Annotated in this window: 57 protein-coding genes (1 of these 57 running past the window's edge); 32 read left to right on the top strand and 25 right to left on the bottom strand. The window is 71.3% G+C overall.

What is annotated here, in order from left to right; translation table 11 throughout:
- Both ACWDYJ_RS22280 and ACWDYJ_RS22275 read right to left on the bottom strand, forming a co-directional pair.
- Window positions 1–703, bottom strand: partial view of a hypothetical protein gene (locus ACWDYJ_RS22280; protein WP_451567323.1) — the 5' portion only. Its footprint begins 131 nt before the window's first position; only the first 703 of its 834 coding nucleotides appear in the window; its start codon is at window positions 701–703; the stop codon falls past the left edge of the window.
- Window positions 704–867: 164 nt separating this feature from the next.
- Window positions 868–1,476: a Uma2 family endonuclease gene (locus ACWDYJ_RS22275; protein ID WP_451567322.1), complete on the bottom strand. Its 609-nt coding sequence runs from the start codon at window positions 1,474–1,476 to the stop codon at window positions 868–870.
- A 117-nt stretch (window positions 1,477–1,593) separates the two neighbouring features.
- On the opposite strand from ACWDYJ_RS22275, the gene ACWDYJ_RS22270 reads away from it, so the two are divergent.
- On the top strand, window positions 1,594–2,265 hold the full coding sequence (locus tag ACWDYJ_RS22270) for a polysaccharide deacetylase family protein (RefSeq protein WP_451567321.1): 672 nt from the start codon (window positions 1,594–1,596) through the stop codon (window positions 2,263–2,265).
- An 11-nt stretch (window positions 2,266–2,276) separates the two neighbouring features.
- On the opposite strand, the gene ACWDYJ_RS22265 is transcribed toward ACWDYJ_RS22270, so the two are convergent.
- Together ACWDYJ_RS22265 and ACWDYJ_RS22260 are read right to left on the bottom strand one after the other, a co-directional pair.
- Window positions 2,277–3,038 carry an SDR family oxidoreductase gene (locus tag ACWDYJ_RS22265; RefSeq protein WP_451567320.1) on the bottom strand — a complete coding sequence of 254 codons (762 nt, stop codon included), beginning with the start codon at window positions 3,036–3,038 and terminating at the stop codon, window positions 2,277–2,279.
- A gap of 98 nt (window positions 3,039–3,136) precedes the next feature.
- A complete protein-coding gene (locus tag ACWDYJ_RS22260; protein ID WP_451567319.1) occupies window positions 3,137–3,472 on the bottom strand; it encodes a YnfA family protein in 336 nt (111 codons plus the stop codon).
- 108 nt (window positions 3,473–3,580) lie between these two features.
- Between ACWDYJ_RS22260 and ACWDYJ_RS22255 the strand changes: the two genes are divergently transcribed.
- The gene (locus tag ACWDYJ_RS22255) at window positions 3,581–4,054 is read left to right on the top strand and encodes a hypothetical protein (RefSeq protein ID WP_451567318.1); all 474 of its coding nucleotides are present in this window, start codon (window positions 3,581–3,583) and stop codon (window positions 4,052–4,054) included.
- Here the strand turns inward: ACWDYJ_RS22255 and ACWDYJ_RS22250 are convergent.
- Genes ACWDYJ_RS22250 through ACWDYJ_RS22240 form a run of 3 tightly spaced genes read right to left on the bottom strand, consistent with a single transcriptional unit; the run spans window position 4,042 to window position 6,843 of the window.
- Window positions 4,042–5,607 carry an FAD-dependent oxidoreductase gene (locus ACWDYJ_RS22250; protein WP_451567317.1) on the bottom strand — a complete coding sequence of 522 codons (1,566 nt, stop codon included), beginning with the start codon at window positions 5,605–5,607 and terminating at the stop codon, window positions 4,042–4,044. The two genes, ACWDYJ_RS22255 and ACWDYJ_RS22250, sit on opposite strands and share 13 nt — an antisense overlap.
- Before the next feature lie 40 nt (window positions 5,608–5,647).
- Window positions 5,648–6,385, bottom strand: a complete 738-nt coding sequence (locus ACWDYJ_RS22245; protein ID WP_451567316.1) for a Mut7-C RNAse domain-containing protein — start codon at window positions 6,383–6,385, stop codon at window positions 5,648–5,650.
- A gap of 41 nt (window positions 6,386–6,426) precedes the next feature.
- Window positions 6,427–6,843, bottom strand: a complete 417-nt coding sequence (locus tag ACWDYJ_RS22240; protein ID WP_451567315.1) for a winged helix-turn-helix transcriptional regulator — start codon at window positions 6,841–6,843, stop codon at window positions 6,427–6,429.
- Between the two features lie 148 nt (window positions 6,844–6,991).
- Here ACWDYJ_RS22240 and ACWDYJ_RS22235 point away from each other — a divergent pair, with 148 nt between their 5' ends.
- Window positions 6,992–7,894 carry an NADP-dependent oxidoreductase gene (locus ACWDYJ_RS22235; RefSeq protein WP_451567330.1) on the top strand — a complete coding sequence of 301 codons (903 nt, stop codon included), beginning with the start codon at window positions 6,992–6,994 and terminating at the stop codon, window positions 7,892–7,894.
- 360 nt (window positions 7,895–8,254) lie between these two features.
- On the opposite strand, the gene ACWDYJ_RS22230 is transcribed toward ACWDYJ_RS22235, so the two are convergent.
- Together ACWDYJ_RS22230 and ACWDYJ_RS22225 are read right to left on the bottom strand one after the other, a co-directional pair.
- Window positions 8,255–8,779 (bottom strand): GNAT family N-acetyltransferase, encoded by a 525-nt coding sequence (locus ACWDYJ_RS22230; protein WP_451567314.1) that lies wholly within the window; start codon window positions 8,777–8,779, stop codon window positions 8,255–8,257.
- 157 nt (window positions 8,780–8,936) lie between these two features.
- On the bottom strand, window positions 8,937–9,374 hold the full coding sequence (locus ACWDYJ_RS22225) for a hypothetical protein (protein ID WP_389711126.1): 438 nt from the start codon (window positions 9,372–9,374) through the stop codon (window positions 8,937–8,939).
- A 295-nt stretch (window positions 9,375–9,669) separates the two neighbouring features.
- On the opposite strand from ACWDYJ_RS22225, the gene hemL reads away from it, so the two are divergent.
- The 8 genes from hemL (at window position 9,670) to ACWDYJ_RS22185 (ending at window position 17,941) form a co-directional block, all read left to right on the top strand.
- Entirely contained in the window at window positions 9,670–10,998 is a 1,329-nt protein-coding gene (hemL, locus tag ACWDYJ_RS22220) for a glutamate-1-semialdehyde 2,1-aminomutase (RefSeq protein WP_451567313.1), read from the top strand.
- Window positions 10,995–11,684: a histidine phosphatase family protein gene (locus ACWDYJ_RS22215; protein ID WP_451567312.1), complete on the top strand. Its 690-nt coding sequence runs from the start codon at window positions 10,995–10,997 to the stop codon at window positions 11,682–11,684. The genes hemL and ACWDYJ_RS22215 overlap by 4 nt, the downstream gene beginning before the upstream one ends.
- A 177-nt stretch (window positions 11,685–11,861) precedes the next feature.
- Complete coding sequence (locus ACWDYJ_RS22210) at window positions 11,862–13,058, top strand: hypothetical protein (protein ID WP_451567329.1); 1,197 nt, start codon at window positions 11,862–11,864, stop codon at window positions 13,056–13,058.
- 66 nt (window positions 13,059–13,124) lie between these two features.
- Complete coding sequence (locus tag ACWDYJ_RS22205) at window positions 13,125–13,769, top strand: TlpA family protein disulfide reductase (protein ID WP_451567311.1); 645 nt, start codon at window positions 13,125–13,127, stop codon at window positions 13,767–13,769.
- Between the two features lie 4 nt (window positions 13,770–13,773).
- Window positions 13,774–14,547: a cytochrome c biogenesis CcdA family protein gene (locus ACWDYJ_RS22200; RefSeq protein WP_451567310.1), complete on the top strand. Its 774-nt coding sequence runs from the start codon at window positions 13,774–13,776 to the stop codon at window positions 14,545–14,547.
- Window positions 14,548–14,566: 19 nt separating this feature from the next.
- A complete protein-coding gene (gene resB / locus ACWDYJ_RS22195; protein ID WP_451567309.1) occupies window positions 14,567–16,291 on the top strand; it encodes a cytochrome c biogenesis protein ResB in 1,725 nt (574 codons plus the stop codon).
- Window positions 16,288–17,367 (top strand): c-type cytochrome biogenesis protein CcsB, encoded by a 1,080-nt coding sequence (ccsB, locus tag ACWDYJ_RS22190; protein ID WP_451567308.1) that lies wholly within the window; start codon window positions 16,288–16,290, stop codon window positions 17,365–17,367. Before resB ends, ccsB begins: the two co-directional genes overlap by 4 nt.
- 25 nt (window positions 17,368–17,392) lie before the next feature.
- Entirely contained in the window at window positions 17,393–17,941 is a 549-nt protein-coding gene (locus ACWDYJ_RS22185) for an SRPBCC domain-containing protein (RefSeq protein ID WP_451567307.1), read from the top strand.
- Window positions 17,942–17,949: 8 nt separating this feature from the next.
- Here ACWDYJ_RS22185 and ACWDYJ_RS22180 read toward each other — a convergent pair whose 3' ends face one another.
- Window positions 17,950–18,351: a MarR family winged helix-turn-helix transcriptional regulator gene (locus ACWDYJ_RS22180; RefSeq protein WP_451567328.1), complete on the bottom strand. Its 402-nt coding sequence runs from the start codon at window positions 18,349–18,351 to the stop codon at window positions 17,950–17,952.
- Window positions 18,352–18,491: 140 nt separating this feature from the next.
- Here ACWDYJ_RS22180 and ACWDYJ_RS22175 point away from each other — a divergent pair, with 140 nt between their 5' ends.
- Window positions 18,492–18,896, top strand: coding sequence for a cupin domain-containing protein (locus tag ACWDYJ_RS22175; RefSeq protein WP_451567306.1), 405 nt, complete (start codon window positions 18,492–18,494; stop codon window positions 18,894–18,896).
- Window positions 18,897–19,128: 232 nt separating this feature from the next.
- On the opposite strand, the gene ACWDYJ_RS22170 is transcribed toward ACWDYJ_RS22175, so the two are convergent.
- Complete coding sequence (locus ACWDYJ_RS22170; RefSeq protein ID WP_451567305.1) at window positions 19,129–19,554, bottom strand: PLD nuclease N-terminal domain-containing protein; 426 nt, start codon at window positions 19,552–19,554, stop codon at window positions 19,129–19,131.
- 90 nt (window positions 19,555–19,644) lie between these two features.
- On the opposite strand from ACWDYJ_RS22170, the gene ACWDYJ_RS22165 reads away from it, so the two are divergent.
- The 3 genes from ACWDYJ_RS22165 (at window position 19,645) to mqnP (ending at window position 22,566) form a co-directional block, all read left to right on the top strand.
- The gene (locus ACWDYJ_RS22165; RefSeq protein ID WP_451567304.1) at window positions 19,645–21,102 is read left to right on the top strand and encodes a menaquinone biosynthesis decarboxylase; all 1,458 of its coding nucleotides are present in this window, start codon (window positions 19,645–19,647) and stop codon (window positions 21,100–21,102) included.
- Window positions 21,103–21,178: 76 nt separating this feature from the next.
- Window positions 21,179–21,646, top strand: a complete 468-nt coding sequence (locus ACWDYJ_RS22160; protein ID WP_451567303.1) for a hypothetical protein — start codon at window positions 21,179–21,181, stop codon at window positions 21,644–21,646.
- On the top strand, window positions 21,643–22,566 hold the full coding sequence (mqnP, locus tag ACWDYJ_RS22155) for a menaquinone biosynthesis prenyltransferase MqnP (protein ID WP_451567302.1): 924 nt from the start codon (window positions 21,643–21,645) through the stop codon (window positions 22,564–22,566). The genes ACWDYJ_RS22160 and mqnP overlap by 4 nt, the downstream gene beginning before the upstream one ends.
- Here mqnP and ACWDYJ_RS22150 read toward each other — a convergent pair.
- The gene (locus tag ACWDYJ_RS22150) at window positions 22,563–23,156 is read right to left on the bottom strand and encodes a rhomboid family intramembrane serine protease (RefSeq protein WP_451567301.1); all 594 of its coding nucleotides are present in this window, start codon (window positions 23,154–23,156) and stop codon (window positions 22,563–22,565) included. The genes mqnP and ACWDYJ_RS22150 overlap by 4 nt on opposite strands.
- Before the next feature lie 84 nt (window positions 23,157–23,240).
- Here ACWDYJ_RS22150 and ACWDYJ_RS22145 point away from each other — a divergent pair, with 84 nt between their 5' ends.
- Entirely contained in the window at window positions 23,241–23,927 is a 687-nt protein-coding gene (locus tag ACWDYJ_RS22145; protein ID WP_451567300.1) for a UbiX family flavin prenyltransferase, read from the top strand.
- On the opposite strand, the gene ACWDYJ_RS22140 is transcribed toward ACWDYJ_RS22145, so the two are convergent.
- Window positions 23,924–24,058 (bottom strand): hypothetical protein, encoded by a 135-nt coding sequence (locus tag ACWDYJ_RS22140; RefSeq protein WP_451567299.1) that lies wholly within the window; start codon window positions 24,056–24,058, stop codon window positions 23,924–23,926. The genes ACWDYJ_RS22145 and ACWDYJ_RS22140 overlap by 4 nt on opposite strands.
- A 121-nt stretch (window positions 24,059–24,179) precedes the next feature.
- Here ACWDYJ_RS22140 and ACWDYJ_RS22135 point away from each other — a divergent pair, with 121 nt between their 5' ends.
- The 5 genes from ACWDYJ_RS22135 to ACWDYJ_RS22115 all read left to right on the top strand — a co-directional run bounded on the left by ACWDYJ_RS22135 (window position 24,180) and on the right by ACWDYJ_RS22115 (window position 28,684).
- On the top strand, window positions 24,180–24,635 hold the full coding sequence (locus ACWDYJ_RS22135) for an Lrp/AsnC family transcriptional regulator (protein WP_451567298.1): 456 nt from the start codon (window positions 24,180–24,182) through the stop codon (window positions 24,633–24,635).
- 55 nt (window positions 24,636–24,690) lie between these two features.
- The gene (gene mqnE, locus ACWDYJ_RS22130) at window positions 24,691–25,854 is read left to right on the top strand and encodes an aminofutalosine synthase MqnE (RefSeq protein WP_451567297.1); all 1,164 of its coding nucleotides are present in this window, start codon (window positions 24,691–24,693) and stop codon (window positions 25,852–25,854) included.
- Window positions 25,855–25,985: 131 nt separating this feature from the next.
- Window positions 25,986–26,510: an N-acetyltransferase family protein gene (locus ACWDYJ_RS22125; protein ID WP_451567296.1), complete on the top strand. Its 525-nt coding sequence runs from the start codon at window positions 25,986–25,988 to the stop codon at window positions 26,508–26,510.
- 44 nt (window positions 26,511–26,554) lie between these two features.
- Window positions 26,555–26,902, top strand: a complete 348-nt coding sequence (locus tag ACWDYJ_RS22120) for a DUF4229 domain-containing protein (RefSeq protein WP_451567295.1) — start codon at window positions 26,555–26,557, stop codon at window positions 26,900–26,902.
- Window positions 26,903–27,337: 435 nt separating this feature from the next.
- Complete coding sequence (locus ACWDYJ_RS22115; RefSeq protein WP_451567294.1) at window positions 27,338–28,684, top strand: dicarboxylate/amino acid:cation symporter; 1,347 nt, start codon at window positions 27,338–27,340, stop codon at window positions 28,682–28,684.
- Between the two features lie 422 nt (window positions 28,685–29,106).
- Here ACWDYJ_RS22115 and ACWDYJ_RS22110 read toward each other — a convergent pair whose 3' ends face one another.
- The 3 genes from ACWDYJ_RS22110 to ACWDYJ_RS22100 all read right to left on the bottom strand — a co-directional run bounded on the left by ACWDYJ_RS22110 (window position 29,107) and on the right by ACWDYJ_RS22100 (window position 30,868).
- Entirely contained in the window at window positions 29,107–29,421 is a 315-nt protein-coding gene (locus ACWDYJ_RS22110; protein WP_451567331.1) for a hypothetical protein, read from the bottom strand.
- 401 nt (window positions 29,422–29,822) lie between these two features.
- The gene (locus ACWDYJ_RS22105; protein ID WP_451567293.1) at window positions 29,823–30,014 is read right to left on the bottom strand and encodes a DUF397 domain-containing protein; all 192 of its coding nucleotides are present in this window, start codon (window positions 30,012–30,014) and stop codon (window positions 29,823–29,825) included.
- The gene (locus ACWDYJ_RS22100; RefSeq protein ID WP_451567292.1) at window positions 30,011–30,868 is read right to left on the bottom strand and encodes a helix-turn-helix domain-containing protein; all 858 of its coding nucleotides are present in this window, start codon (window positions 30,866–30,868) and stop codon (window positions 30,011–30,013) included. Before ACWDYJ_RS22100 ends, ACWDYJ_RS22105 begins: the two co-directional genes overlap by 4 nt.
- Window positions 30,869–31,025: 157 nt before the next feature.
- Between ACWDYJ_RS22100 and ACWDYJ_RS22095 the strand changes: the two genes are divergently transcribed.
- Window positions 31,026–31,478: an ATP-binding protein gene (locus tag ACWDYJ_RS22095; protein ID WP_451567291.1), complete on the top strand. Its 453-nt coding sequence runs from the start codon at window positions 31,026–31,028 to the stop codon at window positions 31,476–31,478.
- Between the two features lie 17 nt (window positions 31,479–31,495).
- Here the strand turns inward: ACWDYJ_RS22095 and ACWDYJ_RS22090 are convergent, their stop codons facing one another.
- The gene (locus tag ACWDYJ_RS22090; protein WP_451567290.1) at window positions 31,496–32,347 is read right to left on the bottom strand and encodes an IS5 family transposase; all 852 of its coding nucleotides are present in this window, start codon (window positions 32,345–32,347) and stop codon (window positions 31,496–31,498) included.
- A gap of 104 nt (window positions 32,348–32,451) precedes the next feature.
- A complete protein-coding gene (locus ACWDYJ_RS22085; protein WP_451567289.1) occupies window positions 32,452–33,570 on the bottom strand; it encodes a serine hydrolase domain-containing protein in 1,119 nt (372 codons plus the stop codon).
- 186 nt (window positions 33,571–33,756) lie between these two features.
- Between ACWDYJ_RS22085 and ACWDYJ_RS22080 the strand changes: the two genes are divergently transcribed.
- The 5 genes from ACWDYJ_RS22080 (at window position 33,757) to ACWDYJ_RS22060 (ending at window position 37,890) form a co-directional block, all read left to right on the top strand.
- Window positions 33,757–34,245, top strand: coding sequence for a hypothetical protein (locus tag ACWDYJ_RS22080; RefSeq protein WP_451567288.1), 489 nt, complete (start codon window positions 33,757–33,759; stop codon window positions 34,243–34,245).
- Window positions 34,221–34,517, top strand: a complete 297-nt coding sequence (locus tag ACWDYJ_RS22075; protein WP_451567287.1) for a hypothetical protein — start codon at window positions 34,221–34,223, stop codon at window positions 34,515–34,517. The genes ACWDYJ_RS22080 and ACWDYJ_RS22075 overlap by 25 nt, the downstream gene beginning before the upstream one ends.
- Window positions 34,518–34,606: 89 nt before the next feature.
- On the top strand, window positions 34,607–35,209 hold the full coding sequence (locus ACWDYJ_RS22070) for a dihydrofolate reductase family protein (RefSeq protein ID WP_451567286.1): 603 nt from the start codon (window positions 34,607–34,609) through the stop codon (window positions 35,207–35,209).
- A 102-nt stretch (window positions 35,210–35,311) separates the two neighbouring features.
- The gene (locus ACWDYJ_RS22065; RefSeq protein ID WP_451567285.1) at window positions 35,312–35,836 is read left to right on the top strand and encodes a hypothetical protein; all 525 of its coding nucleotides are present in this window, start codon (window positions 35,312–35,314) and stop codon (window positions 35,834–35,836) included.
- 179 nt (window positions 35,837–36,015) lie between these two features.
- Window positions 36,016–37,890, top strand: coding sequence for an AMP-dependent synthetase/ligase (locus ACWDYJ_RS22060; RefSeq protein ID WP_451567284.1), 1,875 nt, complete (start codon window positions 36,016–36,018; stop codon window positions 37,888–37,890).
- A gap of 8 nt (window positions 37,891–37,898) precedes the next feature.
- Here the strand turns inward: ACWDYJ_RS22060 and ACWDYJ_RS22055 are convergent, their stop codons facing one another.
- The 3 genes from ACWDYJ_RS22055 to ACWDYJ_RS22045 form a co-directional block, all read right to left on the bottom strand.
- A complete protein-coding gene (locus tag ACWDYJ_RS22055) occupies window positions 37,899–39,005 on the bottom strand; it encodes a hypothetical protein (RefSeq protein WP_451567283.1) in 1,107 nt (368 codons plus the stop codon).
- A gap of 143 nt (window positions 39,006–39,148) precedes the next feature.
- The gene (locus tag ACWDYJ_RS22050; RefSeq protein WP_451567282.1) at window positions 39,149–40,309 is read right to left on the bottom strand and encodes a lipase family protein; all 1,161 of its coding nucleotides are present in this window, start codon (window positions 40,307–40,309) and stop codon (window positions 39,149–39,151) included.
- Window positions 40,310–40,414: 105 nt separating this feature from the next.
- Window positions 40,415–41,422, bottom strand: a complete 1,008-nt coding sequence (locus tag ACWDYJ_RS22045; protein WP_451567281.1) for an AraC family transcriptional regulator — start codon at window positions 41,420–41,422, stop codon at window positions 40,415–40,417.
- A 128-nt stretch (window positions 41,423–41,550) separates the two neighbouring features.
- Between ACWDYJ_RS22045 and ACWDYJ_RS22040 the strand changes: the two genes are divergently transcribed.
- The gene (locus ACWDYJ_RS22040) at window positions 41,551–43,281 is read left to right on the top strand and encodes an AMP-dependent synthetase/ligase (RefSeq protein WP_451567280.1); all 1,731 of its coding nucleotides are present in this window, start codon (window positions 41,551–41,553) and stop codon (window positions 43,279–43,281) included.
- A 19-nt stretch (window positions 43,282–43,300) separates the two neighbouring features.
- Here the strand turns inward: ACWDYJ_RS22040 and ACWDYJ_RS22035 are convergent, their stop codons facing one another.
- Window positions 43,301–44,503, bottom strand: a complete 1,203-nt coding sequence (locus tag ACWDYJ_RS22035) for an aminotransferase-like domain-containing protein (protein ID WP_451567279.1) — start codon at window positions 44,501–44,503, stop codon at window positions 43,301–43,303.
- A gap of 127 nt (window positions 44,504–44,630) precedes the next feature.
- Between ACWDYJ_RS22035 and ACWDYJ_RS22030 the strand changes: the two genes are divergently transcribed.
- Complete coding sequence (locus ACWDYJ_RS22030) at window positions 44,631–45,512, top strand: hypothetical protein (RefSeq protein ID WP_451567278.1); 882 nt, start codon at window positions 44,631–44,633, stop codon at window positions 45,510–45,512.
- A 103-nt stretch (window positions 45,513–45,615) separates the two neighbouring features.
- On the opposite strand, the gene ACWDYJ_RS22025 is transcribed toward ACWDYJ_RS22030, so the two are convergent.
- The 3 genes from ACWDYJ_RS22025 to ACWDYJ_RS22015 form a co-directional block, all read right to left on the bottom strand.
- On the bottom strand, window positions 45,616–45,828 hold the full coding sequence (locus tag ACWDYJ_RS22025; protein ID WP_451567277.1) for a DUF397 domain-containing protein: 213 nt from the start codon (window positions 45,826–45,828) through the stop codon (window positions 45,616–45,618).
- 209 nt (window positions 45,829–46,037) lie between these two features.
- Window positions 46,038–46,925, bottom strand: coding sequence for a helix-turn-helix domain-containing protein (locus tag ACWDYJ_RS22020; protein ID WP_451567276.1), 888 nt, complete (start codon window positions 46,923–46,925; stop codon window positions 46,038–46,040).
- Between the two features lie 369 nt (window positions 46,926–47,294).
- A complete protein-coding gene (locus tag ACWDYJ_RS22015; protein ID WP_451567275.1) occupies window positions 47,295–48,041 on the bottom strand; it encodes a GOLPH3/VPS74 family protein in 747 nt (248 codons plus the stop codon).
- Window positions 48,042–48,160: 119 nt separating this feature from the next.
- Here ACWDYJ_RS22015 and ACWDYJ_RS22010 point away from each other — a divergent pair, with 119 nt between their 5' ends.
- The 3 genes from ACWDYJ_RS22010 (at window position 48,161) to ACWDYJ_RS22000 (ending at window position 53,495) form a co-directional block, all read left to right on the top strand.
- The gene (locus ACWDYJ_RS22010) at window positions 48,161–51,208 is read left to right on the top strand and encodes a hypothetical protein (RefSeq protein ID WP_451567274.1); all 3,048 of its coding nucleotides are present in this window, start codon (window positions 48,161–48,163) and stop codon (window positions 51,206–51,208) included.
- Window positions 51,209–51,311: 103 nt separating this feature from the next.
- Window positions 51,312–53,192: an MFS transporter gene (locus tag ACWDYJ_RS22005; RefSeq protein ID WP_451567273.1), complete on the top strand. Its 1,881-nt coding sequence runs from the start codon at window positions 51,312–51,314 to the stop codon at window positions 53,190–53,192.
- A 99-nt stretch (window positions 53,193–53,291) separates the two neighbouring features.
- Window positions 53,292–53,495 (top strand): hypothetical protein, encoded by a 204-nt coding sequence (locus ACWDYJ_RS22000; RefSeq protein WP_451567272.1) that lies wholly within the window; start codon window positions 53,292–53,294, stop codon window positions 53,493–53,495.
- Window positions 53,496–53,726 lie beyond the last annotated feature (231 nt).

The following is a 53,726-nucleotide window of genomic DNA, read 5'->3' as shown; positions in this document are numbered from 1 at the left end:
GCGCGGTCCAGCGGCGTCGTGGCGGGGCGATCCTCATATCCGCAGGGCGCACCCAGGCTTGAATCGCGTCCGCGTTCGCCTTCTTGTGGGCGAGCGCCAGGCACCCGTCGTAGTAGAGGTGGGTGGCCAGCTGTTGTGCCGTCTCTTTGTAGTAGCAGACGTTGTAGACGCCGTCCCGCTTGTTGCGCGAGATGGTGCGCTGCGTTCCGGTGACCTTCTTGCCGTAGTGGCAGAGGTAGGCGGCGATGGCTGTGCTGGCCGAGGTCAGCGAGAGGAAGGGGAATCCCTGGGCGGTCCAGCCCAGGGACCCGTCAGCGTCGATGATTCCGCGGAGGTAATCGGGGCGCGAGAACTCCGTGCGCGGCGGCTTGATGCTGAAGGACTTCTTGCCGTAGGGAATCCCGAGTTCGTTGACGATGGTCCTCGCTTCGAGCGAGCAGAGAGACCAGGTTGCCGTGTGGCTGTGTGCGGCGAAGTTCGTACTCCGTACGCGTTCGGTGATGGAGCTGTAGTAGGGCGTGAGCCCCTGGAACTCGCGGAGGATGTGGATGTCTCGCGTGTTGATCTCAGCGGCGAGCTGGCCCTTCTGCCCCCTGCCCTGGGCGAGGTGTCCGTCGGCCTGGAGGAAGCCGAACATATAGGCGTAGCGAGGGTCCTGGAGGTCCATGAAGCGCGCGGGGGCGCTAGGGTCCTGATCAGCCATGAGGAAGTGTCTTTCCTTGTCGGTGAGGCCCTCGGCTGGGACTGCCATCCCGGTCGGGGGCCGTTTGTGTTGTCACCGAACTTAGGTGTGACTTATGCCGACTCGTGCGCCTTCGCGCCACCTTCACTCGAACGTGTGACGGAATATCTCATTCCCCTTGGTGGCTACGTCTCGTCGCCGTCGAGGAGGCGGTCCACGGGTAGTTCGAGCGTGACGCCGATGTACTCGGGGAGGGGGACGGACGAGCCGCGCTTGAAGGTCCTGCGCAGTCGGTAGGAGGCGCTGCGGGGGTCGGTGTAGACGACGACCTCGTCGTGGTGGCGGTCGGCGATGACGTAGACGGGGATGTCGGCCTTGGCGTAACTCTCGACCTTGACGCCGATGTCGTCGGACCAGTTCGAGGAGGTGACCTCCACGATCATGCGGAAGACGTCGGGTGCGTAGCAGTTCTTCTGGACCTTGGAATCCAGGAAGTCTTCCTCTACGAGGGAGAAATCCGGGATGGCGTAGTCGTCCGGGCCGGTCGGAAGCCAGAGGCCGATGCCCTGGAGGAACTCCAGGCCTGCCTCTGTTGCGCCGGCCTTGTGGAATGCCACCGTGAGTCTGGTCAGCGTACGCGCATGCCGCCCATCGGCAGGTGGTGTCACGGTGAGTCTGCGCTGGAGGATCTCCACTCGGTGCCCGGGCAGTTGCGTGGAGAGGCGGTCGGCGGCCTCGGCGATCGTGGTCCGGTGCTGTGTCACGGCCATCGCTTCGCCCTTCTCGTGGCTCACGGTTCCGGAGCGTAGCCGCGGCCGAGGACATTCCGCTCGACGTCACCCGTACGGGCATGTCCGGCGTGGCCAACGAGGGGGTTGACGGCGGGAGTTGGTCTAGACCAGGGTGGCGGCATGTGGAGATCCCGCGTGGTTCTTGCCGCGCTCGCGTCGTTGTCGCTCGCCCTCGGGACCGCCGGGTCCGCTCAGGCCGGGGTGGGGTTGCCGCCCGTCGTGGCGCACGTGCCGACAGGGGAGAGCGTCGTCTTCATCACCATCGACGACGGCTGGAACCACGATCCGCAGGCCGCGCGGATGTTGCTGGAGGAGCGGGTTCCGGCCTCGCTGTTCCTGCTGCCCGGGGCGACCTCGTACGACACCGCGTACTTCACCGGGCTGGTGGAGCAGGGGCGGATCGGCGTCGAGAACCACACCGTGAACCACCCTGACCTGACCACGCTCGACGCCGCCGGGAAGGACGCCGAGGTGTGCGGGGCCGGGGAGCAGCTGGCCGCGACGTTCGGGCGGGAGCCGAAGCTGTTGCGGCCGCCGTACGGGGCGGTGAACGACGAGGTGCGGCTGGCGGCGAAGGCGTGCGGGGTGAAGGCGCTGGTGACGTGGACGCACGACTTCACCACCTGGAGCGGGACTCCGGCGACGCCGCGGCTGAAGTCCGGTGACATCGTGCTGCTGCACTTCACGCCGACGCTGGCGGCGGACCTGCGGCGGGCCCTGGACGCGGCGAAGGCCGCCGGGCTGAGGCCGGCGGCCTTGATGCCGCATCTGAGGAAGGCCGGGCTGGTGTGACCTGACAGGGCTCAGAGGTCCCGGTGGACCTTCGTGTTCGAGGCCTGGGCGCGGGGGCGGACCACCAGGAGGTCGATGTTGACGTGGCTGGGGCGGGTCACGGCCCACGTGATGGTGTCAGCCACGTCGTCGGCGGTCAGGGGGTTCGCGACGCCCGCGTAGACCTTGGCGGCCTTGTCGGTGTCGCCGCGGAAGCGGGTGGTGGCGAACTCCTCGGTCTTGACCATGCCGGGCGCGATCTCGATGACGCGTACGGGCTGTCCGACGATCTCCAGCCGGAGGGTCTCGGCGAGGACGCGGGCGCCGTTCTTGGCGGCGACGTAGCCGGCGCCGCCCTCGTACGTGGAGTGGCCGGCGGTGGAGGACAGGACGACGACCGTTCCGTCGCCGGAGGCGGTGAGGGCGGGGAGCAGCGCCTGGGTGATGTTGAGGGTGCCGATGACGTTGACCTCGTACATCGTGCGCCAGTCGGCCGGGTCGGCGGTGGCGACGGGCTCGGCGCCGATGGCGCCGCCGGCGTTGTTGACCAGTACGTCGCAGGAGCCCAGGGTGGCGGCGAAGGAGTCGACGGCGGTGCGGTCGGTGACGTCGAGGGCGTGGGCGGTGGCCTCGTGGCCCGCTGCGGTGAGTTCGGCGGCGAGGGCCTCGATGCGGTCCTCGCGGCGGGCGGTGAGGACGACGTGGTAGCCGGCGGCGGCGAGCTGCCGGGCGGTGGCCGCGCCGATTCCGCTGCTCGCGCCGGTGACTACGGCGGTGCGGGTGGCCGTGCTCATGGGCGGGGCTCCTCGTTCGTTCGTACGGGCGATCGTCCCGGCCAGCATAGGCGGGCGGCCGAGGGTGGCCGCGGTTGGCCGAGGGCGGCCGCGGGTGCTCAGCGGCTGCGCGGGGCGTACATGATCACGGCCATTCCGGCGAGGCAGACGAGGGCGCCGATGATGTCCCAGCGGTCGGGCCGGTAGCCGTCGGCGACCATGCCCCAGGCGAGGGATCCGGCGACGAAGACCCCGCCGTAGGCGGCCAGTACGCGGGCGAAATCGCCTTGGGGCTGGAGGGTGGCGACGAATCCGTAGAGGCCGAGCGCGATGACGCCGGCGCCGATCCAGGCCCATCCCTTGTGTTCGCGCATGCCCTGCCAGACCAGCCATGCGCCGCCGATCTCCAGGACGGCAGCGAGGACGAAGAGGGCAGCGGAGCGGGTGATCAGCATGGCGTGAAGCCTAGGCGGGCGGATGGGGGAGGGCTCGCCCTCGTTCGTGTGATGGTCCGACCGGTGGCGGGGTGGGATGGCTAGCCTCCGCGCGAGGAGGTGGTGGCGGTGCGCCGTGGTGCCGTACGGAGTGTGGTGGTGGCGGGGTTGCTGGCGCTGGGCGGGGCGGTCGCGGCCCCGGTGTGGGCGTGGGCGGGGCCCGAGGCGGACGTGGCGTACCACGGGCGGGTGGCTCTGGCGCAGGGGCAGCTGCGGGTCTGGATGGTCCCGGAGAACGAGGGGCCGTCCGCGCTGCCGAACGCGACGCTGCGGGTGCGGCTGTCGGCGGACCTCGCGGACCGGCAGGAGCTGGCCGGGGGCTGTGCGCGGGCGGGGCTGCGGGAGGTGGTGTGCGAGACGGGCGCGCTGCCGGCACACGGGCGGGGGCGGCACATCGGGCTGGTGCTGGAGCTGCGGGAGCCGTCGCCGGAGGTGGTGGTGCGGATCGACACGTGGTGGAACGGCGGTGCGACCGACCGGAACCTCGCCAACAACGAGCATGTGGTGCTGGCCCTGGACACGGGGGACGCCTACGCCTTCTGAGGGTGGGGCAGCAGCCACGCGGCCACCGCTGCGGCGAGTTCGGCGTCGGTGGCCTTCGGGGCGCTCCAGGCGATGTAGCCGTCGGGGCGTACGAGGACGCAGGCGGTACGCCGCTCCGTCGCCCAGTGGTGGTGGGTGAGCGGGGCGCCGGGCGGGGTGGCCGCGCCGGGCGGGGTGACGAGGACGAAGCCGCCGGCGCGCAGGGCCTCGTACAGCCGCGTCCCGTGGCGCAGGGCGAGGTCGGGGGCGCGCCGGCCGGCGGGGGTGGGGCGGCGGGTGCCGGGCGGTGGCGGGTAGGCGATGCCGAGGCCGGAGACCATGCCGAGGGCGCGGTCCTGGGCGGGGCCGATCCGGGTGAGGAGGGCGGTGCCGAGGGTGCGGGCGGCGCGGCGGGCGGGGCTCTGGGCCATGACGGCGCGGACGAGGGCGCCGCTGGCGCGCAGGACGAAGCGGCCGACGGGGTGGCGTTCGCGGTGGTAGCTGTCGAGGAGGGCCTCGGGGTCGGGGGTGTGGCCGTGGAGGACGGCGGCGAGTTTCCAGGAGAGGTTGGCGGCGTCCTGGAGGCCGGTGTTCATGCCGAGGCCGCCGGCGGGGGAGTGGACGTGGGCGGCGTCGCCGGCGAGGAATACGCGGCCGACGCGGTAGTGGGGGACCTGGCGTTCGTCGCTGTGGAAGCGGGACATCCAGCGGGGGTCGTGCATGCCGTGGTCGGTGCCCAGGGCGGTGCGGGTGATGGCGCGCAGTTCGTCGAGGTCGACGGGGTCGTCGTCGGAGGGGGCCGGTCCGTGGCCCCGCGGGTCGCGGCGCCAGGCGATGGCGCGGTACCAGCCGTCGCCGAAGGGGACGAGGAAGGCGAAGGCGTCGGCGGTGCCGTTGACGGCGAGGAGGTCTTCGGGCGGGTCGGTCAGGCGTACGTCGGCCAGCACCATGGAGCGGACGACGGCCTGGCCGGGGAAGGGCAGGCCGAGGGAGCGGCGGACGGTGGAGCGGACGCCGTCGGCGCCGACGGCGTGGCGGGCGTGGATCTGGCGGGGGGTGGGGGTGGCGGGGGGCGAGCCGTCGTCGGGGGCGGCGGCGTCGCGGACGTCGAGGACGTCGAGGGTGACGGTGTCGTGGTCCTGGCGGAGGCCGGTGACCTGACAGTCGTATTGGATGTCCACCCCTGTGGACAACGCGCGGCGCTCCAGCAGTTCCTCTGTCTCATATTGAGGAGTGATGAGGACGAAGGGGTAGCGGGAACGCAGCCGTTGAAGGGAGAGGGCCATGCCACCGAGGGGGCGTACGCGGTCGATCTGTCGGCCGGTGGAGACGAGTTCGTCGGCGAGGTCGCGCGCGTCGAGGAGTTCGAGGGTGCGGGCGTGCACGGCGAAGGCGCGGGTGAGGTTGGCGGCCGTGCGGGGGCGTCGTTCGACGAGGGTGACGGAGAGGCCGGCGGCGGCGAGGTCGCCGGCGAGCAGGAGCCCGGTGGGCCCCGCGCCGACGACGGCTACGTCGACGAGGCCGGGGACGTCGGGGGTCTGCTCGCCGGCCGTCATCCCAGTCATCCCAGTCATGGCCCCGCAGTCTGCCAGCCGGGGGCCTCCGGGGGTTGCGCTACACGGCGGCGCCGTCGCCGAATTCGGCGACCGCTTCGCCGACGATCCGCTCCAGGCGGGCGTGGTGGGCGCCGCGCCAGTAGACGCGCTCGCAGTGCGCGCACTGCGCGAAGACGTCGTACGACCGGTGCGTGCCGCCCTCCAGGCGGTCGCCCACGCTCGCCTTGTCGGCCACGCGTAGCGGACCGTTGCAGGCGGTGCAGCGGGTCCAGGGCGCGAGCGTGGGCGCGAAGCGGCTGAGGACGTCGCGCAGTTGCTCGTCGGGGTTGTCGCTGTAGACGTACGCGCCGGCGAAGATCTCGCGGCGGCGCAGCAGGCCGCGGTCGCGGGAGAGCAGGACGCGGCGTTCGGCGGCGGAGCGGGTGGCGAGGGCGGGGTCGCCGATGTCCTCGTTCTCGTACGCGGCGTCGACGCCGAGCAGGCGCAGGCGGCGGGCGAGGGTGCCGAGGTGGACGTCGAGGAGGAAGCGCAGGGGTGCGCCGGGGATCTGCTGGGGGCGGTCCACGCCGAGCACCTCGACGGATTCGCCGGCTCGGGGCACGTAGGAGACGGGTACCTCGTGGCCGTCGACGAGCAGGCGGCCGACCTCGGTGAGCGGGACCCCGGCCGATTCGACGACGTGGCCGATGCTGGAGGCGCCGTCGGTGATGGTCGGTGTGCGTTCGGCGCGGCGGCTGGGCGCGGCGAAGAGACGCAGTTCGGGGGCGAGGGTGAGCTGAATGCCGGGACCGTTCACGGCCCCAGCATGCCATTGGGTGGCCGCGCCGCGCGGCTGGTTTATGAGCTCGCGGTGGCTTCGTCGTAACGGGCGCGGTGGGCGTTGACCTGGTCGAAGTGGTTCTCGGCCCAGGTTTTGACGGAGGAGAGGAGGCAGCCGAGGTTGCCGCCGAGTTCGGTGAGGCGGTAGTCGACGCGGACGGGGACGGTGGGGGTGACGGTGCGGGTGACGAGGCCGTCGCGTTCGAGGGAGCGCAGGGTCTGGGTGAGCATCTTCTGGCTGACGCCGGGGATCTTGCGGCCGAGGTCGCTGTAGCGCATGGCGCCGGTCTCCGCCTGGCCGAGGGCGCTGAGGATGAGGGCGACCCACTTGTCGCTGATGCGCGCCAGGAGCTGGCTGGTGGGGCAGTCCTTGACGAAGGCGTCGTAGGCGGCTCGGGCCTCTTCGCGGAGTTCGGCGGCGGTGCGGGTGGCCATGGGTGCCCACTTCCGGGTTGGGTACGCACTCCGGAGTGCGTACTTACGAAAAGAGAGTACCTCTCCTTAGGTTAGTGCCATCGAAGCGGCACGAAACCGGGGAGAAGACATGAGCACGCAGACGCAGACCGGGGCGCAGGCCGGGACCATGCGGGCGGTGGTCGTCAGCGCCTTCGGTGGGCCGGAGCGGGTGGAGATCGTCGAGGTGGAGGTCCCGCGGCCGGCGGCCGGGCAGGTCCGGGTGCGGGTCCGTGCCGCCGGGGTGAATCCGGTGGACGGTGCGGTCCGCGCCGGTGTCTTCGGCGGCGCCGGGCAGCGGCTCGGGCTGGGCTGGGACGTGGCGGGCGAGATCGACGCGGTCGGGCCGGAGGTGACCGGCTGGACGGTCGGCCGGCGCGTGGTCGGGCTGCACTACGGCGCGCTGAAGCCGCTCGTCGGTACGCACGCGGAGTACGTGGTGCTGGACGCCTCGGCGGTGGCGCCGGCCCCGGAGACGGTGGACGACGCGGCCGCGGCGGCGCTTCCGCTGAGCGGGCTGACCGCCGCCCGCGCGGTCGGCCTGCTGGGGCTGGAGCCCGGCTCGTCGGTGCTGATCACGGGCGCGGCGGGTGTCGTCGGCGCTCTCGCCGTCCAGCTCGCGGTCCGCGCGGGGCTGGTGGTGACGGCCCTGGCGGGTGCGGGGGACGAGGAGTTCGTACGGTCGCTGGGCGCGACCGGCTTCGTACCGCGCGGCTCGGCTCCGCAGGAGGCGGTGGACGGCGTCCTGGACGCGGCGGTCCTGGGCGGCCCCGCGCTGTCCTTCGTCCGCGACGGCGGTGTCTATGTCGGCCTGATCCCGCAGGCGGCCCCGGCCGCGGAGCGGGGTGTGCGGGTGGTGGAGCAGGAGGTCGCGCCCGACGGCGCGCACCTGGCCCGGCTGGTGTCCCTGGTCGACGAGGGCGTCCTGACGCTACGCGTCGCGCAGACCCTGCCCCTGACCGAAGCCGCCAAGGCGCACGCCCTCCTCGCCGAGCCGGGCACCCGCGGCCGCATCGTCCTCACGTCGGCCTGACCCGGCCGCCGCCCAGGGGCCGCCGCTCCCGCCGACGGGCGGGGGCGGCTCAGGCGTCGAGGGCGTGTCCGCGAAGCAGCGCCGTCAGGGCCCGCGGCATCCGGCGCCGCGCATCGCGAGGCGGAGGGTCGCTCGTGCGGGGCGTGCTCGTGCGGGCCCGACAACGCGGCGAGAGGTGCGGGGCCGGACGTCGCGGGCCCGAGGGCACCTCCCAGCTCGCTGGGGGAGGGACTTTTGCGGACACGCCCTCAGGGCCGTGGTCGGCAGGGCTCACCGGATCGTGCCGTCCGGCGGTGCGGCTTCCCCGGCTACCGTGGGGAGGTGCCGTGCCGGGCGTCGTGACCCGGTGAACCCTGCCGGTCAGGGCAGCAGGCGCAGGCGCCAGTCGTTGCTCGGGTGGGTGACGCCCTTGGGGTACTCCACGTCGACCGCCCCCAGGCACTCGAAGCCCGCCCGGCGGCAGACCGCGTTGGAGGCCGCGTGGTCGATGCCCGGGAAGGCATGGAGCGCGCGGCGGGAGCCGTGGGCGCGGACGTACGCGATGAGTTCCGCCAGCGCGGCCACCGCCAGCCCACGCCCCTGGTACTCCGGCAGGACGCCCCAGCCGGTCTCGTACACGGGCCCGCCGCGCCACTCCTGTGGCCAGAAGCCGACGGAGCCGACGCCCTCGCCGGTCGAGGCGAGGTTCACCCGGAACATCCGCCCGGCCGCCGGATCGCTCGCGCTCAGGGCCTCGTACCGCCGCTGCCGGTCGGCGAGCTTCTCCTCGCTCTCCGGCCCGCCGAGGAACTTCGTCATTTCGGCCGAGTTCTTGCGCTCCAGCAGCCAGAAATCGTCCTTCGCCCATGGCGTGAGCCGTACTGAGGGGCTTTCCGTCTCCGTCATGCCCGCGAGGCTACGTTTGCCCCGACCCCTCCCACACCGGCCTCCAGGGACATGGATCTCCGACAAGCCGGCGCCGCGGAGTCGCGGACAAGGCGGTGGCGGTGCCCCGGGGGTTTATGCGGGGGCTGCGAGTCGAGGCGGGCGGCGCGGGGCCCGGCTACGGCCAGACCAGGCAGTACGGCTGGTGGCCCGCCTCGTGGAGGCGGTGGGAGAAGTCCTGCCACTCGTGCAGGAGCTGGTAGACGTTGAACGCGTCGCGCGGGCCGCCGCGGTCGGGGACCGTGGACCAGATGAAGGCGGCCGCGCCGACCGACTCCTCGCCCACGCCGCGCAGCGGGTCGACCACCGTCATGGGGAGCTTGACCACCGCGTAGTCGGGGTGGAGGACGACCAGCTCCAGCGGGGGAACCTTGTGCAGGGGTATGCCCTCGATGCCGGTCAGGACCATCGCGGCCACGGTCTCCGGCTTGATCTTGGTGAACATGCCGCCCATGCCGAGCTCGTCACCGCCGAGCTCCTCCGGCCGCATCGTCACCGGCACCCGCGCGGCCGTCGCGCCGTCCGGGGCGCCGAAGTACTTGTACGTCACTCCCATGCCGCGGCCCCGGGGGAGGTCCTCCGGCGCCTGCGTGGGTCCTGGTGCGGGATCGGCCGCCTCCGCGGCCCTGCGCCGGTGCTTGCCACGGCGGCGGGCATCGCGGGCGCGCTGGGGATCCAGGCCGTCCGTACCCTCGCCCGGTCCACCACCGCGTTGCATATCTCCACCCGACTGGTATTGCCTGCCCCGGCCCCGCGGCCCCCGCCACGCAGCCTGATCATCATGGCAGTGACCTCCCCCGCGGCGGCGCGGTGAAACGCCCGTCCGCAAGTCTGTCGCGGCCTCTGAGACCATGGCTGGTGTGAGCTACCCGTACCCGTATGAAGCCCCAGTTTCGCAGACGCTCTTCGAGCGCGCCTCCCTCGTGACCCCCGGCGGCGTGAACTCTCCCGTACGCGCCTTCCGTGCCGTGGGCGGTACGCCCCGGTTCATGGTGTCCGGTACCGGTCCGTATCTGACCGATGCCGACGGGCGTGAGTACGTCGACCTGGTCTGCTCGTGGGGGCCGATGATCCTCGGCCACTCCCACCCCGACGTGATCGAGGCCGTCCAGGCCGCGGTCGCCCGCGGCACCTCCTTCGGCACGCCCGGTGAGGGCGAGGTCGCGCTCGCCGAGGAGATCGTCGCCCGTATCGAGCCCGTCGAGCAGGTGCGCCTGGTGTCCTCGGGCACCGAGGCGACCATGTCGGCGATCCGGCTGGCGCGCGGCTTCACCGGCCGCGCCAAAATCGTCAAGTTCGCCGGCTGCTACCACGGTCATGTCGACGCGCTGCTGGCCGCCGCCGGTTCCGGCCTGGCGACCTTCGCGCTACCGGACACCCCCGGTGTGACCGGAGCGCAGGCCGCCGACACGATCGTGCTCCCCTACAACGACCTCGAAGCGGTACGGGCGGCCTTCGCCGCGCACCCCGGCGAGATCGCCTGCGTGATCACCGAGGCCGCCCCCGGCAACATGGGCGTCGTCACCCCGGGCGAGGGCTTCAACCAGGGCCTCGCCGACCTGTGCCGCGAGAACGGCGCCCTGTACATCTCCGACGAGGTCATGACCGGATTCCGTACCTCCCGCGCCGGCTGGTACGGCGTGGACGGGGTCAAGCCCGACCTGATGACCTTCGGCAAGGTCATGGGCGGCGGCTTCCCGGCCGCGGCGTTCGGCGGGCGCGCCGACGTCATGGGCCACCTGGCACCCGCCGGGCCGGTCTACCAGGCGGGCACGCTCTCCGGTAACCCGATCGCCACCGCCGCCGGTCTCGCGCAGCTGCGCCTGCTGGACGCGGCGGCGTACGAGAAGGTCGACGCGGTGTCGAAGGAGATCCAGGACCTGGTCTCCGGGGCGCTCTCCAAGGAGGGTGTGGCGCACCGCGTCCAGACCGCGTCCAACATGTTCTCCGTCTTCTTCACCGAGGACGAGGTACGCGACTACGACGACGCGAAGAAGCAGGAGAGCTTCCGCTTCAACGGCTTCTTCCACTCGATGCTGGCGCAGGGCGTGTACCTGCCGCCGTCGGCCTTCGAGTCCTGGTTCGTGTCCACGGCGCACGACGAGCGGGCGGTCGAGCGCATCGCCGCCGCGCTGCCGGCCGCCGCCGCTGCCGCCGCCGCCGCGGAGGCGACGGCATGAGCGCCGACGGCAGCAGCGAGATCACCGTCGTCCACCTGATGCGGCACGGCGAGGTGCACAACCCGGACGGCGTCCTCTACGGCCGCCGCTCCGGCTACCACCTCTCCGAGCTGGGCCGGCAGATGGCCGACCGGGTCGCCGAGCACCTCCAGGACCGGGACATCACCTACGTGGTGTCCTCCCCCCTGGAGCGGGCGCAGGAGACGGCGGCGCCGATCGCCAAGACGCACGGCCTGGACCTCGCCATCGACGTCCGGCTGATCGAGGCGGGCAACGTCTTCGAGGGCAAGACCTTCGGCGTCGGCGACGGCGCCCTGCGCAGGCCGGGCAACTGGAAGCACCTGACGAACCCGTTCAAGCCGTCCTGGGGCGAGCCGTACGTCGAGCAGGTCGTACGGATGATGACCGCGCTGGAGACGGCGCGCGACGCGGCCCGCGGACACGAGGCGGTCGCCGTCAGCCACCAGCTGCCGATCTGGATCGTGCGCAGCTTCGCGGAGAAGCGCCGGCTGTGGCACGACCCGCGCCGCCGCCAGTGCACGCTGGCGTCGCTGACGTCGTTCACGTACCAGGGCGACCGGCTCGTGTCGGTGGGCTACAGCGAACCGGCCCGCGACCTGGTCCCGTCCCATCTCCTGGCCGGAGCGAAGCCGGTGAAGGGCAAGTCGAAGGCCTTCGGAGCCTGATCCCTGGCCGGGCGTCCACCGGGGCCCCGCGGCCCCGGGCCGTGACCCGGCTCGGGCCACGGGCCTCCCCCTCGGTACGGGGTTCGGGCTCGGGTTTTTCGAAGGGCGCGGGAGGAATGTTGGTTCAGGGGGTCGACATCCCTGGAATATCCGCTTATACGGCAGTTCATGAGCGATGTGCGTGACTTCAGTCGACGGGGAGTGCTCGGGCTCGGGATCGGGGCCATCGCGGGCTGCGGAGGCGGCGGCGGCGGGTCCGGGCCGGGCAGTCCCGGTGCGATAGCCGGCGGCGCCGTGCGGCCGATCGGCGACGGTTCCACCGCCGACACCGGCCCGCAGCCCCACCAGCCGCCCAAGGCCGTCCCCCTCCAGCCCGGTGAGACGCCGCCGCAGTTCGTCGTCTTCAGCTGGGACGGCGCGGGGGAGGTCGGCAACGGCCTGTTCCCCCGCTTCCTCAAGCTCGCCAAGGACCACGGCGCGGCCATGACCTTCTTCCTCTCCGGCATCTACCTGCTGCCCGAGTCGAAGAAGCACCTCTACCGGCCGCCGAACAACCCGGTCGGCGCCTCCGACATCGGCTACCTCAAGGACGAGAACGTCCGCGCCACCCTCGGCCACATCCGTCAGGCCTGGCTCGACGGCCACGAGATGGGCACCCACTTCAACGGCCACTTCTGCGGCGGCTCCGGTTCCGTCGGCAAGTGGACCCCGGCCGACTGGCAGAACGAGATCGACCAAGCCGTCTCGTTCGTCACCAACTGGCGCACCCACACCGGTTTCACCGACCTCGAACCCCTCCCCTTCGACTACCGCAAGGAGCTGACCGGGGCCCGTACCCCCTGCCTCCTCGGCCAGGACAACCTGCTGCCCACCGCCCAGAGGCTGGGCTGGCGCTACGACTCCAGCTCGCCCGGCGGCCTCCAGGTGTGGCCGGTGAAGAAGTCGGGGGTGTGGGACCTGCCCCTGCAGTCGCTCCCGTTCCCCGGAAAGCCGTACGAGGTCTTGTCCATGGATTACAACATCCTGGCGAACCAGTCCAAAAGCACCACCAAGGGCGACCCGGCCAACTACCCGGCCTGGCGCGCCCAGGCCACCGCCACCTACCTCGGCGGCTTCCGGCGGGCCTACGAGACCAACCGGGCGCCGCTCTTCATCGGCAACCACTTCGAGGAGTGGAACGGCGGCATCTACATGGATGCCGTCGAGGAGGCCCTCAGAGGCATGGCGGACAAAAAGGACGTACGCCTCGTATCCTTCCGGCAGTTCGCCGACTGGCTGGACGTCCAGGAGCCGGCGGTGCTGGCGAAGCTGCGCACCCTCGCCCCGGGCCGGTCGCCGACCGGTGGCTGGGGCACGTACCTGACCAGCGCCTGACCAGCGACTCACCACCCCGTCGGGGGGTGCGGAAGATCCGCAAATCGCCCATGCGAAACTTTTCACATGAGCCTTAGCCGCGCCCGTGTCCGTCGATGTAGCCGCCGCTCGACCAGCGGCCGCGCCACCCTGCTGACCGCGGTGACCCTCGTCGGCGCCCTGACCCTGTCGGCGTGCGGCGATTCGGGCAGCGGTGGCAGCCCGACCGGCTCCGCCGGCGGCAACTACGTGACGGGCCCCAGCGGCATCTCCACCGTCGCCAGGGGCGAGCGTACGGACGCCCCCAAGCTCGACGGGGAGACCGTCGACGGCAAGACCCTCGACACCACCACCCTCAAGGGCAAGGTCGTCGTCCTCAACGTATGGGGCTCATGGTGCCCGCCGTGCCGAGCCGAGGCGCCGTACTTCGCCAAGGTGGCGAAGGAGCTGGCCGACGGCGGCAAGGACGTCGCCTTCGTCGGGCTCAACACCCGCGACAACAGCAAGCAGAACGCCGCCGCCTTCGAGGAGAACTTCGGGATCACCTACCCGAGCCTCTACGACCCGGACGGCAAGCTGATGCTCCGCTTCCCCAAGGGCACGCTCAACGCGCAGTCCATCCCCTCCACGATCGTCCTCGACAAGGACGGCAAGATCGCCGCCCGCACCCTGGTCGCGGTCAACGAGGAGCAGCTGCGTTCGATGATCGACCCGCTCCTCGCGGAGAAGTGACCTCATGGTCGAGTACGTCCTCGCCGCCGAGGTGACGGGTATGAACCAGACCGTCTTCAGCGGTGCACTGCTGCTGGCACTGCCGATCTCCCTGCTCGCCGGGCTGGTTTCCTTCTTCTCGCCGTGCGTGCTGCCCCTGGTCCCCGGCTACCTCTCCTACGTGACGGGCATCGGCGGAGCCGACCTCGCCGAGGCCCGGCGCGGCCGGATGGTGGGCGGCGCGAGCCTGTTCATCGCGGGCTTCACGGCCGTCTTCGTCTCGACCGGAGCCCTGTTCGGCCACTTCGGCCAGACCCTCGCGGACAACAAGCAGATCATCTCCCAGGTCCTCGGCGGGCTGGTCATCCTGCTCGGTCTCTTCTTCATGGGAGCGATCCCGGGCCTGACGATGCGGGAGTTCCGCTTCCACAAGAAGCCGACGACGGGCCTGATCGGCGCGCCCGTGCTCGGCGTGCTCTTCGGTGTCGGCTGGACGCCCTGCATGGGACCGACCCTCGCTGCCGTCAACACGCTCTCCCTCGACCAGGCGAGTGCCGGTCGGGGCGCACTGCTGACCGTCGTGTACTGCCTGGGGCTCGGCCTGCCCTTCATCCTCACCGCGCTCGCCTTCCGCAAGGCGCTCGGCGTGTTCGGCTGGGTGAAGCAGCACTATGCGTGGGTGATGCGCATCGGCGGCGGCATGCTGGTCCTGACCGGCCTGCTGCTCGTCACGGGAATGTGGACGGACATCGTCAGCGAGATGCAGAGCTGGACCGACGGCTTCACGGTGGGGATCTGAGGACTTGACGGACACGGACATGAGTACGACCGACAAGGCGCCCACCGGGGCGCCGCACGAGTCCGCCACCGCCCAGGACCGGGCCGGGGACCGGGCCGACGCCGCCGCCGGAGCGCAGCTTTCCACGGCGCCCCTGGAGGACGGTGCGACCGCTCCCGTCGGGATCGGCGTGATCGGCTGGGCCCGCTGGTTCTGGCGGCAGCTCACCTCCATGCGGGTGGCGCTGATCCTGCTGTTCCTGCTCTCCCTCGGTTCCATCCCCGGCTCGCTCATCCCGCAGACGCAGGTCGACGCGATGAAGGTCGCGGAGTGGAAGGACACCCACGAGTTCTGGGTTCCGTTCGCCGAGAAGCTCCAGCTCTTCGACGTGTACAGCTCGGTGTGGTTCTCCGCGATCTACATCCTGCTGTTCGTGTCGCTGATCGGCTGCATCGTGCCCCGCACCTGGCAGTTCGTCGGCCAGCTCACCGGCCGCCCGCCGGGCGCCCCCCGGCGCCTGGACCGGATGCCGGCGTACACGACGTGGCGTACGGACAAGGCCCCGCAGGAGGTCCTCGCCTCGGCGCGGACCCTGCTCGGCGGTCGGCGCTTCCGTACCGAGGCGGGCGCCGGAGCCGTCGCCGCCGAGAAGGGCTACCTGCGCGAGGCCGGGAACCTGGCCTTCCACATCGCCCTGATCGTGCTGCTGGTGGCCTTCGCGGCCGGGCAGCTCTTCAAGTCCGAGGGCGGCAAGCTCGTCCTGCGCGGCAAGGGCTTCTCCAACACGCTCACCCAGTACGACGACTTCAAGTCCGGCAGCCTCTTCGACTCCGACGACCTGCCGCCGTTCTCGTTCACGCTGGACAAGTTCGACGCGACGTACGAGCAGACGGGCCCGCAGAAGGGCACGCCCCGCGACTTCAAGGCGTACGTCACCTACAGCGAAGGGGCCGACGGGCAGCCGCGGAAGGCCGAGATCGAGGTCAACACGCCGCTGGAGATCGACGGTTCCAAGGTCTTCCTGCTGGGGCACGGCTACGCGCCGGTCATCTCGGTGACCGACCCCACCGGCAAGGTGATCTACAAGGACGCCGTGCCGATGCTGCCCTTCGACTCCAACCTGAGCTCCTCGGGCGCGGTCAAGGTCCCGGACGGCTACCGGAACAAGGACGGGGCCAAGGAGCAGCTCGGCTTCAACGCCATGTTCGTGCCGACCTTCGCCGGTGAGGGCAAGGGCACGATGCTCTCGCAGTTCCCGGCGCTGGACTTCCCCGTCCTCGCGCTCAGCGCGTACCACGGCAGTCTGGGCGTGGACGCGGGCCTGCCGCAGAACGTGTACCAGCTGAACACCTCCAAGATGAAGGAGTTCAAGGACGCCGACGGCGCGCTCTTCAAGCAGAAGCTGCTGCCCGGCGAGACGATGACCCTGCCCGACGGTGCGGGCACGGTGAAGTTCGAGGGCATCGAGCGCTGGGCGACCTTCCAGGTGTCCCAGCAGCCCGGCAACGTCCTCGCGCTCGTCGGCGCGGTGGCGGCCATCGCCGGACTGGCCGCGTCCCTGTTCATCCGGCGGCGCCGGATCTGGGTCCGCGCGGTGGCCGGCGAGGACGGCGTGACCGTCGTCGAGATGGCGGGCCTCGGCCGCAGCGAGTCCGCCAGGCTCCCGGAGGAGCTGGCGGACCTGGCCGCCACGTTGCACGAGCAGGCGCCCTCGGCCTCCCCGACGCCTGAACCTGTCGAAGTCGAAGAAGGAGAGCGCGGATGACGCCGCTCGCAGCCGCAGCCAACGAGAACCTGGCTGAGATCAGCAACTACCTGATCTATTCGTCGATGGCGGTCTACACGCTCGCCTTCCTCGCGCACATCGCCGAGTGGGTCTTCGGCAGCCGCAGCAAGGTGGGCCGTACGGCCGCCGCCCTGACCGGGGCCGAGCGCGCGGAAGCCCCCGCCGTGCGGGTGCGCGCGAAGGGGGGCACGGCCGTCCTCGACAAGCCGAAGGTCGTGACCCGCTCCGCCGCCGGCACCCGCGACGTCCCCGACGGCCCCGGCGCCGCCGGCGGCACCGTGCAGGGCGACCTGTACGGGCGGATCGCGATCTCGCTGACCGCCCTCGGCTTCCTCATCGAGGCGGGCGGCGTCGTCGCCCGCGCGATGTCGGTGAAGCGGGCCCCCTGGGGCAACATGTACGAGTTCTCGATCACCTTCTCCACGGTGGCCGTCGGCGCGTACCTGGTGCTGCTGCTCCTGAAGAAGAACGTCCGCTGGCTCGGCCTGATCCTCGTCACGACGGTCCTGCTCGACCTCGGCATCGCCGTCAAGGTGCTCTACACCGAAAGTGACCAGCTCGTCCCCGCCCTGGACTCGTACTGGCTGTACATCCACGTCTCCACCGCGATCTTCTGCGGTGCGGTCTTCTACATCGGCGCGGCCGGCACCGCCCTGTACCTCTTCAGGGACTCCTACGAGAACCAGCTGGAGCTCGGCCGCACGCCGGGCCGTTTCCGCACGTCAATTATGGAGCGGCTGCCCTCGGCGGCCTCGCTGGACAAGTTCGCGTACCGGATCAACGCCGCCGTCTTCCCGCTGTGGACCTTCACGATCGTCGCGGGCGCGATCTGGGCCGGCGACGCCTGGGGCCGCTACTGGAACTGGGACCCGAAGGAGGTCTGGTCCTTCGTGACCTGGGTGGCGTACGCCTGCTACCTGCACGCGCGCGCCACGGCGGGCTGGAAGGGCCGCAAGGCCGCGTACCTGGCGCTCTTCGCCTTCGCCTGCTGGATCTGGAACTACTACGGCGTGAACATCCTGCTCAGCGGCAAGCACTCGTACGCGGGCGTCTGACCGCCGGGAGTGGGACGCTGGTGTCATGTCTCCTGTGAGCCATGGCACCAGCGAGCCGGGCGGCGAGGGCCGCCGGCTCATCCGCTTCGAACTGCACGTCCCGCACGCCTACGAGGACGTGTGGCCCGTCCTGACCACGGCGGACGGGCTGCGCGGCTGGCTCGCGGAGGCGGAGGTCCTGGAACGGCGGCTCGGCGGAGCCGTCACACTGCGCCGACCGACCGCGGGCACCGCGGTGTCGGGGCACATCACGGCCTGGGACGTCGAACGGGTCGTCGAGTACACGGTGAGCGAGGAGGGGCGGATCCGCTTCCACCTGGAGGCCGTGGGTACCGACTCGACGGTGATCCGCTTTTTGAATGAGCGCAGCTTGAATGAGCGAAGCTTGAATGAGCGCAGCCTGAACGACGGGGGCGGCCGGGAGTCCGAGCTCCTCGACTGCCTGGCCGACTGGCACGAGCGCTTCGAGCGGCTGGAGGCGGCGCTGGCCGGGTACCCGGCCGACTGGGACGCCTGGACGGACGCCCGCCGGGCGGATCTGCGGGCCTCCTACGCGGCCCTCTCCGGCGCCTGAGTCCTCCCTCACCACACGGGTCGCAGCGGCGGCAGCCCCCCGGGCCCGTTCAGCGCCCGTACGACGCGGGTCAGCTCGCCGCGCAGCGCCGCGAGGTCGGCCCGTGTGCCGAGTTCGGCCTCCAGCTCGTGCAGGATCCGGCCCGCGACGGCCAGGTGGTCGGTGGCGGCCCGGGTCAGGACCACGAGCTTGCGCCGCCCGCCTTCGGGATGCGGCTCGCGGCGGACGTAGCCGCGCTTTTCCAGGTCGTCCACGATCTGCCCGGCGGCCTGTTTGGTCACGCCGAGGCGTTCGGCCAGTTCGCTGGCGGTGGCTCCGGGGCCCTTCAGGGCCTGGAAGGCCATGCCGTGCAGGGGGCGCAGGTCGGTGTATCCGGCGGCGGCGACGCGCCGGGAGAACTCGCCCAGCATCAGCTGGAAGCCGATTCCGAGCAGGAAGGTCAGCTCGAGGCCCCCGGCGCGGTCCTTTTCTTCTGCGGTTACTTCTTCGGTCACGGAAACATGGTGACACGAGCGGGTCAAGCTGCTTTACTCCTCGCAAGTAAAGCAGCTTGACTCACTCGAACGAGAAGACGAGGACCGCCACCTTGCACGTGATCACCGCTTCCCCCGAGAACGTCACCGTCACCCCGAACGCCACCATGACCGGCTTCGCCGCCCCCAGCCGGGGCAGCGCCGAGCTCAGCACCTGGCGCGTCGAGATGGCCGCCGGGGCCACCGGGCCAGAGCACTCCGTCACCCGTGAGCAGGTCTGGCTCGTCACCTCCGGCACGCTCAACGTGACCTGCGACGGCCGCACCGAGAAGGTCGGCGCCGGCCAGACACTGGTGCTCCCGCCGGACGTGCTCCGCCAGATCCGGGCCGAGGCCTTCGAGGCCTACGTCGTCATGCGCGCGGACGGTGTCGTCTCGGTCCCCGGCACCGAGGGCACCCGCCCCCTGCCCTGGGCGCAATAGCCCCTACCCCTACGGGCAGCTGCGCAAGGGCGACTTCGACGTACAGGTCGGCGAACGCCATCGCCGGGGACCTGCGCCCGTACGCCGCGAGGCGCGGAGCCCGCGCGGACACCGGCCGGGCGGCCGACGGCCTGGTCTGGCGGGCGGCCGACAACACGGGCGCCGTACGGGCCTTCGCGCGCGCCGCGTCGCACGCCGCGTCCGTGGCACCGCAGCGGGTCCGGGACAGCCCTTAGGCCCGGTCGTCGGGTCCCTTGTCGGGTCCCTTGTCGGGGTCCTTGTCCTTGTCGGTTTCCTTCTCGGTGTCCTTCGCCTTCGGAGCGTCCGTGCCGTTGCCGGCGTCCCGGTTCTTGTCCTCGCGCTCGTCGCGCAGCGACTTCAGGAACTCCGGGTTGTCGTCGGGCGCCACCCACTGGGTCCGGCGCGCCCGGCCGCCGCCGCCGAAACCACCGCCGTTGCCGCCGCCCCCACCGACCGCGGACCGCTTCTTGCCCGCGAACAGCCACACCACGGGGCCGACGATGGAGAAGAGCAGGATGATGATCACCCAGACCGGCTTGGGAAGGCTCTTGACCTCCTCCTCCGGCGTGTTCAGGCAGTCGATGAAGGCGTAGATGGTCAGGCCGATGATCAGCAGGAACGGCAGATAGCGCAGCACGGTGCGGGATCGACTCCCAGGCAGTGGCGGCGGGCCCACGCAGGGCCCCGGTGACGCTTCCAGGGTAGTAGGTGACGGATACTGACCCCTATGGCTTACGACGATCTCCGCTCGCTGCTCCGGGCTCTGGAGCGGGAGGGCGACCTCAAGCGCATCAAGGCCGAAGTCGACCCGTACCTGGAGGTCGGGGAGATCGTCGACAGAGTGAACAAGGCGGGCGGCCCGGCGCTCCTCTTCGAGAACGTCAAGGGCTCGGCGATGCCGCTCGCCATGAACGTCTTCGGGACCGACCGGCGCCTGCTGAAGGCCCTCGGACTGAAGTCGTACGCCGAGATCAGCGAGAAGATCGGCGGCCTCCTCAAGCCCGAGCTGCCCCAGGGCTTCATCGGCGTCCGCGAGGCCTTCGGCAAACTCGGCTCGATGGTGCACGTGCCGCCGAAGAAGGTGAAGGGCGACGCCGCGCCCGTCCAGGAGGTCGTCCTGACCGGCGACGACGTGGACCTCGACCAGCTCCCGGCGCTCTTCACCTGGCCCAAGGACGGCGGGTCCTTCTTCAACCTGGGCCTGACCCACACCAAGCACCCCGAGACCGGCGTCCGCAACCTCGGGCTCTACCGGCTCCAGCGCCACGACAAGCGCACCATCGGCATGCACTGGCAGATCCACAAGGACAGCCGCAACCACTACGCGGTCGCCGCCGCGAAGGGCGAGCGGCTGCCGGTCGCGATCGCCTTCGGCTGCCCGCCGGCCGTCACCTACGCCTCCACCGCGCCGCTGCCGGGCGACATCGACGAGTACCTCTTCGCCGGGTTCGTCGCGGGCAAGCGGATCGAGATGGTCGACTGCAAGACGGTCCCGCTCCAGGTCCCGGCCCACGCCGAGGTCGTCATCGAGGGCTGGCTGGAACCGGGGGAGACGCTCCCCGAGGGCCCCTTCGGCGACCACACCGGCTTCTACACCCCGCAGGAACCCTTCCCGGCGCTGAAGATCGACTGCGTGACGATGCGCAGGCGTCCGCTCATCCAGTCGATCGTGGTCGGCCGCCCACCGACCGAGGACGGTCCGCTGGGGCGCGCGACGGAGCGCTTCTTCCTGCCGCTGCTGAAGATCATCGTCCCGGACATCGTGGACTACCACCTGCCGGAGTCCGGCGGCTTCCACAACTGCGCCATCGTCTCGATCGACAAGAAGTACCCGAAGCACGCGCAGAAGGTCATGCACGCCATCTGGGGTGCGCACATGATGTCGCTGACCAAGCTGATCATCGTGGTGGACAAGGACTGCGACGTCCACGACCTGCACGAAGTGTCCTGGCGGGCGCTCGGCAACACGGACTACTCCCGCGACCTGACGGTCGTCGAGGGACCGGTGGACCACCTCGACCACGCCTCGTACCAGCAGTTCTGGGGCGGCAAGGCGGGCATCGACGCGACGAAGAAGCTGCCCGAGGAGGGCTACACACGCGACGGCGGCTGGCCCGACATGGTCGAGTCCGACCCCGATACGGCCGAACGGGTGACCCGTCGTTGGAAGGAGTACGGACTGTGAGGTATCAGGCGACGATGGCCTCGGAGAGGGCCGGGCATGCTCCCCGCCGCTGCGGGGATGACTCGGAGTACGGCCTGTGAGCACTGTCGACATGGGCGGCCCGGCCCTCTTCATCGGCGACGAGACCTACGTGGCGCTCGTGCGCCCGCGGCTCGACCCCGCCGACCCCGACGTCCGGCTGGCCGCCGAGCAGGCGGGCGTCTCGCCCGAGGAGTTCGCGGGCCCCGGAGACGTCTGGGCCCTGACGTGGGACCAGGAGGACGGCCAGGGCGACGGCTTCGAGCTGCCCGGCCTGCGCGACGCCGAGGCGGAGGACTTCGCGGAGCGCCTGCTGGCCGCGCTCGCCGCCGGCGGCCCGTTCACGGTCGAGGCGGGCGCCGTGCTGCGCCTCGACGCCCGCCCGGCCGGCGAGGGCTTCGCCTTCCTGGCCCGGGTCACCCCGCCGGAGGGCGAGGGGACGGAGCCGCTCGACGTGGAGATCGGCCCGGTTCCCACCGACGGGCTGCGCGCCGACCTGGAAGAGTTCCGGAGGTCCCTCGGATGACATCGGCTGCCGAAGGAGTCCTCGGACCCGGCTCCGCGCCGCAGGCGACCAACAAGGTCAAGGCCTTCCTGCGGCTCGTGATGATCGAGCACTCGGTCTTCGCGCTGCCCTTCGCCTACATCGCCGCGCTCACCGCCATGTTCCGGCTCGACCGGACCGTGCACTGGGGCACGCTGCTGCTCGTCACCATCTGCATGGTGGGGCTGCGGACCTTCGCCATGGCCGCCAACCGGATCATCGACCGGGAGATCGACTCCCGGAACCCGCGCACCGCCGGGCGTGAGCTCGTCACCGGCGCGGTGTCGGTGCGCTCCGCCTGGACGGGGGCCGGGATCGCGCTGGTCGTCTTCCTGGGCTCGGCGGCACTGCTCAACCCGCTGTGCCTGGTGCTGGCGCCGCTGGCCGTGGTGCCGATGGTGGTCTACCCGTACGGCAAGCGGTTCACGGACTTCCCGCACGCCATCCTGGGCCTGGCCCAGGCGATCGGCCCGGTCGGGGCCTGGCTGGCGGTCACCGGGGAGTGGTCCTGGGACGCGGTGATCCTCGGCCTCGCCGTGGGCGTGTGGATCGGCGGCTTCGACCTGATCTTCGGCTGCCAGGACGTGGCCGCCGACCGGGCGGAGGGCGTCCGGTCGGTCCCGGCGCGCTTCGGCATCCCCGCGGCCCTGTGGGGCGCGCGCGGCGCGCACGTGGTGACCACCGGCCTGCTGGCCTGGTACGCCCTCGCGACGGACGCGGGGATGTTCTTCTGGCTCGGTCTGCTGATCGTCGTAGGGGCCTTCCTCTACGAACACACCATCGTCAAGCCGCACGACCTGTCACGCCTCAACCGGGCGTTCTTCACAGTCAACGGTTTCATCGGCATCGCCCTTTTCGTGTGCGCCGTGCTGGACCTGGCCGTCCGGGGGCTCGCCCTCTAGGGCAGGGCCCGGCGGCCGGGGAAGAGGAACGCCGCTCCGATCCCGGCCAGCAGGCCGAAGAGGTGGCCCTGCCAGCTCACCGCCGAGTCGGACGGCAGGACGCCGGCCAGGAACGTGGTCCCCCACACGGCGGCTATGAGGATCCCGGTCAGCACGCCCAGCGGGCGCCGCTCGACGAAGCCGCGGATCAGCAGGTATCCGAACAGGCCGAAGACCAGCCCCGAGGCGCCCGCCGTGATGCTGTGCTCGGGAGAGACCAGCCAGACGCCGATGCCGTCCACGACGATGATCGCCGCGCACACGGCCAGGAACCGGCGTATGCCGTCGAGCGCGGCGACGAAGCCCAGCACCAGCAGCGGGACGCTGTTCGCCCCGACGTGGTCGAAGCCGTAGTGGAGGAAGGGGGCCAGCGGTATGCCGGTCAGCCCGTCGGTATCGCGTGGCGTGATCCCGTAGCCGTCCAGGGCGTGCCCGGTGGCCAGATCCACCACCTCGAGCAGCCACAGCAGGGCCACCCAGCCCAGCATCAGCAGCCCCGCCGCCCTGGCCCGCCCGGTCCGTGTCAGGCCCCACTCCTGCGCCGTGCTCATGATCTCCCCCTTCTCGTCCCACTCCGTGAACGTGCGGACACCTTGAGGAGTGCCCGCGCGCGGTGGCCGGATAGTCTCGGCGGTATGACTGAGCGCAAGCGCACCCCGTGGGTGGTCGGGGTTTCCGGGGCCTCCGGGACGCCGTACGCGGCGGCGGTGATCCGGGGACTGCTGGCGGCCGGAGAGAGTGTGGACCTGGTGGTCAGCCGGGCCTCGCGCCTCACCCTGCTGGACGAGACGGGGATCGCCTTCCGGGACGCGCACTGGCGGGACGACCTGGCCGAGTGGCTCGGCCGGGGGGCCGACGGCAAGCCGGGGACCTTCGAGACGCGGACGGGCGACGTCCGGTACTGGGGGGCCGGGGACTTGGCCGCCGGTCCGAGCTCCGGCTCGTACCCCGTCAAGGGGATGCTGATCGTGCCCGCGTCCACGGCCTGCGTGGCGGGGGTGGCGCTGGGGTTGTCGAAGGACCTGCTCCAGCGCGTGGCGAGCGTGACGCTCAAGGAACGGCGCCGGCTGGTGGTCGCGGTGCGGGAGACCCCGCTGAACGGACAGACGCTGAAGCACCTGGTGGCGCTGGACGAGGCGGGCGCGGTCGTACTGCCCGCCTCTCCGGCGTTCTACGCGGGTGCGACGCACATCCAGGACCTGGTGGACTTCGTCGCGGGGCGGGTGCTCGACGCGGCAGGGGTGCCGCACGGGCTGTACCGCCGTTGGGAGGGCGAGCTCGGGGGCTCGCGTCCTGCCCGGGGGGCAAGCGGCGGTGACTAGCGCTTCTTGGCGCTGCGCGGCTTGCGGGTCTTGTCGACGCGGTGGGCGGCGGTGGGCTGGTCGGTGCGGGATCGGTTGGCCAGCTCCTGGAGCTGTCGCATGTGTGCGTAGGCCATCTCGATCGTGTACACGGTGAACCACTCCTGAAGATCGTCATTGATCTGTTGAAAGATTCACAGGGAGTTGACCCTGTGTGCCTTTAATTCTATACCTAGACTCGCAAGATCTCCGAATAATGGAAGGCTCCACGTCATGGACACGGTCGACAGGCAGCTCATCCAGGCACTCCGCGAAAACGGTCGTGCCTCGTACGCGGAGCTGGGCCGTCTCGTGGGCCTCTCCGGCCCCAGCGTCACCGACCGCATCAACCGCCTGGAGACGGCGGGCGTGATCACCGGCTACCGCGCGACCGTGGACTCGGCCTCGCTCGGGCTCGGCGTCACCGCGCTGATCGGCATCTCGCTCTCCGACGCCGCCGACCACGAGGACGTGGCGCGCCGGCTGCGCGACCTCGCGGAGATCGAGGACTGCTGGTTCATCGCGGGCGACGACTCCTTCATGCTGAAGGTCCGCGCCAACGACGTCGACGGCCTGGAGAAGATCATCCGCAGGCTCTCCGGCACCAAGGGCGTCTCCCGCACCCGCACCACGATCGTGCTGTCCACGAAGTGGGAGAACCGGGTCGGAGAACTGCCCGAGGAGAGCTGAGAGTACGGTTGGTGACGGTTGCAGGCAGGACGGGACACACAAAGGGGACACCGGCATGGACGCTGGGCTCAAGCGCGAGCTGGAGGAGAAGGTCCGCTCCGGCGAGCGGCTGACTCGTGAGGACGGCATCGCCCTCTACGCGTCGGACGACCTGGCCTGGCTCGGCGGCCTCGCCCACGAGGTGCGCATGCGCAAGAACGGTGACGTCGTCCACTTCAACGTCAACCGCCACCTCAACATGACGAACGTGTGCACCGCGTCGTGCGCGTACTGCTCGTTCCAGCGCAAGCCGGGCGAGAAGGACGCGTACACGATGCGCATCGAGGAAGCCGTCCGCCTGGCCAAGGCCATGGAGAACGAGAACCTCACCGAGCTGCACATCGTCAACGGCCTGCACCCCACCCTGCCGTGGCGCTACTACCCGCGCTCCCTCTCCGCCCTCAAGGAGGCGCTGCCGAACGTCTCGCTGAAGGCGTTCACGGCCACCGAGATCCACCACTTCGAGACGATCTCCGGCCTCTCGGCGTCCGAGATCCTCGACGAGCTGATCGACGCCGGCCTCGAATCGCTCACCGGTGGCGGCGCGGAGATCTTCGACTGGGAGGTGCGGCAGCACATCGTCGACCACCGCACCCACTGGGAAGACTGGTCGCGCATCCACCGCCTCGCGCACGCGAAGGGCCTCAAGACCCCCGCGACGATGCTGTACGGGCACATCGAGGAGCCGCGTCACCGGGTCGACCACGTACTGCGACTGCGTGAACTCCAGGACGAGACCGGCGGTTTCCAGGTCTTCATCCCGCTGCGCTACCAGCACGACTTCGTGGACATGAAGGACGGCAAGATCCGCAACACGCTCCAGGCGCGGACGACGATGGCGACGGGCGCCGACGCGCTGAAGACCTTCGCCGTCTCCCGGCTGCTCTTCGACAACGTGCCGCACGTCAAGGTCTTCTGGGTCATGCACGGCGTGCAGACCGCCCAGCTCGCGCTCCAGCACGGCGCGGACGACATGGACGGCTCGGTGGTCGAGTACAAGATCACCCACGACGCGGACGACTACGGCACCCCGAACAAGCTGGGCCGCGAAGACCTCCTGGAGCTCATCCGCGAGGCAGGCTTCCGCCCCGTCGAGCGCAACACGCGCTACGAGATCATCCGCGAGTACCCGGGCCCGGACGCCGGCCTGCGCGAGTCGCCGCAGGCGATGCGCGTCTGACGCGGGCAGCTCTGCCGCTCCGGCCGCGCCCCTTTCCCCGTCAGCGGGGGGAGGGGCGCGGCCGTGTCGTGCGGTGCGGGCTCGGGCGGTACTCCGTTGCCGCACGATCTAGTAATGATTAAGATGCGCCAATGACCCTTACGTTTACCTTCGATCCGGTGGTCGACGAGGCCCTGCGCGACGGCATCGCCGAGCTGTGGACCGAGGTGTCCAACGCCGGTGGCGCGGTCGGCTTCGTCCCGCCCGTCACGCGCGACATGGTCCGGCCGGAGCTGGTCAAGCACCTCGTCGCCATGTCGGAGGGCCGCCACCGGCTGCTCGTCGGCCACGACGAGGCGGGCGCCGTCGTCGCCGCCGCCTTCCTGGCGTTCAACACCCACCGCCTTCAGCAGCACTGGATCTGGGCGTACACGGTCATGGTCAGCCCCGCCCTCCAGGGCCGCGGCGCCGGCCGTGACCTGATGGCGGCCGCCGCCGACGCGGCCCGCTCCCTCGACGGCATAGAGGCCATCCGCCTCTCCTGCCGGGGCGGGCTCGGCCTGGAGCACTTCTACGCGGCCTGCGGCTACAAGGAGGTGGGCCGCGTCCCGGACGCCATCCGGGTGGCCCCCGGCGACGACCGCGACGACATCACGATGCTGCTGCCGCTGCACTGACCCCGGGCGGGGCTGTCCGTGCGGGCGTGCTTCACTGGTTGGGCATGTGCCGACCGCAGGACGACGAGAGAGAAGGGGTCACCGTGTCCCTCAAGCCGAGCGCGACGATCCGCTACACCGCGATGCGTCTGGGCATCTTCGTCGGATGCCTGGTGGTCGTCGCGGTGCTGGTCCGTGTGGGCTGGGTGCCCGCCGGGCTGGGTGACGCCAACTTCGCCTGGGTCGTGCTGCTCGCCCTGGTGATCTCCGCGCCGCTGTCCTTCGTACTGCTGCGCAAGCAGCGCGACGAGATGTCCGCGCAGATCTCCGGACGTGTCGCGGGCGCGAAGGAGAAGCTGGCCGCGAACCGCAGCCAGGAGGACGCGGCCGACGACGCCGCGCGCCTGAGCTGACGCGAGGCCGCCGCCCGTTAGCTTCCTCACAGACGGAGCGGGACCTCACAGACGGAACAGCCCCGGCACCGGGAACACCCCCGGTCGCGCCGGGGCTTCCGTGTTTTCCGGGCCGGCCGCGGCGTGGGGCTGGGTCAAAGAAAGCCTTTGAGATTCTCAAAGGAGAAGTGTTAGCGTGTTCAACATGTCGACCACAGTTGCGCACCCGATGACCGCGAGCGTTCCGCTCGTGGCGCGCCTGCACGTCGACCTCTGCCGCCGCGTGTCCGCGGCCTGTTGCTGTAGCCGCTGAGTCCGCTGATCGCGCTTCGCCGTTGAGCTGAATCGATACAGCAGCGGTCCCGGCCGGCCCGGCCCTTTTCCGGCTGCTGCCGCACCGCACCCCCTTGCAGAAACCTTCCGCCGTACGTTGTGCGTCACCCCCGGAGAGTGTCCGTGTCCGCGTCCCCCCAGGCCCAGGCTCCCGCCAAGGCCTCGTTCAAGCTGCCCTTCAGCTTCCCGTTCTGGGCCCAGATCGTCACCGGTCTCGTGCTCGGCGTCCTGTTCGGCTGGCTCGCCCGCAGCCAGGACATCAGCTGGCTGAAGACCACCCTGGAGCAGGTCGGCGACATCTTCGTCCAGCTCCTGAAGCTGGCCGTCGCCCCGCTCGTCTTCTTCGCGATCCTGGTGTCCATCACCAACCTGCGGAAGGTGAACAACGCCGCACGGCTCGCCTCCCGCACGCTGCTCTGGTTCATGATCACTTCGCTGATCGCGGTCGGCATCGGCCTCGCGATCGGCCTGCTGACCGACCCGGGCGCCGGCACCGGCCTCACCCCGGCCGACGGCAAGGAGCCCAAGCGCCAGGGCTCGTGGATCGACTTCCTGACCGGCATCGTGCCGAAGGACGTCATCACGCCGTTCACCGAGCTGAACGTGCTCCAGATCGTCTTCATGGCCGCCGTCGCCGGTATCGCCGCCCTCCAGCTCGGCAGCAAGGCGCAGCCCGTCCTCCAGCTCGCCGAGTCGGTCCTGGAACTCCTCCAGAAGGCCCTGTGGTGGGTCATCCGCCTCGCCCCGATCGGCACCGTCGGTCTCATCGGCACCGCGATAGCCAGCTACGGCTGGGAGCTGATCGGCAAGTACGCGACCTTCACCGCCGACGTGTACATCGGCTCGGCCCTCGTGATGTTCGGCGTCTACCCGCTGCTGCTGGCCACCGTCGCCAAGGTCAACCCGGTCCAGTTCTTCAAGGGCGCCTGGCCCGCGATCCAGCTGGCCTTCGTCTCCCGCTCGTCGGTCGGCACGATGCCGGTCACGCAGAAGGTCACCGAACGCCTCGGCGTCCCGAAGGAGTACGCCTCCTTCGCGGTCCCCTTCGGCGCCACGACCAAGATGGACGGCTGCGCCGCGATCTACCCGGCGCTCGCCGCGATCTTCATCGCGAACATCTTCGACGTGCAGCTGGGCATCAAGGAGTACCTGCTCATCGCGTTCGTCTCGGTCGTCGGCTCGGCGGCCACGGCCGGCCTGACCGGCGCGACCGTGATGCTGACCCTGACCCTCTCCACGCTGGGCCTGCCGCTGGCCGGCGTCGGCCTGCTGATGGCGATCGACCCGATCCTGGACATGATCCGCACGGCCACGAACGTGGCCGGGCAGGCCGTCGTCCCGGTCATCGTCGCGGCCCGCGAGGGAATCCTGGACAAGGAGGCCTACGCCTCCGCCTCGTCCTCCCCGCTGGACGACATCACGTCCGCCCCGTCCGCCCCGGCCACGACCCCGGTCGCCGTGCCCGCCTGACGCCCTTCCGGCACCCCGCTCACAGCAGCCCCCGCCCCGTCCGGCGGGGGCTGTGGTGTGCGGTGCCTCTGGGAGCGGGCCGTGGCGAGCTGGCGCAGGCGGCAGGCGTACCAGGTGGCCGAGGCGCAGACCGGGAGGTAGATGACGATGACCTGGTGGCGAAGTTGCCGTAGTGGAAGATCCACTGGCTGGCCGCTGGGTCGGTGCCGAAGAGCGGGTTCTCCCAGATGTACGGCCGGACGACGGTGCGACGCGGCGCTGCTGCCGGCGGAGGAGAACCGCGCCCCGGACCCCCTGGCGGGCGGACGGGGGCTTCCTGCGCCAGGCCCCGCACAGGGCCGCAGCGGGGCCGGGGCGGCGGCTGCGGGGAGTTCAGGACCAAGGGGCATACGCCCAGCGTCGAACCTCGACCGTGGTGGAGGTCAAGACGCTTCGATCGGGCGCTTGAGGTAGGCCACCAGCTGGTCCGGGTCGTTCGCACTGGGCACGACGGCGACGAGTTCCCAACCGTCAGAGCCCCACGTGTCCAGAGTCTGCTTGGTCGCGTGCGTGACCAGCGGCACGGTCGCGTATTCCCACTGGGTCACGCCGGGCAGGCTCGCGGCCCGTGGCGCGGCCATCGCCGCGAGCGGGGCGCTTGAGGCGGCGGCTTGGGGCGCCGCGCCCAGCGTGAACGCCAAGGCTGCTGACGCAACGGCCGGGCTCACCAGCAGGGCGAGGAATCGCTTCGTCTGCATGAGGTCCCCCTTCCAGGGAATGGGGCATTTCGACCGTAGCGAGCTGCCTGTGGTGTGTCCACTTGGGGCTCAGACCGTCTGGCCCCGGAAGAAGGCGACGGTCGCCAGCGTGAAACGGTGCGGCGTACCACCAGCGCCCCAGGGTGCGGTGGAACACGGGCAGGGTGGTGGGCCGCAGCCCGACGAAGCACAGGCCGACCGAGAGCGAGGCCATGAACCGGGCGTCGTCCCGCACCTGGTCGTAGGGGGACGGGGACTCGGGCCGCATCGCCAGGGCGAGGAAGCAGAGGTACGCCGCCGGTACGTAGACCAGGACGAGCGGCACACCGAGCACCCAGCGCAGGCATCCCTGGTCCTCGGGCAGGTCGATGTTCTCGCGCTGGTACGTCATCGCATCGTCCTCAGGAGGCGGAGGCGTCCGATACGAAGTCGGTCCAGGCGCGGGGGGTGAAGGTGAGGTGTGGGAGCGCGGTGTCCTTGGAGTCGCGGACGTGGGTGGTGGCGGGGGTGTTGGCCACCTCGACGCAGTCGTTGATGTCGCCGCTGTCGCTGTAGCTGCTCTTGAACCACTCCAGCTCGGACTTGCGAATCATGTCTCTCCCAGCACTTGCTCGATGAATGCAATCGACTCCCGTGGGGTGAGAGCCTGGGACCGGATCATGGCATGGCACTGCTCAAGGACCCGGAGCTGCCTCGGATCTGAGACGGGGCGGCCGTTGTACGCCCCTTCGGAGCGCCCCACGGCTGATCCGTCAGGGAACTTCAACACCTGGATCAACCCTCCCATTCCGGCGTGCTCCTCGCGATCGGTCGGCATGACCTGGATCGTGACGTGCCGCAACTCGGCCACCTCCAGAAGGCGTTCGAGCTGCCTGCGCATCACGATTGTCCCCCCGAGTCGGCGCCGGAGGGTCACCTCTTCCTGGACGAAGCTGAGAGTAGGTGCCGGAGACCGTTTGAAGATCGACCGTCGGGCCATGCGGGCAGCCACCCCTCGCTCCACCTCTTCCTTTGTTTGAGGTGGCTGCCACATCTCGAACAGGACGCGTGCGTAGTCCTCCGTCTGCAACAAGCCGTGGATGTTGTGATTGCCGTAGGCCGACAGCTCGACGGCCTTGCTCTCCAACTTCGCCAGGTTCCGGACCTGCTTCGGGTAGCGGACCTGTTCCATGTCCGCCTTCATCGCCGCGATGCGGCCCCGCGCCCCCAGGACCTCGTCCGCCCTGTCCAGGTACTCCGGGCGCGGGATGCGCTTGCCCGCCTCGACCTTGCGGACCAGGTCTTCGCCGTAGCCGATACCCAGGCCGAAGTCGGCGGCCCGCATCCCGGCTTCCTCCCGCCAGGCCTTCAGCTGGCGGCCCAGCGCGGCCAGGACCGCGATTCCCTGTTCGTCCTCCGGGTCGATCTCCCAGCCGGCGTCTTCCGTACCGTCACTGTCCACGCTCATGCGCGCCCACCTCCGACGTGCCGAATTTCCCTCAACACCCCTTGCCCGTGCGGCCTCCAGGACAGGCGCGACAGCACAGGACAAGCGCGGGACAAACGCCGGACGCACGGGCGTCGGCGCTTCTCAACGGTACGCACGGCGCGCCACGCTGAGTGACGTGACCACTCAAATCTCCTGCCCCGGCGACCACTTCGGCGTCCTGCTTCCCGCCACGCCTCGCGGGGCCCGCCAGGCCCGGCAGCTTGCCGTCGCGCAGCTCGTTTCCTGGGGGCTGCCCACCGAGGGGCCCGCGCTGATCGTGGCCGAGCTGGCCGCCAACGCGGTGACCCACGGGAGGGTGCCCGGGCGGGGCTTCCGGCTCGTGCTGACGCTGGCTCCCGGCCGGCTCCGGGTCGCCGTTGTCGATACGCGGGCGGACCGGGTCCCGACTTTCCGCGACGCGGGAGGGGACGCGGAGGCCGGGCGGGGACTGGTGCTGGTGGACGCGCTCGCCGACCGGTGGGGCGTGGAGTTGGGGCCGCCGCCGTGCAAAGAAGTGTGGGCGGAGTGGGACCTGCCAGGGAGGGTGGCCGGAACCGTGACGCGGAGGAACGGGACCCGGCGCGCTTAGACCGACCGGAAAATGGATCATTTGAGGCGCCGGGTGGTGGGGCGGCCGTCCCAGCGGTAGTGGCTCGTTGCTCGGCGGATGAGCATGCGGAGCGTGACGAGAGCGGCGGCGAGGTAGAGGTAGAAGTCCACGACCTCGCCGTTCCTCTCGGTGCAGCGCCGGAGCTTGCCGTAGTTGTTCATCCACGAGTGCGTGCGCTCGACCACCCAGCGCTTGCCTGCCTGGAGCGGGGCCGGCACTCCCTTGCGGGCGATCTCGGCCGTGAACCCAAACTCTGCTATCAACGCCCGGGACTTGATGCTGTCGTAGCCGCGGTCGAGGTTGACGTTGACGGCGTCCGGCAGCGGGCCGACCTGCTCCTTGGCAGCTTCCAGGGTGGGTCCGAGCAGGGGTGAGTCGTGCCGGTTGGCTCTGTCGGAGACGATCCCGAGCGGGACACCGCAGGCGTCGGAGGCGACCGAGCGTTTCAGTCCCTGCTTGCCCCGGTCGACCGGGGAACGCCCCGACTTGTTGCCGCCGGACGGGGCCTTGGTGATGCAGTCGTCCACCGAGATCTCGCCCAGTCCGAGGCCGATCATCAGGTCGTACGCCTCAAGTGCCAAGGCGTGCACCTTCTCGGATATCCCTAACCCGGCCCACTCCTTGACGCGGCGTCGAATCGTCCGGTCGGAGCATCCGACTGTGGAAATGCGTTCGTAGCCGGAGCCGTGGACCAGTGCGAGCACGATGTGCTCGAAGACCGTCCGGTCGGCGATCCGGCGGCGGTGACAGCTCAGCGGGTGGTCCGCGACGAACTCTCCCCGGGCGGGCAGGAGTGCGGCGAACTGGTCCCAGAGGGGTTCGAGCAGGCAAGATGGCACTGCGGGCACGGCTGTCCTTCGTGGTCACTGAGTGGGCGGTCATCGCGTCCCGCTTCCTGGTAGGTCCTACGCCGCGCACGGTGCGACGTCACCCGCGATGACATGACGCCGCCTCAATCGCACAGGGCTGCCGTCTGCGCCTTCATCAGTCCCTTGCTTCGCGGGACGGGCGGCTCATCCTTCAGGTCCGCGCCGAGGTCGTAGACATTGACGGCGAGGACCAGCTGTCGCTCACCGTCGGCGGTGGTGAGGGACACACTGGTGAAGCCGGGTCCGCCGCCGTCGGTCGTCCAGGCACTGATCGGCTTGGTGTCCGGCTCCGAGCCGCATGGCACGTCCATGCGCTGCACGCCGAGTCCGTACGCCGGCGCCTTGGGGAACCGCACCGTGGTCAGGAGTTCGCGCTGCTGGGCGGGGCGCAGCAGCTTGCCGGTGAACAGGGCCCGGTGGAAACGGGCCAGGTCGTCGACCGTGGAGATCATGGCGCCGGCGGTCCAGTCGTACGACGGGCTGAATCGGGTCACATCGCGTCCCGTGAGGTCGTAACCGTGCAGATGAGGGCCGTGAATGGCCGGGTCGGTCAGCGGGAAGGAGGTGTCCTTCAGGCCGAGCGGGGCGAGAATTCGCCGATGAATTTCGGAGGGCGCGCTGTGACGTGTGACTGCCTCGATCACCAGACCGGCGAGTAGGTAGTTGGTATTGGAGTACGCCCAGCCGCCGCCGGGCTCGAAGAGCGGCTTGTGCCGGACGGCGCGGGCGATCACCTCCCGCGGGGTGTAGACGTAACCCCATTCGTGGCGCTCCAGGTAGGGGGCGAAGAACTCCGGCTCGGTGGTGGGGTCGTAGATGCCCGAGGTGTGGTTGAGCAGTTGCCGGATGGTGATGGCCCTGCCCGCGTTGCCGTTTCCCTGGACCACGCCGGGCAGCCATTTCTCCACGCTGTCGTCGAGCGAGAGCCGTCCTTCGCCCTCCAGCTGCAGAAGCACCGTCGACACAAATGACTTGGTGTTACTGGCAATCCGGAACCGCTGGTCCGGCCGGGCTCGCTCGCCGCTCGCCGTGTCCGCGAGCCCGGCTGCCATCCGTGACTCCCGCTCTCCGTGCCTGGCATAAGCCACGACACCCGGGAATCCGTCCGCGACCGTCTGCTCGATGGCCTCCTTGAGGCCGGCGGGCGGCGAGGCCGACGCCCGCTCCGCCGCGGCCGCCGGGAAGATCCCTGATACCGCCACCACGCAAATCCCCGCCCACAGTGCTGCGGCCCCCGCACGTGCCTTCACCGATTACTCCTGTTTTCTGTTGCCTGTGCCGTTCCTGCCCAGCGTGCCGGGCCGCCGCACCAGTCGCCCATCCTGCTGACGCCCGGATTGATACGGGGGCTGTCCCCATCCCTCACCGTCCTGTCCCTCGCTAAGTCTGTGCATGGCGAGGTCCTGACCAACGTTGCCGAGACTCGGGCGGGGGTAATCAGACCGCGTCATCCCGACGAACTGCAGGAAGAGGTCCGGATCGCGACCGCCCTGCGGGAGCTGGAGGCGTACGGGTACCTGGAGCGGACCCGCGTGCGGACGGACGAGGGGCGGCTCGTCACGCGGACCGTGTCCTACAACCGGCCGCGCGGGACCACTCCCTTGCCGCCCCCGCCCTCGCTGCCACCCCCGCCGCCGGAGGACCGGGCGCCGGAGCCCGAGCCCCAGCCCGAGCCGGTCGTGGTGCCGGAGCCCGTGGTGCCGGTGGCCCCGCCTCCGCCCGCGCCCGCGCCGACGCCTCAGCCCGCGCCGACGCCCCCGCCCGCGCCCACCGCACCCGCGTTGCAGGAGGCCGTCGATCTGCTCGCGCGGCTGCGGGTCGACGACGCCCGGCTGCTGCTCCGGAGCGCGACGTGCGGCAGCTCGCGCCCGGTGTGACGGCCTGGCTCCAGCGAGGGGCCGAGCCCGAGGCCGTACGCCAGGTCCTGGCCAACGACCTGCCCGCCGATCTGCGTCATCCGGCGGCCCTGCTCGCCCATCGCCTCGATGCCTTGATGCCGCCGCGCCTCCCGGCGTCTCCGGCGGCCCGGCAGGTCCGCCGCCCGGATCCGCTCCAGAACCGCGACGGCTGCGAGCGCGCCTTCCGGGCCCCCGCCCCGGGCCGCTGCCGCGACTGCCCGGAGCCCGACCCGAAGGCGGCTGCCGCGTAGGGCGCGTAATCCGTTGCCCCGTGACAGGCGTGCGGTGATCATGGAATCGGCCGCCGGCCGCTGCCCATCGATCAACGGAAAGGTCGTCCGTGCGCAAGCTCGTGTACTACATCGCCTCCACCCTCGACGGTTTCATAGCGGGACCGGACGGTAGCGATCCCACTGGACCGGACGGCTTCTGGCCGATCCCCGAGGACTACATCCAGCACCTGGTCAGCGAGTACCCGGAAACCCTGCCCGCCATGGCCCGTGCCGCGCTGTCCGTCACGGCCGAGGGCACGCATTTCGACACCGTCGTCGAAGGCCGGCGGAGCTACGAGATCGGCCTCCAGGCCGGCGTCGCCAATGCCTACCCGCACCTGCGGCACCTGGTGTTCTCCCGGACGCTGAGCGAGAGCCCGGACCCGGCCGTGGAACTGGTCGCCGGTGATCCGGTGGCGAAGGTGCGGGAGTTGAAGCAGGAGGACGGCAAGGACATCTGGCTGATCGGCGGCGGCGAACTGGCCGGTGCGCTGTACTCCGAGATCGACGGGCTGATCATCAAGCTGGGCCCGACGACCATCGGAACCGGGATACCGCTCTTCTCCCACAAGGCGGCCTTCGACCCGTGCGGCTGGGAACTCACGGATCACACGGTCCTGAAGTCCGGGGCGGCCTTCCTCACCTACGCCCGCAGTACCCCCACCGCGTAACGGCCGGCGCTCCTGAGCGGTACCCGCCTCCCCCGTGCGGGGGAGGGTGGTCGGGAGCGCGGGAGGATGTGGGCCGAAGGGGCTGCGGCCAGCATGTTCGTCATGCCGAACCTCCTGCGTGTCAAGGCCCTGCCGGGCGTTCCCCGTTGGGCCGCCGTCGCCGCCCACGCCATTCCGTTGATCGCCATCCCGTCGGGGCTGTGGCGGGTCGCCCTGGTCGTCGGGCTGCCGGTCGCCGCCGAGCCCGTCACGACCGTGCCCGGGGCGGCGTACGTGCTCCTCCTCAGCGTGCTGTCCGAGTGCCTGGCCCTGCTCACGCTGGGACTGGTCCGCGGCTGGGGAGAGACCGTGCCGCACTGGATCCCGTACCTCGGCGGGCGGCGGGTGCCGCCGCTCGCGGCGGTGGTTCCGGCACTGCTGGGGGCGGCCGCGGGGGTGGCCCTGGTCGCCTGGTTCACGTACGCCAACGTCGTCGGGATCGGCGAGGGGACCATCGGCAGCCCGGCGCAGGACATCTTCCTGCTGGTCTGCTACGTCCCCCTGATCGCCTGGCCCCCGCTGCTGGCCGCGGTCGCCCTCGCGTACCACCGGCGCCGGGGGGCCGGGGTGGGCGCCATCATGGCGTGAGAGGGCAACGGGCCGACGCCCGCGCGGAGTTGCGGCGCTGCGCCGCCTGCCGGCGTTCCGCGAAGCGCGATGACGTGCGCGGGGGGCGAGCGGAAAGGCGTGTCCAAGGGGTGGTCGGGCGGGATTGCCCGTGCGTAGATTACCGGCGGTAACTCCCGACCGACCGAGGAGAGCGCGCCGTGGATGCCGAGCTGAAGCAGGTCGAGCCCGTCGAGCCCGTCAGGACAGTCGTCGACGGGGTGGTGCGGGAGGTGGCCGTGGCCGCGCTCGCGCGGGTGCCGTGGCAGGGGTCGCTCGGGGACATCCCCTTCGACAACGCCGCCCAGGCCCCCGACGAGGTGGTGCTCGCCCGCAAGGAGCGGGACGGCGGCTGGCGGGACGTCACAGCCGCCGAGTTCGCCGCCGAGGTGCTCGCCGTCGCCAAGGGGCTGATCGCCGAGGGGCTCAGGGAGGGCGACCGGCTCGCCATCATGGCGCGGACCACGTACGAGTGGACCCTGCTCGACTTCGCCGGGTGGGCCGCCGGTCTGGTGACCGTCCCCATCTACCCGACCTCCTCGGCGCTCCAGGCCCGGTGGATCATCCAGGACTCCGGGGCCGTGGCCTGCGCCGTCGAGGACACCGCGCAGGCCCGGATCATCAGCGCCGAGCGCGGCAACCTGCCCTGGCTGGCGCACCTGTGGGAGTTCGACACCGGCGCCGTGGCCCGGCTGGTCAAGGCCGGGGAGCACGTGCCCGACGCGGTCGTCCACGCGCGCAGGGCCGCCCGTACGCCCGACGCGATCGCCACGCTCGTCTACACCTCCGGCACCACCGGGCAGCCCAAGGGGTGCGTGCTGACGCACGGCAACTTCTTCGCCGAGGTGGACAACTCCATCGAGCTGCTGCACCCGGTGTTCAAGTCGGTCAGCAAGGATCCGGCGTCCACGCTGCTCTTCCTGCCGCTCAGCCACATCTTCGGACGGATGGTGGCCGTCGGATGCCTGCGGGCGCGGGTCAAGCTGGGTCACGCGCCGAGCATCCGTACCGAGGACCTGCTGGCGGACCTGGCCGGCTTCCGTCCGACCTTCCTGCTCGCCATCCCGTACGTCCTGGAGAAGGTCTACAACACCGCCCGAGCCACCGCCGAACGCATGGGCCGCGCCTCCTCCTTCGACCGGGCCGCGCGGATCGCGCAGCGGTACGGGGAACTGGTCGAGGGCAAGACCCCCGGGCTCGGGCTGCGCGCCGCCCGCGCCCTGTACGACCCGCTCGTCTACCGGCGGATCCGGGCCGCGCTCGGCGGGCGCGTACGGTACGTCCTCAGCGGCGGCTCCCCGCTCGGGCGCCGGCTCGCGGCCTTCTACACGGGCACGGGGATCGAGGTCTTCGAGGGCTACGGGCTGACCGAGACGACGGCGGCCGCGACCGTCACCCCACCGCACAGGCCCCGGCTCGGCACGGTCGGCTGGCCGCTGCCGGGGACGGCGGTACGGATCGCCGACGACGGGGAGGTGCTGCTGCGCGGGCCGCACGTCTTCGCGGGCTATTGGAACGTGGCCGCCCAGCAGCCCGGGAGCTGGCTGGCCACCGGCGATATCGGCGAGCTGGACGCGGACGGGTACCTCACCATCACCGGCCGCAAGAAGGACCTGATCATCACCTCCGGCGGCAAGAACGTCGCCCCCGCGCCCCTGGAGGACTGGCTGCGCGCCCATCCGCTCGTCGGCCAGTGCATGGTGATCGGGGACAACCGGCCCTATGTCGCCGCGCTCGTCACGCTGGAGCCGGAGGGGCTGGCGCACTGGCGGCAGATGCACAAGAAGCAGGACGTGCCGATGCGTGAGCTGGTGACGGACGAGAAGCTGCTGGCCGATCTCCAGCGGGCGGTGGACGAGGCGAACGAGCTGGTGTCGCGGGCCGAGTCGATCCGGCGCTTCGTCGTCCTGCCGGGGGAGTTCACGGAGGCGGGCGGGCACCTGACTCCGTCGCTGAAGCTCAAGCGCGGCGCCATCGCCCGCGACCACGAACGGGAGATCCAACAGTTGTACCGGGCGCCGCGCCGCGACCGATGAGTCCCGGGTCAGGGCCGAGGGCGGCTGGGGTCGGGTGCGGGCTGGAGGGCGCCCAGGACCCACGGCATGTGCTTCCTGTGGGTGACGACGAGCACCGGCACGCCGTTGTCCTCGCACTCCAGGACCACGGTGCGGCCGCCGTAGTCGGGGTAGTCGGGATCCGTCAGGTAGGGCGGGCGGACCCGGACCGGGGTCAGGCTGTGCGGCACCTCCCGGCGGAAGGCGGCGCCGGTGGGGTCAGGGGTCGACGCCAGACGGGCGGGGCCGGCCACCAGGTATCCACCAGTGCCTTCGTACCTGACCTCGCCGACGATCACACCGAGGAAGCACTGCTCGGTCACAGGCACGGACGGCGTCATGGCGACGGTGTCGTCGCCGTCGCTCTGGCGCCGCCCAAGGAACAGGACGGCCACCGAGCAGGCGGCCAGGACCATCACTGCGGACACTCCGGCGAGCCGGAGTGCCGCCCCGGCGTTGTCGGTGGGCCAGGGTGCGGCCGCTCCGACGAAGGTGAGGCAGACCGCACCCACGAACGGGACAGTGACCCGCGGAGGGTACGCCCTGCCCGGGGCCCGGGAGGGGGCCGACCAGTACCAGGCCCACAGCCAGCCCGTCCCGTAGAAGCCCAGGGCGAGGCCGAAGGCGCAGAAGAGCCTGTAGTCGCCACGCGGGTCCGCGTTCGTGTACCGGCGCGCGGACTCGAAGTCGACGTACCGGATCTGACCCTGCCAGTAGGTGACCTCGACGCGCGCTGCCTCCCGGGCGACCGGGGGATCCTGCGGGCGGCCCTCGAGGCGGGTGCGGGTGGACGTTCCGTCCGCCTCGGTGACGTACAGCCAGTAGGAGGCCGTTTTGCGCCCCTTGACGCTTTCGGTCCGGTCGATCCGCGCCACAGTGGTCCGCAGGCAGTCGTCGTCACGGCCGCCCGGGACGGCACCGCCGCCCGAGGCACAGTCGACCGCAGCCCTGAAGCGGTGTTCCTCGTCCAGTGCGCCGGGCATGGCGACGAGCAGCAGCCACGCCGCCACCAGCGCGCACAGGGGGCCCATCACCGCCGCGAGGCGTCTGCCCGCACGGACCCTCGTGCGGGGTGGATCAGTCTTGGGTGGAGTCACCCGCGCATTCTGTGCCGGCGCTGACCGGCAGGAACAGGCGTGCCACCCGCACCTTTCGCGTGCCGTTCGCTGCCGGGAACCGGCACCGCCGGGCGGCGGGGAGGGCGGAGGCTCCCCGTCCCCGCCGCCCGCCGGTCACAGCACTAGCAGTTGGTGCGGGTCGGGCGGTCGGCGAAGCGGTCGGCCAGCCAGTTGCCGACCTCCAGGGAGTGCGTGATCACGCCGCTGACGTGCTCACCGAGCCAGATCGTGTCGAACTCTACGTTCGCGCCCCGCGCGCACCAGTCGGAGCGCAGCTGGCGCCCCACCCCGTACGGGATCAGCTCGTCCGCGAGCGCGTGGTACTGGTACACGGGTGCGGCCGGGGCGGTCCCGCCGAGCCTGCTCTGGTTCAGCCGGGCCTGCCAGTCGGGCTGGGCCAGCGGGTCCTTCGTCGTCAGGTCGGAGATCCGCTTGAAGGATCCGGCGATCGCGTCGACGGCGACGCAGTGTTCCTTCATCCCGGTGACCAGCGCCTTGCCCGCCGGGTTGAGGTAGGAGTCGAGCTTCAGCTCGGGGAAGGCCGCGTCCTGCCCGGCGGCGGCCATGAAGATGAGGCCGGAGCCGTAGGAGCCGTTGTTGAACGCGGCCACCTTCATCAGGTCGGCCGGGACACCGCCCGTCGCCGTGCCCTTGACCCGCAGCTCGGGCGCGTACGAGCCCTGCAGTTCGGCGGCCCAGCTGCTGGCCTGGCCGCCCTGGGAGTAGCCCATGATGCCGACGGGCGTGTCCGCCGTGAGCCCGGCCTCGGGGAGGCGGGTGGCGGCGCGGGCGGCGTCGAGGAGGGCGTGGCCGGCGGAGGGGCCGACGGTGTAGGTGTGGACGCCCGGGGTGCCGAGGCCCTCGTAGTCGGTGACGACCACGGCCCAGCCGCGCAGGGTGAGCTGCTGGATGAGGTTGGCCTCCATGGACGTGCCGTGGGGCAGGTTGGCGCTCGGCGCGCAGGAGTCGCCCATGCCGACCGTGCCGACGGCGTAGGCGATGAGGGGGCGGGGGCCGGTGCGGCCGTCCTGCGGGACGATGACGGTGCCGGAGACGACGTTCGGGGCGCCGTCTGCGGTGGTCGAGCGGTAGTGGACCTTCCAGGCCTTGGTGTGGGTGGGCTGGCCGGGCAGCGGATGGAAGGCGGAGGGGGCGCTGCTGACGATGTCGCCGGGGCGGGCGGCCCCGGTGGCGGCCCCGGTGGCGGTCGCGGAGGCGGTGGGGATCGCGGCCGAGACGGCGACGGCGGCCACGGCGGCCAGGGCGGGCTTGAGGAAACGCATGGGGGGTCTCCCAACGTCCGTGCGGGGTAGGTGAGGTGAAGGTAGTGACCGACCGGTCAGGATGTCGCTGACTGCACAGCTCACCTTTCCTGGCCGTGGGTCCCCTCAGCTCCCTGACGCGCGGTACGCGCCCGGCGTCGTGCCCGTCCAGCGGCGGAAGGCGCGGTGGAAGGCGGTGTCCTCCGAGAAGCCGAGGCGGGCGGCGAGTTCGGCGATCGGCTCGCCGCTCTCCGCCAGCCCCGCGATCGCCGCGTCCCGCCGTACGTGGTCCTTGAGCTGCTGGAACGAGGTCCCCTCCTGCTGGAGCCGGCGCCGCAGGGTCGCCGGGGAGACCGCGAGCCGCGCCGCCACCTCCCCGAGCTCGGGCAGCCGCGGCGTGTCGCGCAGCCGCTGCGTCAGGGTCCGGCGTACCTGCTCCGCGACCGTGGTCCCGTACTCGGGGCGGGACAGCAGGTCGAAGGGGGCCCGGCGGAGCATCGCGTCGAGCGCGGCCTCGTCCCGTACCAGGGGCGCGGTCAGCCAGTGCGGGTCGAAGGCGGCCGCCGTGCGCTCGGCGCCGAAACGGACCGGGCAGTCGAAGAGGACCTCGTACTCGGCCTCGTGCGGCGGCGGGGCGTAGGAGAGGGCGGCGTACGACAGCGGGATGCGGCGGCCGATCAGCCAGCTGCTGAGCCGGTGCCAGATGGCGAGCACGCACTCGGTGAGGAAGCGCTCCTCGTCGCGCTCGAAGTCGTTGCGTACGGTGAACCGCGCCTCGGAGGAACCGACTTCGAGCGCCAGCTCCGGCCCGCCCGGGAACAGCCCGTAGAACGCGGCCGCCCGCTCCATGGCCGCGCCGAGGTCGCGGCAGCCCAGCGAGGCGTGGCACATCATCGCGAAGGTACCCGGGCGGCTCGGGACGGCCGACAGCCCGAGGAACTCGTCCTGCGTGGTGCGGTACAGCGCCCGGAAGAGGCGGGCGAACTGCGCGGGTGTGATCCGTGCCCGGTCGTCGCCCAGCAGCAGCGGCGGAATCTGCGCCTCCTGGAGCAGCGGCACCAGGTCGAAGCCGCCGCGCCGCGCCCCCGCGAGCACGGCACGGACATGGTGCACGGTGATCGTCCGCCTCCCCATGGCCCCGACGGTAGCCGCATTGAGCGCTGGGGTCAGCGGGGGTGACGCTTCCGGTCATGCCGGATCGGGGGCGGCGCTGCCTAGCGTCGGGGGTCACAGGAAGGCCAGCTATCCCGGGAGGGCATGCCATGGACGGTCGGCCGAGCACGCTGGCGGAGTTCACCCGGTGGACCGAGGAGAGGTACGGGCCGCAGACCGCGCTCCGGTTCCGGGCGCGGGACGGCGGATGGCAGACCCGTACGTACGCGGAACTCGGCGCGGAGGTACGGACCGTCGGGCGCGCGCTCCTCGGCCTCGGGGTCGCCGCCGGTGAACGGGTGGCGGTGCTGGCGGAGACCCGGCCGCACTGGACGTACACCCACTTCGGGGTGCTGGCGGCGGGCGCGGTCCTCGTGCCGGTGTACCCGACGGCGGGGGAGGAGGAGCTGGCCTGGGTCCTGTCGGACTCGGCGGCGGTGGTGGCCGTCTGCGACGACGCGGCGCAGGCGGCCCGGGTGGAGGCGCTGGCTCCCAAGCTGCCCGCGCTGCGGGCGGTCGTACGGATGGACGCGCTGGCGCAGCTGCCGCTCGCCCCGGAGACGCACCTGAGCGCGCGGGCCGCCTCGGTGGCCCCGGAGGCGGACGCCTCGATCGTCTACACCTCGGGCACGACGGGCCTGCCCAAGGGCTGCCGGCTCACCCACGGGAACCTGGGGGCGATCCAGGACGCGACGCTCCCGCTGATCGCGGGCGGGCCGGGCGACTCGACGTACCTGTACCTGCCGCTGGCCCACCTGCTGGCGCAGCTCATCCAGTTCACGACGCTGCTGGAGGGCGGCGAGCTGTGTTACTTCGGGGGGAGGGTGGAGGACGTCGTCGCGGAGCTGGCGCAGGCGCGGCCCACGCATCTGCCGTCGGTGCCCCGGCTGTTCGAGAAGGTCCACGCGGTGGTGCTGGCACTGGCCGAGGGGCAGGAGGGCGGCCGGGAACGGTTCGCGGAGGCCGTCCGGCTCGGGGTGCTGGAGGCGGAGGGCAGGCTGCCGCAGGAGCTGCGGCCGGCGTACGAGGCGGCGGAGGAGTCCCTGTACTCCCTGGTCCGGGGCGCTTTCGGGGGACGCCTGAAGTGGGCGCTGACCGGCGGCGCCCCGATCGCCCCGGCCACGCTGGACTTCCTGCGCGCCTGCGGGATACGGGTGTTCGAGGGCTACGGCATGACCGAGTCCGGGGGCGTCATCTCCCTCAACCACCCGGGCGCGGTCCGCTACGGGACGGTGGGCCGCCCCATCGACGGCTGCGAGGTCCGGATCGCCGAGGACGGCGAGGTGCTGGCCCGGGGGCCGATGGTCTTCCCGGGCTACCACGCGAACGCCGCCGCGACGGCCGAGACGGTCGACGCGGACGGCTGGCTGCACACCGGCGACCTCGGGGAGCTCGACGGCGACGGCTTCCTGTCGATCACCGGCCGGAAGAAGGAGCTGATCATCACCTCGGCGGGCAAGAACATCACCCCGACCGAGGTGGAGTTCGCCGTCCAGGCCGCCTCCCGGCACATCTCCCGCGCGGTGCTGATCGGCGACCGGCGGCCCCACCCGGTGGCCCTGATCACCCTTGACGCTGAGGAACTCACCGCCTGGGCGGCCCGGGAAGGGCTCGACCTCGGCCCGTCCCCGGCCGCCCACCCCGCCGTACGCGCCCTCGTCGCGGAAGCCGTCGCGGCGGGCAACGCCACGGTCTCCCGCCCGGCCCGGATCCGCGCCTTCCACGTCCTGGACGAGGACTTCTCCGTGGCGGCGGGGACGCTGACCCCGACGCTGAAGCTGCGCAGGAGGGCGGTGGCGGAGCGGTACGCGGCCGAGATCGAGGCGCTGTACGGGGGTTAGGCCGGGGGGCAGGCCGGGGTCAGGCCGCCTGTAGGGCGCGGCCCAGGCGGGTCAGTCCCTCCGCGATCTCCGGCGGGGTGTGGGTGGTGAAGGACAGGCGCAGGGTGCGCGGGTCCGGGGTGCCCGTGTAGAAGGGCGCGCCCGGCACGTAGGCCACGTCGTGCGCGACGGCGCTCTTCAGCAGGGCCGTCGCGTCGTGGCCCTCGGGAAGCTGGGCCCAGACGAACATGCCGCCCTCGGGACGGTTCCACTCCGAGCCCGCCGGGAGGGCCCCGGCGAGGCCCGACAACAGGGCGTCGCGGCGGGCCCGGTAGGCGGCCCGGACCGTGGCGACGTGGGCGTCCAGGTCCACCGCCGCGAGGTAGTGGGCGGCCGCCAACTGGTCCACCGTCGAGGTGTGCAGGTCGGCCGCCTGTTTGGCGACCACCGCCGCGCGGCGCAGGGCCGCCGGGGCGCGAAGCCAGCCGAGGCGCAGGCCGGGGGCCATCACCTTGGAGAAGCTGCCGAGCAGGGCGGTACGGTCCTCCGCGCCCGGGTGGGCCGCCAGCCAGGGAACCTCGGCGCCCTCGTAGCGCAGGTCCCCGTACGGGTCGTCCTCGATCAGCCACAGTCCCCGCAGGGCGGCGATCCGAGCCACCTCGGCCCGGCGGGCACCCGGCAGGGTCCGGCCGGTCGGATTCTGGAAGGTGGGCACCGTGTAGAGCAGCTTTGGCCGTTCGCGGGCTGTGATCTCCTCCAGGGCGTCCGGCAGGATCCCCTCCGCGTCGCAGGGGACGGGCACGACCCGCGCTCCCGCCAGGGCGAAGCACTGCAGGGCGGCCAGGTAGGTCGGGTTTTCGACGAGCACGGTGTCGCCCGGCTCGACGAGGGTGGCGGTCAGGAGCGCGAGCGCCTGCTGGGACCCCGTGGTGACCACCACCTCGTCCGCCGTGGTGGCGAGCCCGCGCACGCGGGCCCGCGCCGCCACCGCTTCGCGTAGTTCCGGGGCGCCCTCGGTGGTGGAGTACTGGAGCGCGCGGGCAGCGCCGGCTCCGGTGAGCACGGCGTCGTACGCGGCGCGCAGCCCGGCGGTGTCGAAGAGCTCCGGGGCGGGGAGGCCGCCGGCGAAGGAGATCACCCCGGGGCGTTCGGTGAGGGCGAGGATCTCCCGTACGGGCGAACCGCCCACCGAGGTCGCGCGGGCGGCGAAGGCGGGCAACGAGGTGGTGGTGGCGGCAGGCATGAGGGCTCCTCGGGGAGGCGGGTGCGCGCATGGTAGCCGGAGAAAGATGCAGAGAGCATCTATATATCGGATGGTGAGCCGTCCCCGACCCCTCCCGGTCTGACGCCGCATCAGCTAGACCGTTCCCATGACGACAGGAGAGCAGGAACAGCGGCGGCGGGAAGAACGGCCGCGGCAGCCGGACACCCGGGCCGGGGACTACGCCGCGCTCGCGGCCGTCGGCCCGTACGGGGTCCGCCCCGGGCACGCGCTGATCACCATGGTGGAACCGCACCCGGGCCACGAGTTCGCGTACAACCGCTGGTACGAGGACGACCACTACTACGCCGGCGCCATGGCGATGCCCTGGATGTACGCCGGCCGCCGCTGGGTGGCCACCCGCGACCTCCAGGAGCTGCGCTACCCCGAGAAGTCGGCGGTCGCCCAGCCCGTCACCGCCGGGTGCTACCTGTCGACGTACTGGGTCACCGAGGGCCGCTACGACGAGCACATGAAGTGGACCGTCGGCATCAACAAGCGACTGAACCGCGACGGCCGCGTCTACCAGGACCGTACGCACGTCTTCACGGCCTTCCAGGACCACGCGGCCACGGTCTACCGCGACGGCGCCGCCGGCCCCCGGGACTTCCACGCCCTCGACCACCCGTACGCGGGGCTCGTGATGCAGGTCGTCGACGCCGACGGGCCCGAGCGGCGGGCCGAGCTGCTGGAGTGGCTGCGCTCGCGCGCCCTGCCGAAGCGGCTGCACGGCTCCCCGGCGGCGATGGTGACGCTCTTCCGGCCGACGCCGCTGCCCGGCGACCGGATGACCTACGTCAAGCAGGTGGAGGGGGTCGACACCCGCCTCACGCTGCTGTGGTTCCTGGAGTCCGATCCGCGGACCTGCTGGGACCGCTTCCAGGGGCTGGACGCGGAGGTCGCGGAGTCGGGGCTCGGCCGGGTGGAGCTGGTGGCACCGTTCATTCCGACGGTGCCGGGGACGGATCGTTACGCCGACCAGCTCCGGTAGGCGCGGCGGGCATGGCCGAGCCCCCTCGGCCAGGACGGCGGGCCGGTCGAGAGGGCTCCAGTCAGTGGTGCGGGGATACCGGTCGGGGTGGGCGTCGTGACGTTCAGACGAGGCGCCCCGGCCGGCCCTCGGTGACATCGGCGACGAAGGAGGTCCAGGAACCCGGCGCGAAGGTGAGGGACGGACCGTCCTGCACCTTCGAGTCGCGGACCGCGACGGCCTCCATGACGGGGGACTTGACTTCGACGCAGGCGCCGTTTCCGCCGGAGTAGGAGGACTTGGTCCAGATTTCCGTGGCGCCCTGACGAATAGCCATTTTTCTCTCCGGTTCAGCGAGTAGTTCCGGTGTCGTGCCAGCCAATTCCCCGGCTGACGTGATCGACGCTACCCGCACCTCCCGATGGGTGAAGGAGGCATTCACTCGACCGGGTGGCATATTCCATTCAAGCCTTCTGTGGCCGGGGATGGACGGTGTACCGTACCGGCCCCTTCCGGCCACCCCGGCCACGACCTCGTCTCTTCGCCCTACTTCGTCTTGCCCGCGTAGTGGTCGATGATCTCGGAGATGAACTGCCGCGTCTGGTCGACATTGAGGGCCTGCGCGCGCAGATGCTCGTACATCACGCTGTACTTCTGAACGTCATTTGCCTTCTCCAGGTACAAATCGCTCGTGACGCCCTCGATGTAGACGACCGTCGAGTCGGAGGCGTCCGGGAATTCCAGAATGGCGTACTGGCCGTTGACCCCCGGATGGGCGCCCATCGAGAACGGCATCACCTGCACGGTGATGTACGGCTGTTCCGACTGCTGTATCAAGTACTCGAGCTGCCGGATCATGAGCTGCGGGTCGTCGCCGACGTGCCGGCGCAGCGCCGCCTCGTCGATCACCGCCCACAGGCGCAGCGGACCGACCTCGGGGTTGTTGTTGTCGGTCTCGGACAGCCGCTTCTGGCGGTGCATCCGGACCTGGACGCGCTTGTCCACGTCCACGGGCGCCGTCTCCGGCAGCGCGCCGCGGATCAGGGCCTGGGCGTACTCCGGGGTCTGGAGCAGCCCGGGGACCATCTGGGGCTCGTAGGTGCGCAGGCTGGCGGCGTCCGTCTCCAGCCCGATGTAGACGCTGTACGGGATGTCGCCGAAGGCGTGCCACCAGCCCTGCTGGCGCGAGTCCTTCGCCATCTGCATGAGCGAGTCCACGAGGCGGGGATCCTCGACCTCGTACACCTCGCACAGGTCGCGGACGTCACGCTGACTGATGGACCGGCGGCCGTTCTCCAGCCGGCTGATCTTCGACTGGGAGACGAGGAGGCGCTCGGCGACCTGTTCGGCCGTCATGCCCTTGTCCTCGCGAAGCTTGCGCAGTTCCATGCCCAGTCGGCGGCGTCGGACGGTGGGATTGACATTGGACGCCACGGGGTCGGCACCTCTCTCTGTGTGTGTCTGCTGTTCAGCAGAGTGCCACCCAGGAGTGTGACGGCGCTGGGGAACGGGCGGGAAGGCGCGGGAAATGCGGACGCGCGGGGTCGCGGGACCGGTGGACCGGCCCCGCCACTCCGCGCGTCGGCGGTGTGCGGCCTGCGCCTGCGACGGCGCCCGCGACGTGCCTGCGACGTGCGAACCGGTCTTAGGGGGACGTCCGGTCGCCAGTGACGGCGTTGTCACGGTGGAGATGTCGAGCTCTACGACGAACTGAGGGGCCCGCTGGTTGCTCAAGGGTGTCGCGGGTCCCAGGGTCCTTCGGGTCGTGCGGGTCCTACTGGTCGTGCGTACTGCCGCCGCTGATCAGTGCGCGGCCACGCGGGCCATCGCACCCGTCCGGCGCGGCTGCAGCGGTACACCGCTGCTCGCCGTGGCCCGGGCGGCCGGCGGTGGCGGTGCCGGAACGCGGTCACGGCGCGGCTGTGCTGCCACACCGTTCTGGACGTCCATCACGGCATGCGCCACGAGACCGCCCATCGGGTCGTGCCGGATCAGATCCCGCAGCCGGGACCTGGACGACCGCCCCTCGTTGCCGGGGTACAGGTGCTTGCCGAGTCCGACCGCGTGGGCCAGTGAGGCGAGCGCCGCGGTCCGCGGGTCCGGCGGTACGCCGGTGCGGATCGCACTGTCCAACCGGGCACGGATCTCCCGGCTGATCGCCGTGTCCGTCGCCTGGTAGCGAGTCGTCGGCAGCACCCCGCACATCTGTCCCGCGACGGCATGGACCATGCCGCAGCGCTCCAGATGGGCGAGGTAAATCTGGCGGAGCCCCAGCCGGGGTCCGCCGATCCAGTGGACGGCCCGAACCGGACTGCCGCGCCTGCGCAGCAGTTCCAGTGCGGAGTCCAAAGTCGGATCTCCTGTCGGCCGTGGCATCACCACGGCGATACGATCCCCATCAGGGGCTATCCGTCCTGCCAGAGCCAGCTCCACTAGCTGTGCCCCGGCCAGGCCGAGGTCGAGCGACTGCGGCTGCGCCGTGGTTCCCGTGGCCGGGTCCAAGGCGAGCAGCAGAAGCTCCTCCGGAATCGTTCTGCGGCTCTTGCCCATCCATGCCTCCCCGCGTGGATGAGTGACAGGGTGACGCCTCTCACATTCATCTGTCGAGAGCGCCTTGCCGCTTTGTGGGGGAACCGGCAGCTATGTCGTTCTCGTCTAGCACGGGGGCGATGCCCCCTAGACGGGACACTGTTAGACGGTTCGGACAGCGACCGGACGGCGATCGAGGAGGAACGGTGGCGGGCGAGTCCCCCGACAAGTCGGTAGATGAAGGAGCGTCGGGGGCGGCGGAGTCCTCAACCGCCGCCGAACAGGACCCGAGGCTGTCGGTGTTCCAGCCGCGCGATCCGCTGAAGGAGGCCGTGGCGGCGTGGGTCGCCACCGCCGAGGCGTCTCCCGGCCGGGAGGACCAGCCGCCGGCGGCCCCGCCGGGCGTGATCCGCCAGTCCCCGCCCCCGGCGGAGCCGGATTCCGCCGCGGCGGACGCCAAGCCCGCGGCCACTGAGCCGCGGACGACGGCGTTCGGGGTCGTGAAGCCGGCTTCCGCTTCGGGCGAGGCGGAGAAGCCGTCCACGGCTCCGTCCAAGCCGTCCGGGGACAAGCCGTCGGCGGATCCGCGTGCCGCGAAGCCGGATTCCGCTTCGGCGGCTCCGGCCAAGCTGGCCGGGGACAAGCCGGGTTCGGCGGATGCGGAAAAGGTGGCCGAGGGTGAGTCGGGTTCGGGTGCTGCTGACGGTGAGCGCACGGCGGTCTTCCGGGCGGTGAAGTCGGATTCCGCTTCGGCGGATGCGAAGCCTGCGGCCGTTGAGTCGCGGACGACGGCGTTCGGGGTCGTGAAGCCGGGTTCCGTTTCGGGCGAGGCTCCGGTGAAGCCGTCCGGGGGCAAGCCGGGTTCGGCGGATGCGGAAAAGGTGGCCGAGGGTGAGTCGGGTTCGGGTGCTGCTGACAGCGAGCGCACGGCGGTCTTCCGTGCGGTGAAGCCGGGTTCCGCTTCGGCGGATGCGAAGCCTGCGGCTGTTGAGTCGCGGATGACGGCGTTCGGGGTCGTGAAGCCCGGTTTCGCTGCGGCGGACGCGAAGCCTTCGGCGGATCCGCGTGCCGCGAAGCCGGATTCCGCTGTGGCGGAAGGGCAGAAGCCGCAGACCGCTCCGGCCAAGCCGTCCGGGGGCAAGACGGGTTCGGCGGATGCGGAGAAGGTGGCCGAGGGTGAGTCGGGTTCGGGTGCTGCTGACGGTGAGCGCACGGCGGTCTTCCGTGCGGTGAAGTCGGATTCCGCTTCGGCGGATGCGAAGCCTGCGGCCGTTGAGTCGCGGACGACGGCGTTCGGGGTCGTGAAGCCCGGTTCCGCTGCGGCGGATCCGCGTGCCGCGAAGCCGGATTCCGCTGTGGCGGAAGGGCAGAAGCCGCAGACCGCTCCGGCCAAGCCGTCCGGGGGCAAGCCGGGTTCGGCGGATGCCGAGGAGGTGTCCGAGGGGGAGGCCGGTTCGGGTGCTGCTGACAGCGAGCGGACGGCGGTGTTCCGTGCGGTGAAGTCGGGTTCCGCTTCGGTGGACGGCAAGCCTGCGGCCGTTGAGTCGCGGACGACGGCGTTCGGGGTCGTGAAGCCCGGTGTCGCATCCGGTGAGGGGCAGAAGCCGCCTACGGCTCCGGCCCCGGGGGCGCCGGGTGCGGAGAAGTCGTACGCGGGCCCGCGTACCGGCAAGCCGTCCGAGGGCTCCGACAGCGAGCGGACGGCGGTCTTCCGGGCCGTGAAGCCGGGTTCCGCCCCGGCGGACGCCAAGCCCGCCGCCCCGTCGGCGGCCGGCGAGGCGCGGACCGTCAAGCCCGGGTCGGCTCCGGCGGGCTCGGCGAGTACCTTCGTGCCGCTGCCCGGCCCGGGGCGGGGCCTCGGAGGGATTCATCCCGGCGAGCGGACCACGCAGCAGCCGCTGCCGCCCAAGCCGCCGCTCGACATGCTGGCGGACCTGACCAACAACCCGCCCCCGCCGCCCAGCCCCCTGCGCACCGCGATCCGGCGGGTCAAGATCTACGCGCCGGTCGTGCTGCTGCTGGCCGTGGTACTCGCCGTCGTGCAGCTCGTGCGTCCGCTGCCCGCGCCGCGGCTCGTACTGACCGCGCAGTCCACGTACACCTTCCCCGGCGGGCAGCCCGATCTGCCGTGGCCCGCCGAGGGCCAGGCCGCCATGGCCGCCGCGGGGCTCGGCTCGCTCGGCCGGTCCGGCGAGCAGAAGCCCGTGCCGATCGCCAGCGTCACCAAGTCGATGACGGCGTACATCATCCTGCGCGACCACCCCCTCAAGAAGGGGGAAAAGGGTCCGATGATCGACATCGACAAGACCGCCGAGACCGAGGGTCAGAAGGACAAGTCGGACAACGAGTCGACCCTGAACACGGTCAAGGAGGGCGACAAGATCTCCGAGTACGACGCGGTCGCCGCACTCATGATCCCGTCGGCCAACAACATCGCGCGGCTGCTCGCGCGCTGGGACTCCGGTTCCCAGGAGGCGTTCGTCAAGAAGATGAACGACACCGCCAAGGAACTCGGCATGACCAACACCACGTACACGGACCCCTCGGGTCTGGACGCGACCACGGTCAGCACCGCCGAGGACCAGGTCAAGCTCGGTCTGAAGATCGTCGAGATCGAGTCGCTGGTGGACATCACCCGCAAGCCCAGCTGGGTCGACCCGTCCGGCAAGACCTGGTCCAACTGGAACCGCCTGGTCCCGTACAACGATTCGCTCGGCATCAAGACCGGTACGACGACCAAGGCCGGCGGAAACCTCCTCTTCGCCGCGCAGAAGAAGGTCGGCAACACCAACCAGCTGATCGTCGGGGCGGTGCTCGGCCAGCACAAGCCGCCGATCATCGACAGCGTCATCGCCGCGAGCAGGACGCTGCTGGTCGCCACCCAGAAGGCCATCGAGGGCGCTACCGTCGTGAAGAAGGGCGCCGTGGTCGGCTACGTCGACGACGGCGTCGGCGGACGCACGCCGGTCGTGGCCACCGCCGACGTCCAGGCGGTCGGCTGGTCCTCGCTGACCGTGAACCTCAAGCTGGGCGACGGCGGCGCCAAGCTGCCGGAGACGGCGAAGGCCGGGACCGAGGTCGGTGTATTGACCGTCGGTGAGGGCGCCAGCCAGGTGAAGGTGCCGGTGGCGCTGCGGAGCGAGCTGCTCTCGCCGGGCATCGGCAGCAAGCTCACCCGCATCGGCTGACGGAAGACGCGACTGAGCCGGCGCCCCGGGCAACCCCGGGGCGCCGCAGCGCGTCCAGCAGGGCGGACGGTACGTGTGTCGCGTCGGGGAGAGAGCGTCAGCAGTGACCACCGCTGAGCAGCAGGAGCAACAGCAGCAGGAGCGGGCGCCGGAGCGGGAACCGCGGCGCGAGCGGCGGCGCGAGCGGCGGCGCGGGCTCGGCTGGGCGCACGGGCACCCCGTGGCCGTCGCCACCGCCCTCGCCGCGGTGCTGCACGTCGTCTGGTTCTTCAGCCTCGCCAACAGCGGCGGCGACCTCGCCGCGCAGGACGCCTGGGCGGAGTTCGTCGGCCGCCATCCCGACACCGCGTACAACCTCGCGTGGTACGGGGGCATGCACCCGGTCTCGTACAGCGTGGTCTCCCCGTACGTCATGCACATGATCGGTGTGCGGACCACGATGATGATCGCCGGGACCTGTTCGGCCGGGCTCCTCGCGCTGATCCTGACCCGCTGCCGGGGCGCCGTCGGGCGGCCCCTGTGGCCCGCCCTGGCCGGGGTCTACGGGCTGATGTGCAACGCGCTCTCCGGCCGGGTCACCTTCGGGCTCGGCGTGCTGTTCGCGCTCGGCGCCGTCGCCGCCGTCTTCTGCTGGCCGCGCAAGTGGGTCCGGCGGCGCTGGGGGAAGGCCGCCGTCGCCGTCCCGCTCGCCGGGCTGGCCACCGCCGCGAGCCCGGTCGCCGGGCTCTTCCTCGGAGTGGTCGCGGCGGCGCTGTTCCTGAGCGGGCGGCGGCCGGGTGCGTACGCGCTCGGGCTGGCCCCGGCGGCCGTCGTCGGGCTGTCGGCCTGGCTGTTCCCCTTCTCGGGGACGCAACCGATGAAACTGGGTTCGGCCTGGCTGCCGTTCGTCTTCGGCCTGGCCGTGCTGTTCCTCGTGCCGAAGCGGTGGAGGACGGTCCGGATCGCCGCGGCCGTGTACAGCTTCGGGGTGTTCCTGACCTGGGCGGTCGACTCCCAGGTCGGCTCGAACGTCACCCGGCTCGTCATGCTGTTCGGCGGGGCGGTGCTACTCGCGGCCCTCCCGTACGCGGTCCCCCGCTCCCGGCGCTGGTACGCGCTGCTGCTGGCCCTCACCGGGCTCACCGCCTGGATCACCACCAACAGCGTCACCGACATCGTCCGCACCACCCCGATGGCCGCCTGGAACCGGGAGCTGGCGCCGCTGATCGACCAGCTGCGCAAGGCCGGCGCCGACCGCGGCCGGGTGGAGGTCGTCCCGGCCAGCAGCCACCGCGAGTCCTCGGCCTTCCCGGCGTACGCGAACCTCGCGCGCGGCTGGAACCGGCAGGCCGACCTGGAGCGCAACCCGCTCTTCTACGACGACACCCTCACCGCCGCGAGCTACCGGGCCTGGCTGGAGCGCTGGGCCGTGCACTACGTCGTGCTGCCCGCCGACAAACCCGACTCGGGCGGCGAGGACGAGGCGAAGCTGGTGGGGGGCGGGCTCCCGTACCTCCAGCAGGTGTGGGGCGACGCGAACTGGCGGCTGTTCAAGGTGGAGGGCCCGACGAGCCTGGTGGCCGGATCGGCGACCGTGGTACGGGCGGGCGCCGATCAGCTCGTCATCGACGTGAAGCAGCCCGGCCGGGTGCTGGTGCGGATCCCGCACTCGCCGTGGCTGGGGCTGGTGGACGGGGCGGGCAAGCCGGTGGCGCCCCCGCAGGAGACGGCCGCCTCGAAGGCGCGCGGCGAGCGCGAGCGCGAGCGCGAGGGTCAGGGCGGGGGCGCGGGCGCGGTGCCGAAGGAGTACGCGAACACGGCCGGGTGCCTGTTCAAGGCCGCCCCGGACGCGGCGCGGGACGTCTGGACGGAGCTGCTGGTCCCGGCGGCGGGGGAGTACCGGGTCTCGGCGAAGTACCAGCTGCCCCGGGGGACGCCCTGCCCGCCGGAGCTGATCCACGCCACCCCGGGGACGTCGGAGCGGCCGGCTCCGCCCCGGCCCTGATCCAGACGTCTTCGCGGTCGGCCGGGATGCGGTGTCCCGTATCTCTGCATACGATCCCAGTAGTCCGATTGGGTGCTTCCCGAGGGAGTTGACGGCGGGATGAGCAAAGAGCAGAAGCGGACCGTCGAGGCGGCCATCGCGCGGGCGGGGGAACGGATCCAGGCGCCCCGCGTGCCGGGACACGGCTTCGGAGGTCCAGTCCGGAGCAAGGTCAAGGGCGGGGCGCACACCAAGGCGGCCCTCAAGCGGGCCGGTACCCCGCAGGGTGACCGGATCGGCGAGCGCGGCAGGGGCCTGAGCTGATCACCCGGTCGGCCCGTTGAACTCAGCCCTCCCGGCTTCGGCCGGGAGGGCTTTCGCCTGCTCCCGTCGGGGCTTTGGTCCTCGTGGTCGACCTCACGGTGGACCCCGGCTCCGGCGAGGTGGGCGTGCCGGAGTCCTAGGTCGTGTCGTCAAAGTCCCTCCTGGCCGGTGGGGCCTGGCACGCACGCTCATCCCCCAGCCTCCGGCCGGGGGGACCCCCAGGTTGTCGTC

It is taken from the genome of Streptomyces sp. NPDC003042 (assembly GCF_053591315.1).
The sequence above is the reverse complement of the archived record's forward strand: the minus strand, read 5'-3'. Positions and strand labels throughout refer to the sequence as shown.

Excerpts from the sequence above, each read along its gene's own strand:
- mqnE (WP_451567297.1), top strand. The coding sequence starts at position 24,691 with ATGGACGCTGGGCTCAAGCGCGAGCTGGAGGAGAAGGTCCGCTCCGGC.
- ACWDYJ_RS22000 (WP_451567272.1), top strand. The coding sequence starts at position 53,292 with ATGAGCAAAGAGCAGAAGCGGACCGTCGAGGCGGCCATCGCGCGGGCG.
- ACWDYJ_RS22045 (WP_451567281.1), bottom strand. The coding sequence starts at position 41,422 with ATGGGGAGGCGGACGATCACCGTGCACCATGTCCGTGCCGTGCTCGCG.
- ACWDYJ_RS22145 (WP_451567300.1), top strand. The coding sequence starts at position 23,241 with ATGACTGAGCGCAAGCGCACCCCGTGGGTGGTCGGGGTTTCCGGGGCC.
- ACWDYJ_RS22100 (WP_451567292.1), bottom strand. The coding sequence starts at position 30,868 with ATGAGCGTGGACAGTGACGGTACGGAAGACGCCGGCTGGGAGATCGAC.
- ACWDYJ_RS22040 (WP_451567280.1), top strand. The coding sequence starts at position 41,551 with ATGGACGGTCGGCCGAGCACGCTGGCGGAGTTCACCCGGTGGACCGAG.
- ACWDYJ_RS22265 (WP_451567320.1), bottom strand. The coding sequence starts at position 3,038 with ATGAGCACGGCCACCCGCACCGCCGTAGTCACCGGCGCGAGCAGCGGA.
- ccsB (WP_451567308.1), top strand. The coding sequence starts at position 16,288 with ATGACGCCGCTCGCAGCCGCAGCCAACGAGAACCTGGCTGAGATCAGC.
- ACWDYJ_RS22030 (WP_451567278.1), top strand. The coding sequence starts at position 44,631 with ATGACGACAGGAGAGCAGGAACAGCGGCGGCGGGAAGAACGGCCGCGG.
- ACWDYJ_RS22050 (WP_451567282.1), bottom strand. The coding sequence starts at position 40,309 with ATGCGTTTCCTCAAGCCCGCCCTGGCCGCCGTGGCCGCCGTCGCCGTC.
- ACWDYJ_RS22120 (WP_451567295.1), top strand. The coding sequence starts at position 26,555 with ATGTGCCGACCGCAGGACGACGAGAGAGAAGGGGTCACCGTGTCCCTC.
- ACWDYJ_RS22240 (WP_451567315.1), bottom strand. The coding sequence starts at position 6,843 with ATGGCCACCCGCACCGCCGCCGAACTCCGCGAAGAGGCCCGAGCCGCC.
- ACWDYJ_RS22015 (WP_451567275.1), bottom strand. The coding sequence starts at position 48,041 with ATGGGCAAGAGCCGCAGAACGATTCCGGAGGAGCTTCTGCTGCTCGCC.
- ACWDYJ_RS22200 (WP_451567310.1), top strand. The coding sequence starts at position 13,774 with ATGGTCGAGTACGTCCTCGCCGCCGAGGTGACGGGTATGAACCAGACC.
- ACWDYJ_RS22225 (WP_389711126.1), bottom strand. The coding sequence starts at position 9,374 with ATGGGAGTGACGTACAAGTACTTCGGCGCCCCGGACGGCGCGACGGCC.
- hemL (WP_451567313.1), top strand. The coding sequence starts at position 9,670 with ATGGCTGGTGTGAGCTACCCGTACCCGTATGAAGCCCCAGTTTCGCAG.
- ACWDYJ_RS22165 (WP_451567304.1), top strand. The coding sequence starts at position 19,645 with ATGGCTTACGACGATCTCCGCTCGCTGCTCCGGGCTCTGGAGCGGGAG.
- ACWDYJ_RS22215 (WP_451567312.1), top strand. The coding sequence starts at position 10,995 with ATGAGCGCCGACGGCAGCAGCGAGATCACCGTCGTCCACCTGATGCGG.
- ACWDYJ_RS22035 (WP_451567279.1), bottom strand. The coding sequence starts at position 44,503 with ATGCCTGCCGCCACCACCACCTCGTTGCCCGCCTTCGCCGCCCGCGCG.
- ACWDYJ_RS22205 (WP_451567311.1), top strand. The coding sequence starts at position 13,125 with ATGAGCCTTAGCCGCGCCCGTGTCCGTCGATGTAGCCGCCGCTCGACC.
- ACWDYJ_RS22025 (WP_451567277.1), bottom strand. The coding sequence starts at position 45,828 with ATGGCTATTCGTCAGGGCGCCACGGAAATCTGGACCAAGTCCTCCTAC.
- ACWDYJ_RS22270 (WP_451567321.1), top strand. The coding sequence starts at position 1,594 with ATGTGGAGATCCCGCGTGGTTCTTGCCGCGCTCGCGTCGTTGTCGCTC.
- ACWDYJ_RS22135 (WP_451567298.1), top strand. The coding sequence starts at position 24,180 with ATGGACACGGTCGACAGGCAGCTCATCCAGGCACTCCGCGAAAACGGT.
- ACWDYJ_RS22110 (WP_451567331.1), bottom strand. The coding sequence starts at position 29,421 with ATGCAGACGAAGCGATTCCTCGCCCTGCTGGTGAGCCCGGCCGTTGCG.
- ACWDYJ_RS22185 (WP_451567307.1), top strand. The coding sequence starts at position 17,393 with ATGTCTCCTGTGAGCCATGGCACCAGCGAGCCGGGCGGCGAGGGCCGC.
- ACWDYJ_RS22105 (WP_451567293.1), bottom strand. The coding sequence starts at position 30,014 with ATGATTCGCAAGTCCGAGCTGGAGTGGTTCAAGAGCAGCTACAGCGAC.
- ACWDYJ_RS22150 (WP_451567301.1), bottom strand. The coding sequence starts at position 23,156 with ATGAGCACGGCGCAGGAGTGGGGCCTGACACGGACCGGGCGGGCCAGG.
- ACWDYJ_RS22180 (WP_451567328.1), bottom strand. The coding sequence starts at position 18,351 with ATGCTGGGCGAGTTCTCCCGGCGCGTCGCCGCCGCCGGATACACCGAC.
- ACWDYJ_RS22125 (WP_451567296.1), top strand. The coding sequence starts at position 25,986 with ATGACCCTTACGTTTACCTTCGATCCGGTGGTCGACGAGGCCCTGCGC.
- ACWDYJ_RS22010 (WP_451567274.1), top strand. The coding sequence starts at position 48,161 with ATGCCCCCTAGACGGGACACTGTTAGACGGTTCGGACAGCGACCGGAC.
- ACWDYJ_RS22260 (WP_451567319.1), bottom strand. The coding sequence starts at position 3,472 with ATGCTGATCACCCGCTCCGCTGCCCTCTTCGTCCTCGCTGCCGTCCTG.
- resB (WP_451567309.1), top strand. The coding sequence starts at position 14,567 with ATGAGTACGACCGACAAGGCGCCCACCGGGGCGCCGCACGAGTCCGCC.
- ACWDYJ_RS22230 (WP_451567314.1), bottom strand. The coding sequence starts at position 8,779 with ATGACGGAGACGGAAAGCCCCTCAGTACGGCTCACGCCATGGGCGAAG.
- ACWDYJ_RS22065 (WP_451567285.1), top strand. The coding sequence starts at position 35,312 with ATGCCGAACCTCCTGCGTGTCAAGGCCCTGCCGGGCGTTCCCCGTTGG.
- ACWDYJ_RS22235 (WP_451567330.1), top strand. The coding sequence starts at position 6,992 with ATGCGGGCGGTGGTCGTCAGCGCCTTCGGTGGGCCGGAGCGGGTGGAG.
- mqnP (WP_451567302.1), top strand. The coding sequence starts at position 21,643 with ATGACATCGGCTGCCGAAGGAGTCCTCGGACCCGGCTCCGCGCCGCAG.
- ACWDYJ_RS22250 (WP_451567317.1), bottom strand. The coding sequence starts at position 5,607 with ATGACTGGGATGACTGGGATGACGGCCGGCGAGCAGACCCCCGACGTC.